55 protein-coding genes and 2 tRNA genes (2 of these 57 running past the window's edge) are annotated in these 55,470 nt (G+C 60.9%); 30 read left to right on the top strand and 27 right to left on the bottom strand.

The window, feature by feature from the left end; genetic code table 11:
- Together So717_RS10825 and So717_RS10820 are read right to left on the bottom strand one after the other, a co-directional pair.
- Window positions 1-131, bottom strand: the 5' portion of a protein-coding gene (locus So717_RS10825) for an amidohydrolase family protein (protein WP_159977036.1). 709 nt of this gene lie to the left of the window's left edge; the window shows 131 of its 840 coding nt (coding positions 1-131); it begins with the start codon at window positions 129-131; its stop codon lies off the left edge, out of view.
- 19 nt (window positions 132-150) lie between these two features.
- The gene (locus So717_RS10820; protein ID WP_202981906.1) at window positions 151-1,182 is read right to left on the bottom strand and encodes an aldo/keto reductase; all 1,032 of its coding nucleotides are present in this window, start codon (window positions 1,180-1,182) and stop codon (window positions 151-153) included.
- Window positions 1,183-1,280: 98 nt separating this feature from the next.
- On the opposite strand from So717_RS10820, the gene So717_RS10815 reads away from it, so the two are divergent.
- Genes So717_RS10815 through So717_RS10805 form a run of 3 tightly spaced genes read left to right on the top strand, consistent with a single transcriptional unit; the run spans window position 1,281 to window position 4,656 of the window.
- On the top strand, window positions 1,281-2,081 hold the full coding sequence (locus tag So717_RS10815) for a BtpA/SgcQ family protein (RefSeq protein WP_159977034.1): 801 nt from the start codon (window positions 1,281-1,283) through the stop codon (window positions 2,079-2,081).
- Complete coding sequence (locus So717_RS10810) at window positions 2,078-3,172, top strand: M42 family metallopeptidase (protein ID WP_159977032.1); 1,095 nt, start codon at window positions 2,078-2,080, stop codon at window positions 3,170-3,172. Before So717_RS10815 ends, So717_RS10810 begins: the two co-directional genes overlap by 4 nt.
- Window positions 3,172-4,656 carry an FGGY-family carbohydrate kinase gene (locus So717_RS10805; protein WP_159977030.1) on the top strand — a complete coding sequence of 495 codons (1,485 nt, stop codon included), beginning with the start codon at window positions 3,172-3,174 and terminating at the stop codon, window positions 4,654-4,656. The genes So717_RS10810 and So717_RS10805 overlap by 1 nt, the downstream gene beginning before the upstream one ends.
- On the opposite strand, the gene So717_RS10800 is transcribed toward So717_RS10805, so the two are convergent.
- Complete coding sequence (locus So717_RS10800; RefSeq protein WP_159977028.1) at window positions 4,653-5,006, bottom strand: DUF1428 domain-containing protein; 354 nt, start codon at window positions 5,004-5,006, stop codon at window positions 4,653-4,655. The genes So717_RS10805 and So717_RS10800 overlap by 4 nt on opposite strands.
- Before the next feature lie 887 nt (window positions 5,007-5,893).
- On the opposite strand from So717_RS10800, the gene So717_RS22645 reads away from it, so the two are divergent.
- Both So717_RS22645 and So717_RS10790 read left to right on the top strand, forming a co-directional pair.
- Entirely contained in the window at window positions 5,894-6,301 is a 408-nt protein-coding gene (locus So717_RS22645) for a VapE domain-containing protein (protein ID WP_368854955.1), read from the top strand.
- Between the two features lie 218 nt (window positions 6,302-6,519).
- Window positions 6,520-7,680 carry a DNA cytosine methyltransferase gene (locus tag So717_RS10790; RefSeq protein ID WP_159977026.1) on the top strand — a complete coding sequence of 387 codons (1,161 nt, stop codon included), beginning with the start codon at window positions 6,520-6,522 and terminating at the stop codon, window positions 7,678-7,680.
- Here So717_RS10790 and So717_RS10785 read toward each other — a convergent pair.
- From So717_RS10785 to So717_RS10765, 5 genes are all read right to left on the bottom strand, one after another.
- The gene (locus tag So717_RS10785; protein ID WP_159977024.1) at window positions 7,677-8,681 is read right to left on the bottom strand and encodes an Eco29kI family restriction endonuclease; all 1,005 of its coding nucleotides are present in this window, start codon (window positions 8,679-8,681) and stop codon (window positions 7,677-7,679) included. The genes So717_RS10790 and So717_RS10785 overlap by 4 nt on opposite strands.
- 85 nt (window positions 8,682-8,766) lie before the next feature.
- Window positions 8,767-9,807, bottom strand: a complete 1,041-nt coding sequence (locus tag So717_RS10780) for a DUF262 domain-containing protein (RefSeq protein WP_159977022.1) — start codon at window positions 9,805-9,807, stop codon at window positions 8,767-8,769.
- Window positions 9,807-10,550 carry an FRG domain-containing protein gene (locus tag So717_RS10775; RefSeq protein WP_159977020.1) on the bottom strand — a complete coding sequence of 248 codons (744 nt, stop codon included), beginning with the start codon at window positions 10,548-10,550 and terminating at the stop codon, window positions 9,807-9,809. Before So717_RS10775 ends, So717_RS10780 begins: the two co-directional genes overlap by 1 nt.
- A 191-nt stretch (window positions 10,551-10,741) precedes the next feature.
- Window positions 10,742-10,816: transfer RNA gene (locus tag So717_RS10770), tRNA-Asn, on the bottom strand.
- A 72-nt stretch (window positions 10,817-10,888) separates the two neighbouring features.
- Complete coding sequence (locus tag So717_RS10765) at window positions 10,889-11,800, bottom strand: MBL fold metallo-hydrolase (RefSeq protein ID WP_159977177.1); 912 nt, start codon at window positions 11,798-11,800, stop codon at window positions 10,889-10,891.
- Between the two features lie 48 nt (window positions 11,801-11,848).
- Here So717_RS10765 and So717_RS10760 point away from each other — a divergent pair, with 48 nt between their 5' ends.
- Entirely contained in the window at window positions 11,849-13,174 is a 1,326-nt protein-coding gene (locus So717_RS10760) for an ATP-binding protein (protein ID WP_159977018.1), read from the top strand.
- 9 nt (window positions 13,175-13,183) lie between these two features.
- On the opposite strand, the gene So717_RS10755 is transcribed toward So717_RS10760, so the two are convergent.
- Window positions 13,184-13,996 (bottom strand): VPLPA-CTERM sorting domain-containing protein, encoded by an 813-nt coding sequence (locus So717_RS10755; RefSeq protein ID WP_159977016.1) that lies wholly within the window; start codon window positions 13,994-13,996, stop codon window positions 13,184-13,186.
- A 454-nt stretch (window positions 13,997-14,450) separates the two neighbouring features.
- Between So717_RS10755 and So717_RS10750 the strand changes: the two genes are divergently transcribed.
- On the top strand, window positions 14,451-15,290 hold the full coding sequence (locus So717_RS10750) for a hypothetical protein (protein ID WP_159977014.1): 840 nt from the start codon (window positions 14,451-14,453) through the stop codon (window positions 15,288-15,290).
- Between the two features lie 332 nt (window positions 15,291-15,622).
- Here So717_RS10750 and So717_RS10745 read toward each other — a convergent pair.
- Window positions 15,623-15,699, bottom strand: a tRNA-Ile gene (locus So717_RS10745).
- 131 nt (window positions 15,700-15,830) lie between these two features.
- On the opposite strand from So717_RS10745, the gene purM reads away from it, so the two are divergent.
- The 3 genes from purM (at window position 15,831) to rnd (ending at window position 18,721) form a co-directional block, all read left to right on the top strand.
- Complete coding sequence (gene purM, locus So717_RS10740) at window positions 15,831-16,877, top strand: phosphoribosylformylglycinamidine cyclo-ligase (RefSeq protein ID WP_159977012.1); 1,047 nt, start codon at window positions 15,831-15,833, stop codon at window positions 16,875-16,877.
- A complete protein-coding gene (gene purN, locus So717_RS10735; protein WP_159977010.1) occupies window positions 16,874-17,467 on the top strand; it encodes a phosphoribosylglycinamide formyltransferase in 594 nt (197 codons plus the stop codon). The genes purM and purN overlap by 4 nt, the downstream gene beginning before the upstream one ends.
- A gap of 93 nt (window positions 17,468-17,560) precedes the next feature.
- A complete protein-coding gene (gene rnd, locus So717_RS10730) occupies window positions 17,561-18,721 on the top strand; it encodes a ribonuclease D (protein WP_159977008.1) in 1,161 nt (386 codons plus the stop codon).
- 60 nt (window positions 18,722-18,781) lie between these two features.
- Here the strand turns inward: rnd and So717_RS10725 are convergent, their stop codons facing one another.
- On the bottom strand, window positions 18,782-19,297 hold the full coding sequence (locus So717_RS10725) for a hypothetical protein (protein ID WP_159977006.1): 516 nt from the start codon (window positions 19,295-19,297) through the stop codon (window positions 18,782-18,784).
- A 126-nt stretch (window positions 19,298-19,423) separates the two neighbouring features.
- On the opposite strand from So717_RS10725, the gene So717_RS10720 reads away from it, so the two are divergent.
- Window positions 19,424-19,831 carry a SufE family protein gene (locus tag So717_RS10720; RefSeq protein WP_159977004.1) on the top strand — a complete coding sequence of 136 codons (408 nt, stop codon included), beginning with the start codon at window positions 19,424-19,426 and terminating at the stop codon, window positions 19,829-19,831.
- A 76-nt stretch (window positions 19,832-19,907) separates the two neighbouring features.
- Here So717_RS10720 and So717_RS10715 read toward each other — a convergent pair whose 3' ends face one another.
- The 6 genes from So717_RS10715 to So717_RS10690 form a co-directional block, all read right to left on the bottom strand.
- Window positions 19,908-20,540 carry a DUF1638 domain-containing protein gene (locus So717_RS10715; protein ID WP_159977002.1) on the bottom strand — a complete coding sequence of 211 codons (633 nt, stop codon included), beginning with the start codon at window positions 20,538-20,540 and terminating at the stop codon, window positions 19,908-19,910.
- Window positions 20,527-20,850 carry a YbjQ family protein gene (locus tag So717_RS10710; protein WP_159977000.1) on the bottom strand — a complete coding sequence of 108 codons (324 nt, stop codon included), beginning with the start codon at window positions 20,848-20,850 and terminating at the stop codon, window positions 20,527-20,529. The genes So717_RS10715 and So717_RS10710 overlap by 14 nt, the downstream gene beginning before the upstream one ends.
- Before the next feature lies 1 nt (window position 20,851).
- Window positions 20,852-21,067: a hypothetical protein gene (locus So717_RS10705; protein ID WP_159976998.1), complete on the bottom strand. Its 216-nt coding sequence runs from the start codon at window positions 21,065-21,067 to the stop codon at window positions 20,852-20,854.
- Between the two features lie 44 nt (window positions 21,068-21,111).
- Window positions 21,112-21,810 carry a corrinoid protein gene (locus So717_RS10700; protein WP_159976996.1) on the bottom strand — a complete coding sequence of 233 codons (699 nt, stop codon included), beginning with the start codon at window positions 21,808-21,810 and terminating at the stop codon, window positions 21,112-21,114.
- Window positions 21,811-22,023: 213 nt separating this feature from the next.
- Entirely contained in the window at window positions 22,024-25,161 is a 3,138-nt protein-coding gene (locus So717_RS10695; protein WP_159976994.1) for an efflux RND transporter permease subunit, read from the bottom strand.
- The gene (locus So717_RS10690) at window positions 25,161-26,327 is read right to left on the bottom strand and encodes an efflux RND transporter periplasmic adaptor subunit (RefSeq protein ID WP_159976992.1); all 1,167 of its coding nucleotides are present in this window, start codon (window positions 26,325-26,327) and stop codon (window positions 25,161-25,163) included. Before So717_RS10690 ends, So717_RS10695 begins: the two co-directional genes overlap by 1 nt.
- A 78-nt stretch (window positions 26,328-26,405) precedes the next feature.
- Between So717_RS10690 and So717_RS10685 the strand changes: the two genes are divergently transcribed.
- A complete protein-coding gene (locus So717_RS10685; RefSeq protein ID WP_159976990.1) occupies window positions 26,406-27,035 on the top strand; it encodes a TetR/AcrR family transcriptional regulator in 630 nt (209 codons plus the stop codon).
- A 146-nt stretch (window positions 27,036-27,181) separates the two neighbouring features.
- Here the strand turns inward: So717_RS10685 and bmt are convergent, their stop codons facing one another.
- Both bmt and So717_RS10675 read right to left on the bottom strand, forming a co-directional pair.
- Entirely contained in the window at window positions 27,182-28,204 is a 1,023-nt protein-coding gene (gene bmt / locus So717_RS10680) for a betaine--homocysteine S-methyltransferase (RefSeq protein WP_159976988.1), read from the bottom strand.
- 154 nt (window positions 28,205-28,358) lie between these two features.
- The gene (locus So717_RS10675; protein ID WP_159976986.1) at window positions 28,359-28,673 is read right to left on the bottom strand and encodes a DUF1476 domain-containing protein; all 315 of its coding nucleotides are present in this window, start codon (window positions 28,671-28,673) and stop codon (window positions 28,359-28,361) included.
- Window positions 28,674-28,827: 154 nt separating this feature from the next.
- Here So717_RS10675 and purC point away from each other — a divergent pair, with 154 nt between their 5' ends.
- The 6 genes from purC (at window position 28,828) to So717_RS10645 (ending at window position 36,838) form a co-directional block, all read left to right on the top strand.
- A complete protein-coding gene (gene purC, locus So717_RS10670; RefSeq protein ID WP_159976984.1) occupies window positions 28,828-29,586 on the top strand; it encodes a phosphoribosylaminoimidazolesuccinocarboxamide synthase in 759 nt (252 codons plus the stop codon).
- Between the two features lie 41 nt (window positions 29,587-29,627).
- Window positions 29,628-29,858 carry a phosphoribosylformylglycinamidine synthase subunit PurS gene (gene purS / locus So717_RS10665; RefSeq protein WP_159976982.1) on the top strand — a complete coding sequence of 77 codons (231 nt, stop codon included), beginning with the start codon at window positions 29,628-29,630 and terminating at the stop codon, window positions 29,856-29,858.
- Window positions 29,858-30,526, top strand: coding sequence for a phosphoribosylformylglycinamidine synthase subunit PurQ (gene purQ / locus So717_RS10660; RefSeq protein WP_159976980.1), 669 nt, complete (start codon window positions 29,858-29,860; stop codon window positions 30,524-30,526). The genes purS and purQ overlap by 1 nt, the downstream gene beginning before the upstream one ends.
- A gap of 38 nt (window positions 30,527-30,564) precedes the next feature.
- Complete coding sequence (locus tag So717_RS10655; RefSeq protein WP_159976978.1) at window positions 30,565-32,325, top strand: sensor histidine kinase; 1,761 nt, start codon at window positions 30,565-30,567, stop codon at window positions 32,323-32,325.
- Window positions 32,326-32,328: 3 nt separating this feature from the next.
- Window positions 32,329-33,663, top strand: a complete 1,335-nt coding sequence (locus So717_RS10650; protein ID WP_159976976.1) for a sigma-54-dependent transcriptional regulator — start codon at window positions 32,329-32,331, stop codon at window positions 33,661-33,663.
- A gap of 478 nt (window positions 33,664-34,141) precedes the next feature.
- Window positions 34,142-36,838 carry an Rne/Rng family ribonuclease gene (locus tag So717_RS10645; protein WP_159976974.1) on the top strand — a complete coding sequence of 899 codons (2,697 nt, stop codon included), beginning with the start codon at window positions 34,142-34,144 and terminating at the stop codon, window positions 36,836-36,838.
- 53 nt (window positions 36,839-36,891) lie between these two features.
- On the opposite strand, the gene So717_RS10640 is transcribed toward So717_RS10645, so the two are convergent.
- Window positions 36,892-37,122, bottom strand: coding sequence for a sulfurtransferase TusA family protein (locus So717_RS10640; protein ID WP_159976972.1), 231 nt, complete (start codon window positions 37,120-37,122; stop codon window positions 36,892-36,894).
- Window positions 37,123-37,214: 92 nt separating this feature from the next.
- Between So717_RS10640 and So717_RS10635 the strand changes: the two genes are divergently transcribed.
- The 4 genes from So717_RS10635 to So717_RS10620 all read left to right on the top strand — a co-directional run bounded on the left by So717_RS10635 (window position 37,215) and on the right by So717_RS10620 (window position 41,574).
- Window positions 37,215-37,967: a cytochrome c biogenesis CcdA family protein gene (locus So717_RS10635; RefSeq protein ID WP_159976970.1), complete on the top strand. Its 753-nt coding sequence runs from the start codon at window positions 37,215-37,217 to the stop codon at window positions 37,965-37,967.
- A 56-nt stretch (window positions 37,968-38,023) separates the two neighbouring features.
- Entirely contained in the window at window positions 38,024-39,256 is a 1,233-nt protein-coding gene (locus tag So717_RS10630) for a hypothetical protein (protein WP_159976968.1), read from the top strand.
- On the top strand, window positions 39,253-40,605 hold the full coding sequence (locus So717_RS10625; protein WP_159976957.1) for a cytochrome P450: 1,353 nt from the start codon (window positions 39,253-39,255) through the stop codon (window positions 40,603-40,605). Before So717_RS10630 ends, So717_RS10625 begins: the two co-directional genes overlap by 4 nt.
- Before the next feature lie 69 nt (window positions 40,606-40,674).
- Window positions 40,675-41,574, top strand: a complete 900-nt coding sequence (locus So717_RS10620) for a fructose bisphosphate aldolase (protein WP_159976955.1) — start codon at window positions 40,675-40,677, stop codon at window positions 41,572-41,574.
- 75 nt (window positions 41,575-41,649) lie between these two features.
- Here the strand turns inward: So717_RS10620 and So717_RS10615 are convergent, their stop codons facing one another.
- From So717_RS10615 to fumC, 3 genes are read right to left on the bottom strand one after another with little or no spacing between them, the layout of a single operon-like run.
- Entirely contained in the window at window positions 41,650-41,898 is a 249-nt protein-coding gene (locus tag So717_RS10615) for a ribbon-helix-helix domain-containing protein (protein ID WP_159976953.1), read from the bottom strand.
- Window positions 41,895-42,071, bottom strand: coding sequence for a DUF4169 family protein (locus tag So717_RS10610; RefSeq protein ID WP_159976951.1), 177 nt, complete (start codon window positions 42,069-42,071; stop codon window positions 41,895-41,897). Before So717_RS10610 ends, So717_RS10615 begins: the two co-directional genes overlap by 4 nt.
- A 3-nt stretch (window positions 42,072-42,074) precedes the next feature.
- A complete protein-coding gene (gene fumC / locus So717_RS10605; protein ID WP_159976949.1) occupies window positions 42,075-43,466 on the bottom strand; it encodes a class II fumarate hydratase in 1,392 nt (463 codons plus the stop codon).
- A gap of 213 nt (window positions 43,467-43,679) precedes the next feature.
- Between fumC and So717_RS10600 the strand changes: the two genes are divergently transcribed.
- The gene (locus So717_RS10600; RefSeq protein WP_238840812.1) at window positions 43,680-44,234 is read left to right on the top strand and encodes a hypothetical protein; all 555 of its coding nucleotides are present in this window, start codon (window positions 43,680-43,682) and stop codon (window positions 44,232-44,234) included.
- A gap of 5 nt (window positions 44,235-44,239) precedes the next feature.
- Here the strand turns inward: So717_RS10600 and So717_RS10595 are convergent, their stop codons facing one another.
- Both So717_RS10595 and chrA read right to left on the bottom strand, forming a co-directional pair.
- A complete protein-coding gene (locus tag So717_RS10595; RefSeq protein ID WP_159976947.1) occupies window positions 44,240-44,743 on the bottom strand; it encodes an SspB family protein in 504 nt (167 codons plus the stop codon).
- Window positions 44,744-44,834: 91 nt separating this feature from the next.
- On the bottom strand, window positions 44,835-46,085 hold the full coding sequence (chrA, locus tag So717_RS10590) for a chromate efflux transporter (RefSeq protein ID WP_159976945.1): 1,251 nt from the start codon (window positions 46,083-46,085) through the stop codon (window positions 44,835-44,837).
- Between the two features lie 852 nt (window positions 46,086-46,937).
- Here chrA and So717_RS10585 point away from each other — a divergent pair.
- The 7 genes from So717_RS10585 to So717_RS10555 all read left to right on the top strand — a co-directional run bounded on the left by So717_RS10585 (window position 46,938) and on the right by So717_RS10555 (window position 54,105).
- Window positions 46,938-49,349, top strand: coding sequence for a methyl-accepting chemotaxis protein (locus So717_RS10585; RefSeq protein WP_159976943.1), 2,412 nt, complete (start codon window positions 46,938-46,940; stop codon window positions 49,347-49,349).
- Between the two features lie 317 nt (window positions 49,350-49,666).
- Window positions 49,667-50,245, top strand: a complete 579-nt coding sequence (locus So717_RS10580) for a hypothetical protein (protein ID WP_159976941.1) — start codon at window positions 49,667-49,669, stop codon at window positions 50,243-50,245.
- A complete protein-coding gene (locus So717_RS10575; protein WP_159976939.1) occupies window positions 50,245-50,913 on the top strand; it encodes an ABC transporter ATP-binding protein in 669 nt (222 codons plus the stop codon). The genes So717_RS10580 and So717_RS10575 overlap by 1 nt, the downstream gene beginning before the upstream one ends.
- Window positions 50,910-52,079, top strand: a complete 1,170-nt coding sequence (locus So717_RS10570; protein ID WP_159976937.1) for an ABC transporter permease — start codon at window positions 50,910-50,912, stop codon at window positions 52,077-52,079. The genes So717_RS10575 and So717_RS10570 overlap by 4 nt, the downstream gene beginning before the upstream one ends.
- Before the next feature lie 15 nt (window positions 52,080-52,094).
- On the top strand, window positions 52,095-52,865 hold the full coding sequence (locus tag So717_RS10565) for a DUF4198 domain-containing protein (RefSeq protein WP_159976935.1): 771 nt from the start codon (window positions 52,095-52,097) through the stop codon (window positions 52,863-52,865).
- Window positions 52,862-53,197, top strand: a complete 336-nt coding sequence (locus So717_RS10560; protein ID WP_159976933.1) for a hypothetical protein — start codon at window positions 52,862-52,864, stop codon at window positions 53,195-53,197. Before So717_RS10565 ends, So717_RS10560 begins: the two co-directional genes overlap by 4 nt.
- Window positions 53,185-54,105 (top strand): metal ABC transporter substrate-binding protein, encoded by a 921-nt coding sequence (locus So717_RS10555; protein WP_159976931.1) that lies wholly within the window; start codon window positions 53,185-53,187, stop codon window positions 54,103-54,105. Before So717_RS10560 ends, So717_RS10555 begins: the two co-directional genes overlap by 13 nt.
- 17 nt (window positions 54,106-54,122) lie before the next feature.
- On the opposite strand, the gene So717_RS10550 is transcribed toward So717_RS10555, so the two are convergent.
- Both So717_RS10550 and So717_RS10545 read right to left on the bottom strand, forming a co-directional pair.
- Complete coding sequence (locus tag So717_RS10550) at window positions 54,123-55,178, bottom strand: FecCD family ABC transporter permease (RefSeq protein WP_159976929.1); 1,056 nt, start codon at window positions 55,176-55,178, stop codon at window positions 54,123-54,125.
- Between the two features lie 4 nt (window positions 55,179-55,182).
- Window positions 55,183-55,470: the 3' portion of an ABC transporter substrate-binding protein gene (locus So717_RS10545; RefSeq protein ID WP_159976927.1), read on the bottom strand. It continues 648 nt past the right edge of the window; 288 of the gene's 936 nt are visible here — the last part of the coding sequence; the start codon falls outside the window, past its right edge — the gene reads right to left on this strand; the stop codon is at window positions 55,183-55,185.

The following is a 55,470-nucleotide window of genomic DNA, read 5'->3' as shown; positions in this document are numbered from 1 at the left end:
ATCCCGTGGCGCGCCAGCGCCGGTTCAAGGTCGGCCGGGCCGTAGTCGCGGTTCAGAACTGCAATATCGGGCATCCAGTCATAGTCACCGCGGTCGATCTGCCAATAGTGCTGATGCGCGTCGATTTTCATGGCTCAGTGCTCCGCATGTTCAACCGGTGGGTGCATCCTCGCGCATGAGCCCCTTGGCCTTCAAGTCATCCCAGAGCGCTGCGGGGATTTCCGCCTGCGCGGCTGCGAGGTTGCCCTGCATCTCCGACACACCCTGACCTCCAGGGATCACCGCCACATGCGCAGGGTGCAGCAGCGGAAACTGAAAGGCCGCATCCACAAGACGCACGCCGTGATCGCGGCAGACCGCCTCGATTGCACTCACGCGGTCCAGCACGTCCTGCGGTGCCACATCATAGTTGTAGTAGGCGCCGGGCTTCGCGCCGGTGGCGAGAATGCCGGAGTTGTAAGGCCCGCCGGTCACGATGCCGATGCCACGCGCCTCACAGAGCGGCAGGAAGCCGTTCAGCGCCTCTTGCTCCAGCAGCGTATAGCGACCAGCGAGCAGGAAGAGGTCGAAATCCCCGCGCTCTGCCAGGGTCTGGCAGACTTCCCACTCGTTGATGCCGCCGCCGATGGCCTGCACTAGCCCCTGGTCGCGCAAGCTGACCATGGCGTCGTAGCCGCGCCCGCCAAAGAACTCCTCGATCCGCATGTCGGAGACCTCTTTGGAGCCATGGCTGAAGATACAGAGATCATGCACATAGAGAATGTCAATCCGGTCGACGCCAAGGCGTGAAAACGAATGTTCGACCGAGCGCATCACCCCGTCATAGGTATAGTCATATTGCTCACGGCGGCAGGGCACCTCGAACCACTTGCCCACGCCCGAGCGATGCTCAGGCGCACAGTGCTGCATGAGCCGCCCCACTTTGGATGACAGCACATAGTCTTCGCGTGGCTTGCCGCGCAGAAACGGGTTCAACCGGGTCTCGGACAGTCCCATGCCATAGAGCGGTGCGGTGTCGTAATAACGCACACCGCCCTCCCAGGCGGCATCCAGCGTGGCGCGCGCATCTTCATCGGAAATCGCCTTGTAGAGGTTGCCCAGAGGCGCTGTGCCGAACCCCAGCTCGGTGAAGGTCACACCGCCATTTCCGATCCGATCCCAATGCCTTGTCTTCAATGCCATGTCGCGGCTCTCCCTTATGTTGGCCCAAGCATAGACCAGTTTCCCTTTGCGTGAACAGGCTGCAAAACCTAAGCTGGGACAGGGAAGGGGAGAGGGTCATGACAGAGCGCTTTCGTGCGGTGTTCGGTGCGGGAAAACCCGTAATTGGCATGGTGCATCTGGGTGCGCTGCCCGGCAGCCCGCTCTATGATCCGGATCTGGATCTGGTGGCCGCCGCGCGCGCCGATCTGCGCGCCTTGCAGGCCGCTGGCTTTGATGCGGTGATGTTCGGCAACGAAAACGACCGGCCATATGAATTCCAGGTTGATGCCGCTTCAACCGCCATGATGGCCTATGTGATCGGGCAGCTGCGCGATGAGATCACCGTGCCTTTTGGTGTGAACATGCTCTGGGACCCTATGGCGAGCGTCGCCGTGGGGGCCGTGACGGGGGCCGCCTTTGTGCGCGAGATTTTTACCGGTACCTATGCCTCTGACATGGGGCATTGGGCGCCGGATGCGGGACAGGCCATGCGCTACCGTAACCGGTTGGGGCGGTCGGAGATGGCGATGCTGTTCAACGTCTCGGCGGAGTTCGCACATTCGCTGGACGCCCGGCCCCTGGCGGATCGCGCCCGGTCTGCGGTGTTTTCTTCGATCCCCGATGCGGTGCTGGTGTCGGGTCAGATCACGGGGGAGGCGGCTGCGATGAGTGATCTGGAAGCCGTGAAAGTGGCCTTGCCCGACACGCCGGTTCTGGCCAACACCGGGGTCAAGCACAATACGGTTGCGGATGTTTTGCGCGTGGCGGATGGCTGCATTGTCGGCTCTTCGCTGAAAGTCGATGGCGACACCTGGAAGCCCGTGGACCCCGACCGCGCCGCTGATTTCATGGACCGCGTGCAGGCGGCGCGTGCATGACAGATCAGATTGAGGAAGATCTGATGGCGCTGATGCGCATCCCGGGTCTTTCGGGCCATGAGGATCGCGTCCGGCGCGCCATTGCAGCCCGTCTTGAGGCAATGGGCTGCGCGGCTCAAAGCGATGTGCTCGGGAACCTTTGGGTGAGCTTCGAGGGGCAGGGGCCGTCGGTGATGCTCTTTACCCATATGGATCAGCTGGGTTTTGTTGTGCGCAAGATCGAAGCGGATGGCCTTTTGCGCCTTGAACGTCTTGGCGGGGTGCCAGAGCGCGCGCTGCCCGCACAGGAGGTGCTGATCTGTCTTGGCGAGGGCAGGGACCTGCCGGGCGTGATCGCCAACAAGAGCCATCACGCCACGACGTCTGCCGAGAAATACACTGTGGTGCCCTATGCCGAGGTCTTTGTCGACGCAGGCTTTGCGACGAAAGGCGCGGCGGAGGCTGCGGGCCTGCGCATTGGCACGCCTGTGGTCTATTCGCCCCGCGCGGTGCAGCTGGGCGACACCCGCATCATGGGCACCAGCGTCGATGATCGCGCGGGCTGTGCCGTGCTGCTTGATGTCGCCGCCAACCTCCTGCAGCGGAGGGATGGACCTCCGGTGCATTTGTGCTTCACGGTGCAGGAGGAGTTCAGCCTGCGCGGCGCGCAGCCGCTGGCGCAGCGGTTGCAGCCGGATATCGCGCTGCAGATTGACCTGATGCTGGCCAGCGACACACCCGATATGGCAACGCGCGGCGAGATGGCGCTGGGGCAGGGGCCGGGCGTGAGCCTTTACAGCTTTCACGGGCGTGGCACGCTGAACGGTGTGATCCCGCATCCCGCATTGGTGCGCTTGGCCGAAGACAGTGCAGCCGCCCGAGGCCTGCCGCTGCAACGCTCGGCGCAGACCGGCGTGTTGACCGATCTCAGCTATGTGCAGCTGGTGGGTGAGGGAGTGGCGAGCCTCGATCTGGGCTTTCCCATGCGCTATTCGCATTCGGCCCGCGAGGTCTGTGATCTGCGCGATCTCGCGCAGCTTTCGACTCTTCTGCAAGAGATGTTGGCGCGCCTCACCCCTGACTACTCACTGAACCGGGACGACTATACCTGATGGCATATACACTGGGCATCGACATCGGCACCTATGAAACCAAGGGCGTTTTGGTGGACCACGCGGGCGAGGTCGTGGCGCAGGCCGCCCGCAGCCACGAGATGCTGGTGCCTCGACCCGGCTGGGCTGAGCATCGCCCGCAGGAGGACTGGTGGGGGGATTTCGTCTTTGTCTGCCAGACCCTGCTGCGGGAGAGCGGGATTGATGCGCGCGAGATCAAGGCCGTGGGGTGCAGCGCCATTGGTCCTTGCATGCTGCCGGTTGCGGCTGATGGCGCGCCCTTGATGAATGGCGTGCTATACGGCGTGGATGGTCGGGCCGAGATGGAGGTGCGTGAGCTCACCGAGCGGATTGGTGAGGATGTGCTGATTGCCCGCTGCGGCAATGCGCTGACATCCCAGTCGGTGGGCCCCAAGATCCTCTGGCTCAAGCGCCATCATCCAGACCTTTATGCGCAGGTCGCGCATGTGATGACATCGACCAGCTTTTTAGTGCAGCGGTTGACCGGGGAGGTGGTCATTGACCACTACACCGCCTCAAGTTTTGCGCCACTCTACGATGTGCATATCCAGGGGTGGGTCGATGATCTGGCGGATGACATTCTGCCGTTGGACAAGCTGCCGCGCTTGATGTGGTCGAGTGAGATCGCTGGGCAGGTGACCGAGGCGGCGGCCGCGGCGACCGGGCTGGCGCCCGGGACGCCAGTGACCGCCGGGACCATCGATGCCGCCGCCGAAGCGCTCTCTGTCGGGGTGGATCACCCGGGCGATATGATGATGATGTATGGCTCGACCATCTTCATCATTCTGCGCACGGCAAAGCGAGTCACCGACCCGCGCATCTGGTATGCCCCTTGGCTTTTTGAGGGAGAGCATGCGTCGATGGCGGGGCTGGCCACCTCAGGCACGCTGACCCATTGGTTCCGGGATCAGATCGCACGTGATCTGGACACGGCGGAGGCCTTCCCTCTGCTGGCTCAGGAGGCTGCGGCCTCACCCCCCGGAGCCAATGGTCTGTTGCAGCTGCCTTATTTCTCGGGGGAACGTACGCCCTTGCATGACGTGCATGCCAAAGGCGCTTTGTTTGGTTTAAACCTGACCCACACACGCGGCGACATGTATCGCGCGCTGATCGAAGGCATCGCCTATGGTACCCGCCATGTGACCGACACTTTCGCAGAGTTCGGGTCCTCGCCCAAACGCGTGCTTGCTGTGGGCGGTGGGACGAAAAACCAGCTGTGGCTGCAAGCGACCTCGGACATCACGGGCATAGATCAGGTGGTTTGCCAAAAGACCATTGGCGCAAGTTATGGCGACGCCTTTTTGGCAGCCATTGCGATTGAGGCGGTGAAACGTGCGGATATCGCCCAGTGGAACCCAGCGGCGGCCACGGTCACTGCCGTGTCTCACCCGGCCTATAGCACGGGTTATGATCTGTTTCGCCGCCTCTACGAGCAGACAAAAGACATCGCGCGTCTTCTTTAGGTTTCAAGGAGTGTTTCGAAACCACCGAAAATCAGGCGCTTGCCGTCGAAGGGCATTGGGTTTGCATCGGGGGACATTTCGGGGTCTTCCATGATTTTGGCCCACCCGGCATCACGCACGTCCTTGGACGGCCAGACAACCCAGGAGAAGACCACGGTTTCGGTGTCCTTGCATTGAACGGCCTGCGGAAAGGACGTGACCTCGCCCATTGGAACATCATCCCCCCAGTTCTCAACAGTCTTCAATGCTCCGTAGCGTTTGAATACGGCACCGGCGATCCGGGAATGATCGAGGAATTCCTGCTTTTTGTCGTTTGGCACCGCCGCGACAAATCCGTCTATATATGACATGTGTTCACCTCCTTTTGCGGTAAGACTCTGACCTGCTCTTTGGAGAGCCTGCTATCTTAGATTGGTTCCGTTCAGGTTTTGACCTCCATTTGACCAGTTAGCATATTCGCATAGCGTCAGGCCAGCGAGGCTGGAACTTCAAATATGCCAGCTTGGTCATGGAGGCGTTCTGTGCTCCACGAAAGGAAAAAGCGGTCGAAGTCATCAAAGGTCTGACGAGACGGGTTTCTTTTCGTGTATTCAACCTGACCGAACACGCGTTCTGGTGGCAAACGGGGCAACAAATCGCCACGCCCATGTTTCGGCCGCAGCTTGAAGCACTGCTGGGGTCACCTGCGCAGCGACCGTTGGCCCTTCCCCGGGCGATATGGCAACGGGTGACAGAAAAGACCAGACTGCTAAGTTCGCGTTTCCCGACCTAGGCTAGGCTGCAGGGCTGGACGAAGACAGGGACCAGAAACAGACAACTCCAATCTGCGCGGTGTTTTCTGTGCTTACTCTGTACTCGGGCCCCGAGGGGCACGACGAAAATCAGCCTAAGTGCTTGATTTTTATGGCTCCGGCGGTAGGGATCGAACCTACGACCAATTGATTAACAGTCTGAGATTGCGAGCAAATCATGGTCCATTTTGGCTCATTCGGGGCGTACGGTGCCTTGAAAACATAGCAATATCATCCCGGTAACACCATCCAGGCCCACCTGGATTAATCGCAAACACTGTACTCGGGACTGTGCTTTTCATGACCATACTCAAATTCACCGAGGCCCGTATCAGGGACCTCCCACTCGGCTCGGGCATCCATCGGGACACCGAAGTGAAAGGGCTGATGTGCATCTGCCATACCTGAGCGATCCAACTGGTGCTCGGCGTTTCTGGCCGTTGGAAATGGCTCCTGGGTCCAGAGTTGATCTGGATTGGATTGCCGAGCATCGAGACCAACTCTGGGCCGAAGCTGATGCGTTGTTCAAGTCGGGCATCGGGCACGTATTACCGGAGCCTTTGTGGTCGATGGCGGCAGAACGCCAGGCAGACGAGACGGTCGATGATCCCTGGGTTGACGAATTGGCGGTGATGCTGAGCAACCGGCGAACGGAACGGCAAGCCTTTGAGAATAGAACGGGCGACTATGCCGAAGAAACGATTAATGGGGAGCGGGTTGCCTCACCGTTGCGTGAGCCTCCATCGGCTTCGTGTTGGTGTGGTGGAATGCCCGCGCCAGCTGATCCGGGTCGGACAGGTCAAAGCTGGCCATGGCCGAGTTCCCAGACGCCAAGACCACGGTCCGCTCTATAGCGTCGGTTGCGGCCGTCCTGCGGAAGAAGGGTGTAGACGTCCCGATGCTGCGCTAGGCGGCAGTCGGCTTTGTGGTCGGCCCATCGGAGACCACAAAACCATGTACGAGCAGCACCCCATGTTCTATATCTTGTGCGGTAGGGTCCTCGAACCCGCAAGCAGCTAATCAGGAAGCATTAATCTTCACGCTATACGATGAAGATGATCGGAAGAGCGGTATGAGATCAGTTGAACTATTCGTCGGGGCGGGTGGCCTAGGATTGGGAGTGAGCCAAGCTGGTTTCACGCCAGTTGCAGTTATGGACTGGGACCGATGGGCTTGCGATACCATTCGCCAAAACAAAGATCTGGGTTTGGACTTGGTTGCCGATTGGCCTCTCCACGAGGTTGATGTTCGAGAGTTTGATTTCAAGAGCATTGAAAATGACGTCGACTTGGTAACTGGTGGACCGCCTTGCCAGCCGTTCTCACTAGGAGGAAGACACCGAGCGCATCTCGATCCAAGAGATATGTTCCCGCAAGCAATCCGAGCAATCAGAACTCTGAAGCCTCGTGCATTCGTTTTCGAAAACGTGAAGGGGCTTACCCGAACAACCTTTGCAAATTACCTCGAGTATATTCGCCTGCAGCTAAGGCATCCGGAACTCGTCGAAAAGCACGGCGAGCCTTGGTTGGATCACTTGGCTCGGTTAGAGGAATATGAAACCAAGGGTCGATACCGTGGATTAGAGTATCGTGTAGCGCTACGTGTTCTCAACTCTGCAAATTACGGGGTTCCCCAAAAGCGTGAACGTGTCTTCATCGTTGGTTTTCGATCAGATACCTCAATCGATTGGCACTTCCCTGACACGACGCATTCCCAAGATGCATTGCTTTGGGACAAATGGCGTTCCGGAGAATACTGGGACCGGCACAAGGTTTCGAAGAAGGATCGCCCCGAGGAGGAGCGCCAAATTCGACGAGCATCACGTCTAGACGCGCGACCAAATTTCGCGGGCTGGAAGACCGTTCGAGATGCGATTTCGGATATGCCGGACCCAAAAATGTCGCCCAAGCGGTCAACAAAGTTCAAGGATCATAACTTTCAACCAGGTGCTAGAAGCTACCCAGGTCACACAGGTAGTCCTCTAGATGAGCCCGCAAAAACATTAAAAGCAGGCGTGCACGGCGTGCCCGGTGGAGAGAACATGCTAAGACGACCTGATGGGAGTGTTAGATACTTTACAATCCGGGAGTCAGCGCGTCTCCAGACCTTCCCAGACCAGATGGTTTTTCACGGATCATGGAGTGAAACCATGCGCCAGCTTGGAAACGCTGTGCCTGTTGAACTTGGTAGAGTTGTTGCAGAAAGTGTACGGGACAAGTTGGGCAATAGCTAAGTTCCTCCAAGAAGGAGGGATTTAAAGTCGACCTCATCAATAGGCGGGAAGGCATCTAGATGGTCGGAAATATCGGCCGCTATTTCAGCAGGCGTTTTCATCTCCTCACTCGCAAGCGCCCATTTACGTCCCGGGTGCAATGTGTCCCAAGGAGATTTTTTGTTCTTGCGAGTATTGGCATCATCACCATGCTTGCCAATACCAAAGCAGATTTTGGTTTCTTTGTTCCAAATTGGCTTAAAGTAATTGATGAGGAAGTTTTCGGCGGTTACCTGAAATCCGCTAGCGGTCACAAGGTACCGAACTTCAAAATCATCTAGGCTTATGCCACCTTCGCCCGACACCAACTCTATGCTCTTGCGGTGCTCATTGATCCGTCGACTCAATGACTCACCTTGCTCGGTAGGGTTTTCCGCATGCGCAATCTTGGGGTCGGCCTTGCCTGTATACAGAGGCGTCTCCTTTCCTGAAATCTTTTCGTATGCGGGGAAGTCGCCCTTGTAATAGAGCGCATAGACACCCGCACCGTAGAATTTTTCGACTTCCGCAAGGGGGTGACGGGGTTGGATTAGCAGGGCTGCAGCAGTAAACCGGCCCATGTAGTTTGGATTTGATGGGTCAAAAATGTGTTCTGGTTGCTTGACTGCATCCAATTCGGCTTCCAGTTCCCGCAAGAGCTCCATTTTGGCGGTCAGTTCTTGTCGCAGCCGCTTTTTCTTAACAGCACTTAGGGCTTCAATTGCGGACCTCGCGTTGTTCGGATCAGTCGCCAGGAGATCTTCTGCAACTGAGTTGGCTCCGACTAATGCTCCACCAATCGCTTTCCCATCGTTCTCAAGCCAAGTCTTGAATTCCTCGACCTTGTATGTGGGACCATTTGGTCCTTCCGACACAGGTTTGGGAAAGTCGGCCTTGCGTTTGGACCAGTTCCAGACGGCTTGGCGAGAAACATTTGCTATCGAGGCGAGCTCCGTAAGGGAGGCAAGTTGCGTATTTTCCATAGATGTTCCTTGTGTACATTGATCGTGTACACAAGTTGGGGGTGCGGCTGGCGATTGTCAAGTGTGTATCTTGGGTTTGTACACACTAGGTAACGTGCTCACGCAAAACCTCATATCTTCGTTGAATGGCAGCGCCATCGTTTGACGACTGCGCAAGCTCGTCAAACTCGATCAGTTTGAAGTCGACACCGTCTTCCTCGGCAGCGAATTTCGCTCGGTTGTCCCTTCGAATGTCTTCGAAGCCAGAAAGTTCCGCTCTGCCAAAATTGATTGATGCGTTTTCGGAGAGTAACTTCGAGAACAGCAGGTAATAGACGACCACCATGCCTGAACTTTTTAGCAGCACATCGCTGTCAGCAAAGACTTCTGCCATCTTTGTGAGCACAGCAATAACGTGACCGACCGTTGCTTGAGCTACCGACACTTTTCCAGCCTTGGAGTCTTTCACAAAGGCGTCCAGCGAGGCCTTTTTTGTGTCTACAAACTCCCCAACATGCTCAAGATACAAGAGCTTAGCGGCAAGATCGTGGTAGCGATAGCGGGTGCCGGAGACTTTGACCTTGTTGGTAAAAAACGGGAGCGCCGCTATGTCTCGGAAGATGGTCGGTAGTGGGCCGCCAAACGCATTTCTTTTCTCGGCGGCGTTCAGTGGGGTGGCTTCATTTAGGCGCGTGAACATGTCCTCAATGAAATCAAGTTCGTCGGCAATGATCACCTGAACCGGAAGGCTTCGGGTGTGGAGCTTCGACAGAACGCGAGGGTATTTATCCGAAAGTTCGCTGTATGTCATGTTTGCAGCGGCAACATCTGGGTTGTCTTGCGCAGAAAAGTCTGCTCCCAAAGCAAACTTTCCTTCCACAAAATCCCAAATAGCCTCAAGTCGCTGACGACCATCGATCACCGCGTATCTCTTGCCTTCAATGGCATTTGGGCCAATCAAGTAGTGGAAATAGAATTTTGGGATGTCGTACCGGTTGATCAACGAGTCGATGAATAACTGCTTCTTATAGAGAGACCATACCCCTCCTGGCCTTTGGTATTCTGGGTCTACTTGAATCTCTGGTTTCAATTCGACCAGGTCCAGAACAGAGGATTCTGACATTGTGTTGATGTCAAATTTCGCCATTAGATAAAGCTCCGTGCATGTTCTGCTGCGTTGGCCAATTCTGGAAACAAGGAAAGCTTGCTGAGATTAAGGGCCTTAAGTTGGTTTCGAAAATTTTGTTTATTCGCGGCTGGGATAACAACTTTCCAAAGAGGATCAGTGTTGTCCAGTTCGTCTAAACCCGAAAGGTCTCGATGAGAAACCGTAAACACACCTTGTTGCATTTGAATTCTTGGGTTGTTTCTTACTGCGGTGGCGGCAAGCGGTTGAAAGGTCTGACGCTGCGCGCCGATTTTGCTCGGAAGGTAGTCGTCAAAGTGCTCGTCATCTCCCAGGCCCAGTACTTGCGTGGCGTTTGGATCGCGTAGCGAGACTGCGTTCAATTCTTGAGGGTGAAGGGCCCAGATACACCCATCATCGTCTTCATGTTTTCCGCCTTCGTCATTCACTGCAAAATATAGCGAGACCAGTACGCTCTCCGACCAGTCCAAGAGACGGGTCGGCAGGCCATGATGCTGCATCAAGAAAAGCCATTCCCATTCGTCCGCTGGTCTGTTGGTGATAAGAGGAAGGGCGTTCTGTTTGAAGCGGCGTATGAGCGGCAGCTCATTGTCCATCCCACCGTTTCGAGCGAGAGTGCAATCGAGTTTCCAAGTCGCGTCGGCGTGACCTCGAAACCAAACTGGTTCGTTTTCTGGAACTTGCCCAGACAATACGTCCAGCAGTTCTCCAATGCCCGTGATTTGCACGTCGTCGTATTTCATTGAAATCTCGCCTAAAAATCCCGCCTTCTTATCACATGCATCTTACAGTTGCGTAGCGGTCTAGTCGAGCAGGGTGTTGAGGAGGATCGTCCATAATCCGAGAACACCGATCCGAGCGGTGTTTGCTGTACTTATTCTGTACTCGAAAAGAAAAAGGACTTAGCCGATGAGCGCTAAGTCCTTGAAATCTTTGGCTCCGGCGGTAGGGATCGAACCTACGACCAATTGATTAACAGTCAACTGCTCTACCGCTGAGCTACGCCGGAACGGTTTTGGCGATATAGCAGCGGCTCTTTCGGGCGTCCAGAGGGATTTTGCGAAAACTGGCCGCCGCAGGTCTACAGCAGATGAAAGCGCGTCGTCGGGCGCAGCGGGGCCTGTGGTGCGATCCTTTTTTTACCCACAAGATCAACCAAATGCGCAAAAACGTTGCGCGTTGCGGCGGCAATCAAACCAGATGGCGTGTCGTGGTAGATCAGCACAGCCAACTCATGCGCATCCAGGGGGCCGGATCTGAGCGCTTCGAGGATGGCCGCTTCCCGAAGTTGGCGATGTGAAATCAGCCAATCCAGTCGCCCGGCTGGATCTTCTATCATATCGCCGTGGCCAGGATAAAACCGCCTCCAGGCCTGCTTTTGCAATCGTCGGCAGGACATCATGAAATCGGTCAGGTCGCCGTCCGGTGGCGAGACCAGCGAGCTGGCCCATCCCATGACGTGATCGGCTGTGAAGCAGGCATCTCCCCAGGCCAGGCAGATGTGATTGCCGATATGGCCCGGTGTATGCAGCACTCTCAGTCGCCAGCCATTGCCTGAGAGCAGCGCGCCATCTTCCAGCGTTTCATCGGGGTTGAAATCATCGGCGACACCCTCTCCGCCGCCGCTGAGGCCATCCTCCGCAAGACGTTGCATCACGGCAGATCGCCCGGAGATTGCCGGTCCGAAGGCCAAGACAGGCGCACCGCATTCCGCCTGCAGGGGGCGGGCGAGCGCCGCGTGATCCAGATGCGCATGGGTCACGACGATATGGGTGATCCGCTGCCCCGGGGTGATGGCCGCGAGGATCGCGCCCAGATGGTCGGCGTCCAGAGGGCCTGGGTCGATCACGGCAATATCGGTGTCGCCCAGCAGGTAGGTGTTTGTGCCGGAGTAGGTCATCGCAGAGGGGTTCGGCGCGACAATGCGCCGGAGGCCAGGCTCCAGTTGCTCTGCATCCCCTATGACCGGGTCAAATGGCTCTGAGGAGGACACGACCATTCACCCTTTCGTAGACAGCCACGCGCCTTTAGGGTTCTAGCCATGTCTTTTGCCTGGCTCAAATACTATATGCCGCGCAGCCTCTATGCGCGGGCCGTTATGATCCTGCTTTTGCCGGTTGTGGTTCTGCAATTGGTGGTGACCGTTCTCTTTCTGACGCGGCATTTCGAGGATGTCACACAGCAGATGGCGACCACTGTTGCCCGCGAGCTGCGGCTGGTTCTGGATGTGGTGGAGTCTGCGCCGGACCTGGGCTCCATCAACTCATATGTGATCGAAGAGCTGTCACAACTGGCCATTGTGGTTGAGCCTGTGGCTGAGGGTGACGTCCCCCAGGCTCATCTGCGCGACTTCTGGGATTTCTCGGGGCGGGTGATTGTCGCTATGCTTCCCGCGCAGGTGCAAAGCATCGCGGCCATTGATTTGACCGAGAACCGGCGGGTGCATGTCTATGCCGATACGCGATTTGGCCCCGTCAAGATCGGGTTTGACCGGCGCCGGATCTCTGCATCAAACCCGCACCAGCTGTTTGTAAATATGATCTTCTTTGGTGGTCTGGTCACGGTGATCGCCATCTTGTACCTGCGCAATCAGCTGCGGCCCATCAAACGGCTGGCCCGCGCGGCGGAGGCCTTTGGCCGCGGCCGTCACGAACCCTACAGCCCAGCAGGGGCGTTGGAAGTGCGTGCGGCAGGGCATGCCTTTCTCGACATGCGCAACCGCATCGAACGGCAGATCGAACAACGCACCCTGATGCTGTCGGGGGTCAGCCATGATCTGCGGACGCCCCTCACGCGCATGCGGCTGAGCCTGTCGATGCTCGAAGAGGACGAACGCGCCGCGCTGGAGCAGGACGTGGACGACATGCAGGGCATGCTTGACGCCTTTTTGAACTTTGTGAAAGGGGCAGGCGAGGGGGAGCCTGAGCCGATCGAGCCGCATGCCTTTGTTGCATCCGTTGTGGAGGATGCGCGGCGTGCCGGGCGGGATGTCGCGTTGCTGCCGCCCGATGGGGAGGGGACGGGCACGGTGCAGTTGAATCCCTTGGCCATGCGGCGCGCGCTGGACAATCTCATTTCCAACGCGGTGCGATATGGGGCGATGGCAGAAGTGTCTGTTCTGATGACAGAGAAAGCCCTGCGCATCCGCGTCGAAGACGATGGCCCCGGCATCCCCGAAGATCGGCGGGCGGAGGCCACGCGCCCCTTCACGCGGCTTGATGCGGCGCGCAATCAGGATCGGGGTGGTGGTGTCGGTCTTGGGCTTGCAATCGCGACCGATATCGCGCGGGCGCATGGTGGGGTGTTGCGGCTCAGCTCATCCGAGCGGTTGGGGGGCTTGCGTGCGGATATCGTGATTGCGCGATAGGGGCGCGCCTCAGCGCCGCCGCCTGCGCAGTCCGAATAGTCCGCCAAACGCCGCGAAGAGCATCCAGAACGCCGCAGGAAGCGGTACGACACCAACAGTCTCGGCTTCGTCAGGTGTCTTGCCGCCGTCATCAGACGGGTGCAATCTGTTGCCATCGGGGGTGTTCTGATCGCCATCGGGATCGCCTTCCGGGTCATCAAAAAACGTGATTGTCGGGCTCTCTTCCTCATCCTCCTGCGCGTTTGGAACCGGGTTGGAGCTTCTACGGAAGGGGCCGGACTCAAACGGGAAGGATGGCGGTTGCGATAGCCCGCTCGCAACCGGATCCGACGGCAGGCTTGGCAGGGCGATCACAGGGGGAGACTGGGTGATGCGGGATCCAAGAATAGGGGCCCAGAACGCGGTGATTGACATTGGGCCGATGTCCGCTGCCGCTTCATCTTCGAAGCTTGTCACTTCCTTGCGGCACACATCAGCGTAACGCGCAAAGTAGCGGTCCCATTCCGATTGTTGGAGCGGGCGGCCAATCAACTCAGCCAGTTGGACCGGTGTCAGCGCCTCTTTGCAAGGCTCCGGCAAACAGCTGCGCGGCAGTCGCGGCCCTTTGCCGGTGGCAAAGACGGTCTGATCGATGTCCGCCTCTGTGATGCACGCTCCGCCAGGTGCGCCCTGCTGCAACAGGTTGGTCAGAGACAGCACCTGCGCGGGGCGTGTGGGCGGGCTGACGGTATCCGACAGGGTGCGGGCAAAGCCGGGGCTTTGAACGACACTTGCGCAACAGACAGCCGTTGCGGCGACCAGACGTACTCGTTGACTGAACACGGGTGTAACCCCTCAGATAACTGCGACACTCGTAACAAACCCACCAGACTGTTTTCTCTGGCAGAGGTCACTTTTAGCACAATTTTTAGTCAAGGAGTCGATTCCGAGACCACATGGTAAACGGGAATGTGACGCAACATCAGCAGTTTGATCGCAGCGTTGTGATCTGTCGCCAGTCAGCCCTGCATTGATGAAAAATGACGGTCACGCCGCACCAGGAGACATATTCATGCGTGCGATCCTGCCTGCGTCCGTCCGCTGACGCTGGCGCGCCTATCATTTGTTTCAGAATGCGGGTGCGGGCTGCATGGTCTCACCTGCCTTTGGACAGGATGGTCTGGAGCATGTCGCCAGGCATTCGGAGATTGAAAACCAGCCAACTGCATGCAAGACCCATCCATCATGGGGATCTTTTGAGGTCCGGAGCAGTTCAGGGTGGGGCCAGAGAACAGAAATGTCGTTTGATCTATTCTCAGGGCATGTGAACGTCCACATTGGTGCGCCGAATGTGGCGCCCGTGCTGCTGAAGAAAGCGGCGCGCACCAAAGCCCTGCGCGAGGATACAACGACCCATGCCATGCTCAACCGTGAGTTTCGCAAATATCTGAAACCGATCCTGCTTGGCGGTGAGGACCCGAACGATTTGCTGGCGCGCGCGCGGACGGTGCAGGATCCGTTTTTCCAGATGTTGAAGGAGCGTGATGTTCTCGCGATCAGCCAGCATGTGTTGATGGCGCACCCCGACTACGTGGTCCGGGATGGTCTGTTTCTCGCCGGCGCCGAAAGACGTGTCGCACAGCTGGCGGATCTCTTTCGCCACACAACCCTTGATCTGCATCTCACGATCCAGAACCCCAAGACCTATGTCCCTTTCCTGCCGCCGGTGAACCGCAAGGGAATTGATCTTGCCTTTCTGCCGGAAGAGATCCCAAGCTGGCTCGATCTGGTCACGCGCCTCCGGCAGGCCTGTGCGGACAACCGCATCGTGGTCTGGGATTTTTCGGATCTGGCGAAGATGGCGCTGCCTTTCGCCATCACGTTGATCAACGCCGATGAAGCGCTTGCCACCACGATCGCGCCTTACATCGATGCCTCTGTGCAATATGACCTGACCCTGTCGCGGGTGGTTCAGCAGGACTTTTTCGACAGGGATGCCGCCCGATTGGTGGATCGTCAGTATGCGCGCGATCTCAGCGGCATCGCGGCGCTGCCGAACACCATATTGGTCCAATCCGAGGATATCCCGGAGGAGCTCTTTCCCAAAGGCGCGCAGGCGGGCGGCGCATCTGTCTAGGGGCTATGGAACCGCCGGGCGTTGACGCTGTGGTTGTATCCGGTCGTGGACAGAAATCGCGGAGGTGGCCGCTTTGACCCTACACATCAGGCAGTCCGGGCACAGAAGCGCAGGGGCGACGTCGAAGGCAAAACCATTTGCCCAATGCGCGCGCTCCCCTATCGATCCTGACCATGTTGTCATAGAAAACTCCCGTCGCGCCAGTCACCTGCTGGTTATAGTTGGTGCTTTGAGCGAGCAAGATTGCGGGGTCGATGTCCTCGGCGTCCAGCCGCAGCCCGTCAACCGTGCAGGTAATCCGGGGCCGCACGCCGTTCACGAGTGGAGGGGAATGGTAGGCCCGGCAGGACTTGAACCCGCAACCAAAGCGTTATGAGCGCTCTGCTCTAACCAATTGAGCTACAGGCCCGCCATAAGGCGTTGGGTAAGCTGCACTGCGGGCCTCGTCAAGAGCCGGATCGCAGCGCCTGGGGTCATTGCACAGCTGCGGTGAATGTTCTAACTGCCGATGAGCCGCCGCACCGATCTGGAGAGCAAATCATGACGTCGCCAAAAAACGGGATCACCTATGCAGATGCGGGCGTCGATATCGACGCAGGCAACGCTCTGGTCGAGCGGATCAAACCGGCGGCAAAACGCACAAACCGGCCCGGTGTGATGGTTGGTCTGGGCGGGTTCGGGGCGCTCTTTGATCTCAAGGCCGCAGGCTATTCCGACCCGGTGCTGGTGGCGGCCACCGACGGTGTGGGCACCAAGCTGCGCATCGCGATTGACACCGGCCATGTGGATGGTGTGGGCATCGATCTGGTGGCCATGTGTGTGAATGATCTCGTCTGTCAGGGGGCTGAGCCCCTGTTCTTTCTCGACTACTTCGCCACAGGCGCGCTTGAGACAGAGCAGGCCGCACGGATCATCGAAGGCATCGCTGAGGGCTGTGCCCGGGCTGGATGCGCGCTGATCGGCGGTGAGACCGCTGAGATGCCGGGGATGTATCCGCCGGGGGACTTTGATCTCGCAGGTTTTTCGGTTGGCGCGCTGGAGCGCGGCCAAACCTTACCAGACGGCGTCGCTGAGGGCGATGTCCTGTTGGGGCTGGCCTCTGACGGGGTGCATTCGAACGGCTATAGCCTCGTGCGCAAGCTCGTCGAGCTGTCGGGGCTGGGGTGGGCAGACCCGTGCCCATGGTCGGATGTGACGCTTGGAGAAGATCTGCTGACGCCGACGCGTCTTTATGTGCAACCCGCCCTTGCGGCGATACGCGCGGGCGGTGTGCATGCGCTGGCGCATATCACCGGCGGCGGGTTGACGGAAAACCTGCCGCGGGTCCTGCCCGATGATCTGGGCGCAGAGATTGATCTGGACAGCTGGCAGCTGCCCGAGGTGTTCCGCTGGATGGCAGAGACGGGCGGCATGGCCGAAGCCGAGATCCTCAAGACCTTCAACTGCGGCATCGGCCTGATCCTCGTGGTGGCACCGGACAGGGCGGACGCACTGGCTGACGTGCTGGGCGAGGCGGGCGAGCGCGTGACGCGGCTCGGCACGGTGACCGCAACGCCGGGCATGTCCTATACAGGCACGCTGATGTGACCAAACGGGTCGCGATTTTCATCTCCGGCGGTGGCTCCAACATGGTCAAGTTGCTGGAGAGCATGGTCGGCGATCACCCGGCGCGCGCCTGCGTTGTGCTGTCCAATGATCCGCAGGCTAAGGGACTGGAGCATGCGGAGGCCCGTGGCGTGCCCACAGAAGTGGTGCGGCACCACCCCTTCGGCAAGGATCGCGCGGCCTTTGAGCACGCGATCAGCGGCGCGATTGCGCCCTATGCGCCGGATCTGATCTGCCTGGCCGGGTTCATGCGCAAGCTGACGGCAGAGTTTGTCGACCCCTGGCGGGGTAAGATGCTGAATATCCACCCGTCGCTCTTGCCCAAATACAAGGGGCTGCACACCCACGCCCGGGCGCTCGAGGCGGGGGATACGGTGCATGGCTGCACGGTGCATGAGGTCACCCCGGCGCTGGATGATGGGCCGATCCTGGGGCAGGCCCGCGTGCCGGTTCTGCCGGATGACACCGAAGAGACGCTGGCGGCACGTGTGCTCACGCAGGAACATCTGCTTTACCCGCAGGTGCTGGCGCGCTTTGCCAGTGGCGACCGCCGCCCGGTCCTTCTCTCGTAGACGCGCTGGAGTGCCGTTCTGGTCAATGCTGTGCGCGTCGTGTAAGGGTCAGGTTGCCGGGACCACCGGCATCGAAAACAAAGAAACGGCAGTATGAAGACACTCACCACGACCGCGGAGTTGGCCGCATTTTGCGAAGCGGCCGCCAACCATGACTATGTGACGGTCGATACGGAGTTTCTGCGGGAACGCACTTATTATTCCAAGTTGTGTCTGATCCAGCTTGCCATGCCCGGCAAGGATGACAGCACCGCCGTGCTGGTGGATCCGCTGGCCGAGGGCATCTCGCTTGAGCCGCTCTATGCGCTGTTCCGGGACACCTCGGTGGTCAAGGTGTTTCACGCGGCCCGGCAGGATCTGGAGATCTTCTTTGTCGACGCGCAGGTCTTTCCGGAGCCGCTGTTTGACACCCAGGTGGCGGCCATGGTCTGCGGCTTTGGCGAACAGGCGGGCTATGAGACGCTGGTGCGGCGCATTGCCAAGACCTCGCTGGACAAGACCTCGCGGTTTACCGACTGGTCGCGGCGGCCTCTGACGGATGCGCAGAAGACCTATGCGCTGGCGGATGTCACGCATTTGCGGGTCATCTATGAATTCCTTGCCAAGAAGCTGGAAGAAACCGAGCGCAGCCGCTGGGTGAAAGAAGAGCTGTCGGTGCTGACCAGCTCTGAGACCTACGTGGTTCACCCGCGCGAGGCTTGGCGGCGGGTCAAGACGCGCACGAATTCGCCCAAGTTTCTGGCGGTGGTGCGCGAGCTTGCGGCCTTCCGGGAAAGCTTTGCGCAGGAGCGGAACATTCCGCGCAACCGGGTGTTCAAGGATGACGCGCTGGTGGAGCTGGCGTCGAACAAGCCGAAAAACTCCGAAGAGCTGGGGCGGTCTCGGCTGTTGCTGCGTGAGGCGCGGCGCGGGGATATTGCTGATGGCATTCTGGCTGCGGTCAAGGCCGGGGTAACCTGCGATCCGGCGGAGATGCCCCAACCAGACCGGTCACGGGACAAGATGCAGGTGAACCCGGCGCTGGCCGATCTGTTGCGGGTGCTGCTCAAAGCCAAGACCGAGAGCGCGGGTGTGGCGGCCAAGCTGATTGCACCAGCGGCGGATCTGGATGCGATTGCGGCTGGGCTACGTGACGTCGCCGCGCTGCATGGCTGGCGCAAGGAAGTGTTTGGCGCAGATGCACTGCGGCTGTGTGAAGGGAAAATCGCGCTGGCGGCAGATGGGTCCGACGTGCGGATTGTGGCGCTGGACTAGGCCGTTTCACTTCTGGGCTGACACATCGACAGAGGACGCTTGTCCAATGCCGCTGTCAGATCAGCGGCGGGCTTCCAACGCATTGCGCTCGGCTTCCACTCGGATCGTGCGCGCCCCCGCCAGGGTCAGGCTGGTGACTTTGCGCGCGACGGTCACCTCGCGTGTGGCCGGTGCGCCCTGGCGGGTGCCTGCGCGGCGCAGCCCCTCCAGACGGTAGGTCAGAACACCGTCCACAGCCTCTTCGTCCTCATTTGCGGGTGTGAGGCGCACATCATAGGCGCCTTGTCTGGCCGCGAGACCTGTCACCCGGATGATGGCGCCGCCCGGTACGCGTTCGATCACCAGCGCACTGACTGTATCGATTGGCGTGCCCTCAAAAGTGCTTGGCCCTCGGTTCGAGCTGAAGATCCCGCTGCGGGTTGGGATCAGAGGGTTCACCTCAGAGTCCGTGGTTGTGACGGGTGCGGGTTCGCCGCGGCCAAACCAGTTGAACGGGTTCACGCGGCTGTCGCGCAAGCCGCCGCAGGCCGAAAGAACAAGGGTCGAGACCAGAAGGGCGGAAACTGTGATGCGCATGGTGCCTGCCATTGGTTTTGTTGCTTTTGGAGTTATCGCATCTGGCCGGGGTTGAAAAGCGCCAAGGGAGGCTGGACCTTTGGGGAGACCGGACTTAGGTGAGATCCGAGACATGAGGGGGCCAAGATGGCGCAGGCAGCTTTTGAAGATCTGGTTGAGGATTTCGAGTTTCTGGAAGACTGGGAAGACCGCTACAGGCTGGTGATCGAGGAAGGCAAGATGATGGCGCCGCTCAATGCGGCGTTAAAGGTGCCCGCCACGAAGGTGGACGGCTGTGCCAGTCAGGTCTGGCTGCATGTGGTGACCGATGGGGGCGTGCTGCAGTTCGACGGCGAGAGCGATGCGATGATCGTGAATGGTCTGATTGCGGTTTTGCGCAAGCTTTATGCGGGCTTGCCTGTGGCGGAGGTGCTTGAGGTGGATGCGCGGGCGGAGATGGCGCGGCTGGGGCTGAATGATCATCTGTCAGCGCAACGGTCCAACGGGCTGCGGGCGATGATCGAGCGCTTGCGCGCGGTGGCCGCCGCCGCGTGATCCGGCGGAGGCGCCTTCGGCGCCACGACATGATGAGCAAAGCCCGTGCCGGGCTTTGCGGTTGGACGGCAGCGGATCAGAGTTTGGCCAATGTTGTGGCGAGATCACCGTAGCCGGTGAAGCGGCGTTCAAAGGTAAGACCGAGGAAGGCCGCGCAGTCCTGAGCCTTGCGGGTCAGTCCCGGATCATCGGTCTGGGCCTGGTAGACCAGCTTTTCATAATTTCCGAAATACATATCCCGCAGTTCCGGATGGCGATCGAGGCCCATGGGTTTGACCACAAAGGCATCGAACTGGCGGACCAGAAAGTCGGTGAGGTAGAAGGTGGTGATCTCCGTCTCGCTTTGTGCGGCGAAGCGGTCATTGCCTTCAAAGAAGGAATAGCAGTGCGGGCCGGACACCATCTCAACGCCAAGCTCTGCGCAGGCCTTTTGCAGCAACCCTCCGGTGCCGCAATCCGCGTAGACCACAAAGATCTGATCGTAGCGGGCGCGGTGTTTGGTCACCGTCTCGCGCACGCTTAGGGTGATCTTTTCCGGGTAGAGGTGGTATTTTGCGGGCAGGCAGGTGAGATCCAGGTGGGTCCAGCCGTTCAGGGCCTTTAGATCAAGGATCTCGCGGGCAAGCGCGCCGCAGGCGATCAGCAGCACACGGCCCTGGCCGGTGGGTGCCAGACCCTCCTCGGTCAGGCTTTGATCATGAAGCGGCATCGAGACGCACAGCCGTTCCGTAGGCCAGAATTTCGGATGCACCGCCCATGATTTGCGAAGTCTCGAACCGCATGTCGACCACTGCGTCGGCGCCCAGTGTCTGCGCCTCGGCGATCATCCGGTCCAGCGCCTGTTCGCGGGCGCCTGCCATCAGCGATGAATAGCCTGTGACTTCGCCGCCCACGAGGTTTTTCAGGCCCGCAACGATATCCGTGCCGATGTGTTTTGCACGCACTGTAGAGCCGCGGACGAGGCCCAGCGTTTCTGCGATGGGTCGTCCTGCGATCTGGGAGGCGGTGACCACCAGCATCTTAGTGTTTCATCCTGTCGTAGTGGTCTTCGTCGGCGTTCCCGAGCCGTTCGGACAGAACCCGGTAGAAAACATAACCAACCAGTGCTGCCGGGATCAGGGCCAGCCAACCGGCTGGGACATGCAAGGCTGTCAGCACAAGCGCGGCCAGCCATAGGGTGACGCCGAAGGCAGCGATCACGCAGAGGCAGATGAGCACCAGTTTGTCGAGCGCCATGTGACCTGTCCTTTCGTTTGGCCCGGTCCTTGCCGCGCGCAGGATCAGGCGCTTTTCTGGTTGTGCTTGCGCCCGACCCACTCCTTGGCGGTTTCCACAGCAACGGCGGCATCGCGGCAGTAGGCATCCGCGCCGATGGCCTTGCCGAACTCCTCATTCAGTGGCGCGCCACCCACAAGAACGATATAGTCATCGCGCACGCCCTGTTCGACCATCGTGTCGATCACAACTTTCATGTAGGGCATCGTGGTGGTCAGCAGGGCCGACATACCGAGGATGTCCGGCGCCTCGGTCTCCAGCGCCTCCATGTATTTCTCGACCGCGTTGTTGATACCAAGATCGACCACCTCGAAGCCTGCGCCTTCCATCATCATGCCGACGAGGTTCTTGCCGATGTCGTGGATGTCACCCTTCACGGTGCCGATCACCATCTTGCCCACACGCGGCGCGCCGGTTTCGGCCAGCAGCGGCTTCAGGATGGCCATGCCGCCCTTCATCGCATTGGCCGCCAGCAGCACCTCGGGCACGAAGAGGATCCCGTCGCGGAAGTCATGGCCCACGATGGTCATACCGCCCACAAGCGCCTTGGTCAGGATGTCATAGGGCTGCCATCCACGCTCCAGCAGGATGTTGACCGCCTCTTCGATCTCTTCTTTGAGGCCGTCATAAAGATCATCGAACATTTGCTGGACAAGTTCTTCGTCGTCCAGCTCCGACAGGATGATTTCGTCTTCGTCCGACATGGGCAATCCTCTATCGCTGCCCCGGCGTGCGGGGTCTGGCCTCACTTTCGTTTTGACAGATCGAGTGAGTCGCACTGTCCAAATAGCGACACGACGATATCGGCGCGCGACCATCTGACGCGAATTTTAGCGTGCGAGACCTGCGCGGCACAAGCACCCTCAGAGCTGCCGCATCCGAAATCTTTTCATAAAGATATAGAGGTTAAGCGCCGGTTACTCCGCCGCTTGCACCAGATTCAGGACCGGTTGTGGTGTGGGCTGCTGCGCCTCTTTCGCCCCCCGCTTTGCGTAGAGCAGCGCGAACATCGGCGGCGTGAAGTAGAAAGACACCACTGTAGACAGCAGCACTCCGCCCGCCACGGACATGGCAAAGGGCGGCCAGAAGCCACCGCCCGCGAGGATCAGGGGCAGGAAGCCGCCAAAGGTGGTGATGGTGGTGCTGATGATGTGCCGGCTGGAACTCATCAGCACACTCACCATGGCCTCAGCATCACCGGCCCGCGCGCCCGGGTCGTCGCGCAGGCCGGTCATGATGATGATGGCGGCGTTGATCGACACGCCGATGGAGCCGATGACCCCAATGATCGCATTGATGCCAAAGGGGTATTGGAACACGGCCAGCGCCAGAATGCTGAGACCCGCCGAGAGCACGCTGACCACCAAGGCAATGGCGGAAAGGCGGAAGGAGTTGAAGGTCATCACGATGGCCGCGATCGACAGCGTCACGATCAGCCCCAGCGAGGCCAGCAGATTGCCCATCGTCTCGGCCCGCGCATCGCTGTCGCCGCCGATCTCCAGCCGGTATCCGGCGGGCAGGTCGAAGCCTTGAGCGTCAAGCGCTGCCTGTACCTCGACCAGGGCCTCTTCGGGCAGAACATCGCGCAGGATGAACGCCTGAATGGTGTTGACCCGTTCGGCGTTGCGGCGGGTGATGATGGGCTCACTGGGGGTCAGCGTCAGCTCCGCGATGGCGGAGAGGGGGACGCCTGGAAACTGGCCGTGCGCCGAGAGCTGCGCGGCATTGCCCGGCAGCAGCATCAAATCTGCGATGGCGGTCAGGTCGCTGCGGGTGGCCTGGCCGAAGCGGACGCGTACCGGCAGCTCTTCGGGGCCTTCGAGGAGAGAGCCGCCCGCGACACCCTCCAGACCGGCTTCGAGTTGCCGGGAAACACCTGCTAAGTCCAGACCGAGTTGGCGGGCCTTGGCTTCATCCACATCAATGCTCACCTCCGGTGCGCCATTGGTGACCGTCCCACGGGCAAGGGTCACGGAGCTGATATCCGACAGAATCCGCCGGATTTCGGCACCGGTTTCGCGAAGGGTCGCAAGATCGGGGCCGACGATGCGCAACTCAACCGGCGCGTCCACGGGCGGGCCTTGCACCAGCCCGCGCACCAGCACCTGCGCCTCGGGGGCCACTGCGTCGATGCTGCGTTCCAGCCGTGCGATCAGAGTTTCGGTGGCCTGCGGGGAGGTGGTGGTGACCAGCGCTTCGGCAAAGCGGGCGGCGTTGTCGCGGCCACCGGCCATGTTGTAGTAGAACGCAGGCGCCGATTTGCCCAGGACCCAGGAGACTTGCTGCGTCTCGGCTGCGTCGCGCAGCAGCTGGTCTAGCCGTGCGACCACCGCCTCGGTCTGGCCAAGCGCCGCACCTGGCCGCAGATCGACCTCGATGTGAAACTGATCGCGGTCCACGCCCGGGAAGAATTGCGCGGTCAGCAGCGGCATCGACAGAAAGCCAAGCACTGGCAGGACCAGCGCTAGCGCGACTGAGCGGATCGGGTTTTGCACTGACCAGCGCAGGGTCGTTGCAAAGGCGCGCGACAGCGCGGGCACGCGCAGGCCGGAGGAGAGCAAACCACCCTTGTCGCCTGCTGGCATGGCCCAGCCGGCAATGGCGGGGGTCAGCGTCACCGCCACCACAAAGGACCACATCAGCATGGTCACCACCGCAATGGCGATGGAGCCCACGAAATCCCCCGCCGGGCCGGGCAGCAGGATCATCGGGGTGAAAGACAGCGCGGTTGTGATGGTTGAGGCAAAGAGCGGCGCAAAGAGCCGTCGCACCGCCCCCCGCACGGCCAACAGCCGGGTCTGGCCATCGGCGATGCGCTTGCCAACCTCGTCGGTCATCACAATGCCCGCATCGACCAGCAGCCCCAGCGCTACAATCAGACCTGTGACTGACATCTGATGGATCGCGAGGCCAATGATGTTCATCGTGGCGAGCGTGGCCAGCGAAACAATGGGCAGGATCAGGGCCACAATCAGCGCCGCCCGCACGCCCATGGTGATCAGCAGAACGCCGACCACCAGCGCCACACCGATCGCCATGTTTCCGCCGACTTCGGCCAGACGGTCGGCGGTGTAGCGGCTTTGGTCAAAGATCAGCTCGGCGTTGATGCTGTCGGGCACGATGTTCTGAAAACTGCCCAGTTCCGCCACGACGCGGTCCATCCAGACATCGACCTGCAGATCATCTTCGAGCTTGGCTGCAACAAGAATGGCGGGCGCGCCATTGTGCAGCGCCTGCTCGGCCAGCGGCAGGCGCGGCTCACGGCTGATCTGGGCAATGTCGGCCACACGGGTGACCTGCCCATCCGGGCCTTCGCGCAGGATCATCTCGCGCACCCGCTTCAGCGCTGTGATGTCGCCCTCAAGGTCGATGATCAACTCATTGTCGGGGCTGCGCAGGCGCCCGGCCTGGGTTTTGCTGTCGGCCCGGGCGATGGCGGCAGAGACATCGTCCGCGCTCAGCCCAAGTGCGGCGGCGCGCACCGGGTCGAGGGTGACGAGCACCTCTTCTTCAGGCGCGCCGAAGGTTTCGACCTGTTTGGTGCCCGACGCGCTGCGCAGGCTGTCGGCCAGCGTTTCAGCATAGCGTCCCATGATCGTCAGCGGCACGTCGCTGTGATCCGCAGACAGCGCGATGATGGCCCCGTAGGTGCCCGCCCCATCCGAGGAGAACTCGGGCGTGGCGACGCCTTGAGGAAAATTCGCCCCCGCATCTGCAAGCGCATCGCGGATTTCCGACCAGACCTGTTCGATCCGCCCGTCGGGCAGGGTCTCCAGCAGGTCCACCTGGATGATCGAGATGCCGGTGGCCGAGGTGGAGTTGATCTCGTCCACTTCCGGGATCTCGCGCAGCTCATCCTCGATCTCGGCGGTGACGAGGGTTTCCACACGCGCAGGGTCCGCGCCGGGGTAGGGCGTGGTGATGGTAGCGAAGAGGTTGGTGATGGTCGGGTCTTCCTGCCGCCCGATGGCCAGCAACGCCGAGAGACCGGCGGCAATGATCACAAGCAGCGCAAGGGCGACCAGGCGCGGTTGGCGAAAGGTGAGCGTTTCCATCAGCCTGCCTCTGCGGTCAAACGAACGGGCTGCCCGGCGACCACGCGGTGCGGGCCGTCCGGGATGATGCGTGTCCCGTCAGCGAAAGTGCCGCGCACATAGGCGCGTGCGCCATCGGAGAAGAGCACTTCGACCGCTTCCGTTGCCACCGTCATCTGACCTTTGGTTTCGGTCAGGATCATCACCTGCCAGAGCCCCCGGGGCGCGTCTTGCAGCGCGGACAGCGGCACCCAGGCCCCGCGTTCGGCCACATATTGCTGCAGGATCAATGTCCCGGTTTCGCGCAGCGGCGGCAGCGCGCCCCCCTCGAAATCCAGCAGCACGGTGCGGGTGCGGGTGGCGCTGTCCAATTCTGGCAGGACCGAAGCCAGCGTGACCGGGTAGCGGTCCTCGGCAAAGACCGCTTCGAGGTTGGTTGCGTCTTCAAGGCCAGCGACAATGTTCGGGCTCAGACCGACGCGCATCTGCGCTCCTGCGGTTTCGACCAGCGACAAGATGGTCTGACCGGCGCCAACCGCGCCGCCGGTGTCGACCAGACGGGTGGCCACGGTGCCATCGAAGGGCGCATGCAGCTGCGATTTTTCCAATTGCAGATCGACCGAGACGAGACTTGCGTCAATCTCGGCGATCCGGGCTTCCAGCTCCGCCAGCTGCAGCGTGACGTTGTCCACCGCCTGGTTTGACGCAAAGCCGCGATTGCGCAGTTCGGTTTGCCGGGTGGTGGTGCGGCGCGCCAGTTCGGCCTGCGCCTCCAGCGCGCGGCGGGCCGCTGTCAGCCGGGCCTGCTCTGCCGCGATCAGCCGTGTGTCGAGACGCGCGATCAGATCGCCTGCCTGCACGGTGGCCCCCTCATCCACGGCAATCATGGCAACCGTCCCGCCCTGTTCGAACGCCATGGTCGTGCGCTGTGCCGCTTCGATCTGGCCGGGGAACCTGCGGGTCACGTGATAGCCGTCCTCAAGCGTGAGGGGCAGAGCCGTGACGGCCAGGGGGGCGGTGGCCGGTGGTGCCTCGACCTCAGCGGCGCGATCTGCCAGAACCGTCTGTCCGAGGATCATCAGCCCGATGGCCAAGGCGATGGCCAAAAGGGTGAAGACTATGGTTGTGCCCTGTCGTAGGATGCGACGCCAAAGCGGGCGGTGTGCAGCGGATGGTGTGTTGGCCATGAGGTGCCTCACTTGTGAAGTAAGTGATGCTTACATATGTTATAGGCTCTAACTTAATCAAGCGCGAAGGAGCGTTTTTTGTCAGAATCTCACGACACGCTGCCGGACCGGCGCACAACGTATCACCACGGAGACCTGCGCGAGCAGCTGCTGGCCGTTGTGCGGGAGCTGGTGGAAGTGCATGGCCCAGATGGATTTTCTGTCGCTGAGGCGGCACGGCGGGCCGGGGTGAGCACAGCGGCCCCTTACAAGCATTTCAAAGACCGGACGGAGTTGATGAATGCACTGGTCTCGGACGCGATGGACCGTTTGGCCGAGCAGATGGCCCAGGGCCGGGACCGGTTTGCGGTGGGCACATATGAGAGTGTTGCGGGAATCGGTCAGGCTTACATCGACTTTGCCAAGGCGGAGCCGGGCGTGTTCCGGCTGATGTTCAGCTTGACCGAAGGCCATGAGGAAGATGACATCCTGCACCAGAAAGGGAACCTGTGCCGCGACATCGTGGACCGGGCCTGCGGGGCCTGCCTGGGGGCTGAGGCCAATAGCCCGGTTTCCATGCTGTCGGCCTATATCCTCTGGACCAGCGTGCACGGGCATGCCTTTCTGAGCATCGACAAGAAGAACAAGGTCGAAGCTGAGGACCTGGACGATTGGGATTTTCTGATGGCGGTGAGCCGGGCGGTGCTGGACGCCTCTGGGCGTCGCTAGGCAGGCGCTGTCATCGCGAACCAGTGGGGATCAGGTTCGGGGGTGAAGCGCCCTTCCCCCCCGTCGAAGGGGGGCGGGCGCTGCCCCGCCTTTGGGCGGGGTCCGGCGCGCGGTTGGGCTGTGCGATAGATCGTTGACGTCTGCAATCAGACGGTCGCGCGGCGCCGCCTGCTGCTGCGCCTGGCGGGGGCTGCATCTTCGCCTGTCCCATCGCTCTGCGACGAGAAGGGACCAAGCCTGTCCACGATCTCTTCCAGTGCGGGGGGGTGATCCATGGTGCGGCTGTCCAATGCCTCGCGCATGTGCCGCAAATGTTCGGGCATGGTGCCGCAGCATCCCCCGATGATCGAGGCACCGCAGGCGCGCGCCATCACCGCGTAGTCGGCCATCAACTCCGGTGTCCCGTCGTAGTGGATGTGGCCATCGACATATTTCGGGATGCCTGCATTGCCCTTGGCGATCACTGGGCGTTCGGGGCCTTGGGCGGCAAAGCCCAAAATAGTGCGCAGGAGGTCGGAGGCGCCGGTGCCGCAGTTGGCGCCGAAGGCCAGCGGTGCGGTCTCGCCCAGATCCTCCACCAGTTTGACCATATCGGCGCTGGTCAGGCCCATCATGGTGCGGCCTGCGGTGTCAAAGCTCATGGTGCCGGCCCAGTCGAGCCCGGCCAGTTGGAAGCCTTCGGCTGCGGCGCGGTATTCTTCGGGCGCGCTGATGGTTTCCAGCCAGCCGATATCGGCGCCGCCGGATTTCAGCCCGTCGGCGGCCTCGTGAAACATTTCGACCGCGAGGCTGTGGCTGAGCGCGCCAACAGGCTCCATGATTTCGCCGGTGGGGCCGACGGAGCCTGCGACGATCACCGTGCGCCCGGCGGCATCGGCCACATCGCGTGCGATTTCAGCGGAGACGCGCGCCAACTCGTGCACGCGTTTTTCGGCGTTGTGCAGCTTGAGCCGCGCGGCATTGGCGCCGAACGAATTTGTTAGGAAGAGGTCGCTGCCTGCGTCGACCGCGCCCCGGTAGAGCGTCTTGATCTTCTCCGGCTCATCCGTGTTCCATAGCTCCGGCGCATCTCCGGACATCAACCCCATGTTGAACAGGTTCGTGCCCGTCGCCCCATCAGCAAGCAAGGTGCCCTTTTCAGCCAGCAGAGAAATCATCGGGTTGGTCATGGCACGCCTCGTCTATGGGAGGCCTTGCGCATGTCACGAACGTGGTCTCAAATCAAATTCATAAAACTCATCTTGGTTATGAATTTGACAACATCAGGACCATGATCCTGGCGTGAGGGGGGTCGCCACGCCAGGATCATGGTGTTGAATAGATTCAACTTTCTTGCATCAGCTGCGCTTTGGCCTCGGCCATCAATTCCACCATTTTTGTGCGAATTGTCGTTTCATCGGCGCGTGCGCCCAAATCGCCCGAGACCTTGCGGTAGACGTCTTCGTCGCCTGCCTCTTCGAAGTCGGACTTGACCACTTCCTTTGCGTAATCTGCCGCGTCTTCGCCGGATTTACCCAGAAGCTCCGCAGCCCAGAGGCCCAGCAGCTTGTTGCGCCGCGCTTCGGCCTTGAACTGCATTTCGGCGTCATGGGCGTATTTGTTCTCAAAGGCGTTTTCGCGGTCGTCGAAGGTGGTCATTGGGGTGTCTCCTGATGAACAAAGTCCTGTTTCCACAGATATGCGGGCTTGGCGCGTCAGGCGCAAGTGGCGCTGGCTTGCGGCAGGGCAGGGCTTCCACTATGAGAGGCGCGCAAGGGTCGCGTTTTTGGCGCCCCAAGGGGAAAGGACGCCCATGTCTCGGCGCAAGAAAATCTACGAAGGCAAAGCCAAAATTCTATATGAAGGCCCGGAGCCCGGCACAATTGTGCAGTATTTCAAGGATGATGCGACCGCCTTCAACGCCGAGAAGAAGGCTGTGATCGAGGGCAAGGGCGTGTTGAACAACCGTCTGAGCGAGTTCTTCATGACGGGCCTCGGCCAGATCGGGGTGCCGAACCATTTCATCAAGCGGTTGAACATGCGCGAGCAGCTGGTGCGCAGTGTCGAGATCGTGCCGCTGGAGATTATCGTGCGGAATTATGCGGCGGGCACCATGTCGAAACGGCTGGGCATCGAGGAAGGCACACAGCTGCCACGGCCGATTGTGGAGTATTGCTACAAGGATGACGCGCTTGGTGACCCTCTGGTGACCGAGGAGCACATCGCAGCCTTTGGCTGGGCCAGTCAGCAGGACATGGATGATATTCTGAGCCTGGCGCTGCGGGTGAATGATTTTCTGTCCGGCGTGATGATGGCGGTTGGCATTCGACTGGTGGACTTCAAGATTGAGGTGGGGCGCATCTACGATGGGGATTTTCAACGTTTGATCGTGGCCGATGAGATCAGCCCGGACAGCTGCCGGTTGTGGGATATTGAGACGGGCCAAAAGCTGGATAAGGATGTGTTCCGCCGGGATCTGGGAGATTTGAAGGATGCCTACACGGAAGTGGCGCGCCGGCTTGGCGTGATGCCGAAGACGGCGCCGATCACCAAGCCGACGCTCATCAACTGATCGGTGCATATGCATATTTTGAGAACAATGAAGGGTAAGGCATGAAAGCGCGCGTGCATGTGATGTTGAAAAACGGGGTTTTGGATCCGCAGGGTGAGGCGGTGCGCCATGCGCTGGGGGCTTTGGGCTTCGACGGGGTGAACGGCGTGCGCCAGGGCAAGGTGATCGAGCTGGATCTGGCGGAGGGCGCCACGGAGGCGGATGTGACCGCGATGTGTGAAAAGCTTTTGGCCAATACGGTGATCGAATCCTATTCGGTGGAGATGGGCTAATGCACGCGGCGGTTGTTGTTTTCCCCGGATCGAACTGCGACCGCGATCTGGCTGTGGCGCTAGAAGCGGCGGGGGCCAAGGTCTCAATGGTCTGGCACAAGGACAGCGCGCTGCCGGATGGCGTTGATCTTGTGGGCATCCCGGGAGGGTTCTCTTTTGGGGACTATCTGCGCTGTGGTGCGATTGCAGCCAATTCGCCGATCTGCCGGTCGGTGGCCGCGCATGCCGAGCGGGGTGGCTATGTCATGGGCATCTGCAACGGGTTTCAGGTTTTGACGGAGACCGGGCTGTTGCCGGGCGCGCTTTTGCGCAATGGGGGCTTGAAGTACATCTGCCAGACCGTTGGTTTGAAAGTGGAAACCTCGCAATCGGCCTATACCGAAGGGTACAATGCGGGTGATTTGATCGACATTCCGATTGCACATCACGATGGCAACTATTTTGCGGATGATGACACCATTGCGCGGTTGCAAGATGAGGACCGCATTGCCTTCACCTATACGGACAATCCGAATGGGGCGCGGGCGGATATCGCGGGTCTGCTGTCGGAGAACCGGCGGGTGCTGGGTATGATGCCGCATCCGGAGCGGGCCGCAGATCCGGTGCATGGCGGCACCGACGGGCAAGCGCTCTTCCGCGCATTGGCGGCTGCGCTGGTGAACGCCTGACTTGAGCAGGGGCTCCGCTTTCGCGTAACTTTCAAGGCATGAGCACCGCAGCAGATCCTGATCCGCAGACCCGCGCCGTCAATTGGCGCGTGCGCATGGCGTTGGGCGTTCTGCTGCTGCTGGCGGTTGCCGTGGTCTCCGTCACCAACAACTTGCTGACGGATCGCTTCACCGAGAGCACGCGCAACCGGGCGGAGTTGCGGCTGGCGCTTTACAGCGGCAACCTGCTCTCTGAGCTGCGGCAGAATGCGATTGTGCCGCAGTTGCTGGCCCGCGATGCGGAGCTGATCGGGGCGTTGAACTCGGCGGATTATACCGCTTCCACCCGTCGTTTGATTTCCTTTGTGGAAGAGATTGGCGCCGCGTCGCTGATGCTGCTGGACATCGACGGGCGCACGGTGGCGGCGACGGATCGAAACCGCCTTGGCTCCAACCACCGGGCGGAGCCCTACTTTGTGGATGCGATCCGTGCCAATGCGACCATCTTCACCGTGGCGGAGCGCGAGGCGGGGGGCTACGGGTTTTTCTATTCGCGGCGGGTGCAGTCTGGTTCGGACGTTCTTGGGGTGATCGCGGTTGAGGTCGATCTGCAAAAGTTCGGGCGCGCCTGGGCGGGGATTTCCGATGCGGTGATTGTGACCGACAGCACAGGGACCATCATCCTGACGACGGAGCCGCGCTGGCGCGGGCGTACCGAAGAGGACGCATTGGCGCGCCAGACGCCGCAGAACGCTATTCAGCGCGCCATCCAGGCGACGGCGGATTGGACAGCGCAGCCCACGGATTCTTACCTCGAAGGCGAGGCGGTCATGCGGCTGGAAACCCGCATCCCGTTCCGGGGCTGGCGCATGGCGAGCTTCACCACCTATGCCTCGGTGCGCGAGCGGGTGAACGGCGTTTTGGCGCTGGAGATCATGGGCTTCGCGATCCTTCTGGCGCTCAGTTTCTATGCGTTGAGCCGCAAAACGGCCTTGCGCGCGGCGTTATTTCAGCGGGAATCCGCCGAGCTGCGGACCCTGAATGCGGCGCTCCAGCGGGAAATCGCCGAGCGGAAACGCGTGCAGGAAACGCTCGCCGTGGCGGAGCAAACGCTGGAGCAATCGAGCAAGCTCGCGGCGCTTGGCGAGATGTCGGCGGCGGTCAGCCACGAGCTTAATCAACCGCTGGCGGCGATGAAAACCTACCTGGCTGGCGCGCGGCTTTTACTGCGTCGCAACCGGCAGGAGGAGGCGCTGTCGTCCTTCGGGCGCATCGATGATCTGATTGAGCGCATGGGCGGGATCACGCGGCAGCTGAAGTCTTACGCGCGCAAGGGGCAAGAGGCGTTTTCCCCTGTAGATATGGGCGATGCGCTTGCTTCGGCCCTGTCGATGATGGAGCCGCAGCTGCGTCAGCGCCATGTGCAGATCAGCCGGATTGTGCCCGACAAACCGGTGATGGTGATGGGCGACCGGCTGCGCATCGAGCAGGTGATGGTGAACCTTCTGCGCAATGCCATCGACGCCACCAAGTCTGAGACCAACCCCAAGGTGGAGATCCTGCTGACGGTGGGAGAGACCGCCACGTTGACCGTGCGGGACAACGGCCCCGGGATCGAAGATCTCGATCAGTTGTTTGAGCCGTTTTATACGACAAAACAGCCTGGCGACGGCGTTGGGCTGGGCCTTGCCATCTCTTCTGGTATCGTTAACGACCTAGGGGGGCGACTAACCGCACGGAACGGACAGGCGGGTGGCGCAGTTTTTGAAATGCAGCTGCCAATATTGGGCAGCGACCACAGTACACAAGCGGCGGAGTAAGCCATGACCCAAGCAATGAAAATCGCGATTGTTGATGACGAACAGGATATGCGGCAATCGATCAGCCAATGGCTGGCGCTGTCGGGCTATGACACCGAGACCTTTGGCAGCGCCGAAGATGCGCTCAAGGTGCTGGGGCCGGATTATCCGGGCATCGTGATTTCGGACATCAAGATGCCGGGCATGGACGGCATGCAGTTTCTCAAAAAGCTGATGGGCAACGACAGTGCCTTGCCGGTGATCATGATCACAGGTCACGGCGACGTGCCGATGGCGGTGGAAGCGATGCGCGTGGGTGCCTTTGATTTCCTCGAAAAGCCCTTCAACCCTGACCGCATGAATGAGCTGGCCAAGAAGGCCACCGGCGCACGGCGGCTGGTGATGGACAATCGCGCGCTGCGGCGGGAGCTGTCGGATGGCGGCCAGCTGATGAAAAAGCTGATCGGGCAGAGCCCGGTCATGGAACGGCTGCGCGAGGATATCTTGGATCTTGGTCAGGCGGACGGCCACGTGCTGATCGACGGCGAAACCGGCACCGGCAAGACGCTGGTGGCGCATGCGCTGCACGCAGTGGGCTCGCGCGCGGGCAAGAAATTCGTGCTGGTCAGCTGTGGCGCCTATGAGGAAGAGGCGCTGAGTAAGCGGCTCTTTGGCCCGATGAACCCCGAGGATGCGCAACTGCCCGCCATCGAAGAAGCGCGCGGCGGCACGCTGGTGCTGGAGGATATCGAAGCGCTGTCCGAGACCATGCAGGCGCGGCTTTTGAGCGTGATCAACGAGCAGGGCGCCCCGGCGGAGACGCGCATTGTGGCGATTTCCAATCTGCAGGAAGCGGGTCGGACCTGCGAAGACGCCCTGCGCTCGGATCTCTTCTACCGCCTGGCTGCGCTGCGGATCACCGTGCCGCCGCTGCGCCAGCGGGGTGAGGATATCCTGACGCTCTTCACCCGGCTCAGCGAGCAGTTCTCCGATGAATACGGGTGTGACGCGCCGCAGGTCTCCGCGCAGGAGGCGGCACAGCTGTTGCAGGCGCCCTGGCCGGGCAATGTGCGTCAGCTGATCAATGTGGCCGAACGCGCGGTGCTGCAGTCGCGCCGTGGCTCGGGCACCATCGCCTCGCTGCTGATGAACGATCACGAAGACATGCAGCCGGTGATGACCACGGAAGGCAAACCGCTAAAAGAATATGTGGAAGCTTTCGAGCGCATGCTGATCGACAACACCATGCGGCGCCATCGTGGCTCCATCGCCAGCGTCATGGAAGAGCTCTGCCTGCCGCGCCGCACGCTGAACGAGAAGATGGCCAAATACGGGCTACAGCGGTCGGACTACCTCTGAGCTGCGTCCGATGCGGCGGGTCACGCGAAAAACTGCGTAAAATCTGGGGCGTAGGGCCGCAATTCACTGCGGTCCTGACATTGGCCATTGTGTTTTCTTACACAGTCGATTTATTCTAACAGGTGATGGTGCGTCTTCAGGACGGATACAACCATCAGATGAGATTCGCTGTTCCCGGTGATGTGGAGCTTCTCCTATCATCAGGGCAGACCGATTGGGCCGGAAACGGTCGACGAACCGCTGACGTGAGGCAAGGGCTGAGGCCCGAGACACGCAGTATATAATGGATACGAGGCCGCGACCTGCGCGCCCGTGTCTGGAGAAGAACCGCGATGACGCGCGCCAATGCACTGAGCAGATCCGCCACGGCCTCAACAGGCCGGGCGCCGCGCATGTTCAATATCGCCCTGACAAGACACGTTCCCTATCTCGCCGATCCGCCTGGGTCGTCGCGGTCAGAGCCGTGCACATTGGAAATATGGCTAAGAAAATGCTTATCGATGCCACCCACGCGGAAGAGACCCGCGTTGTGGTGGTGGACGGAAACAAGGTTGAGGAGTTTGACTTTGAATCCGAAAACCGTCGGCAGCTTGCCGGCAACATCTACCTCGCAAAGGTAACCCGGGTCGAGCCGTCGCTTCAGGCGGCCTTTGTCGACTATGGCGGCAATCGTCACGGCTTCCTTGCCTTCTCGGAAATCCACCCCGACTACTATCAGATCCCGGTCGCGGACCGTCAGGCTCTGATGGAAGAAGAGCGCGCCTATGCCGAAGCGCAGAAGGCCAAGGAAGACGAGGACGAAAAGCCCAAGCGCCGCACGCGCAGCCGCAGCCGGTCGAAAGCCAAGGCTGAGACGGCGAGCACCGAGGATGCGGTGGCCACCAAAGAGGTGGACGCCGATCAGATCGACGGCATGCAGACCATCGACCTCGACGATGAAGAAGGCTCCTCGCCGATGGAGCGGGTGGCGGAAACGCCGGTCGAAGAGCCCGTGGATACACCGGAAGACGCCACGGCGGAGGCAGCAGAAGCTCCCGCTGACGCAGAGGCTGCGTCCGAAGGTGCGGTGGAGACCATCGAAGACAATGATGGCGATGAAGACGATGCGCCCCAGCGGAAATCCGACGCCTCGGCCAAGGATGACAGCATCGAATCCGTAGCGGATGACGATGATCACGAAGACATTCGCCCGGCGCGCAAACCACGCCCCCGGCGCTACAAAATTCAAGAAGTCATCAAGGTCCGTCAGATCCTGCTGGTGCAGGTCGTCAAGGAAGAACGTGGCAACAAAGGTGCGGCACTGACCACCTATCTGAGCCTCGCGGGCCGTTACTGCGTGCTGATGCCGAACACCGCCCGGGGCGGTGGCATTTCGCGCAAGATCACCAATGCCGCCGATCGCAAGAAGCTGAAGGAAATCGCCAATGAGATCGAGGTGCCGGATGGCGCCGGGCTGATCGTGCGCACGGCGGGCGCCAAGCGCACCAAGGCCGAGATCAAGCGCGACTATGAGTATCTGCAGCGGCTCTGGGAGCAGATCCGCGAACTGACGCTGAAGAGCATTGCGCCCGCGAAGATCTACGAAGAAGGCGATCTGATCAAACGCTCGATCCGCGACCTCTATAATCGCGAGATCGATGAGGTGTTTGTCGAGGGCGAGCGTGGGTATCGCATCGCCAAGGACTTCATGAAGATGATCATGCCGTCCCACGCCAAGAACGTGAAGCTTTACACCGAGAGCCTGCCGCTCTTTGCGCGCTATCAGGTGGAAAGCTATCTGGCGGGCATGTTCAACCCCACGGTACAGCTGCCCTCGGGCGGCTACATCGTGATCGGCGTGACCGAGGCGCTGGTGGCCATCGACGTGAACTCCGGTCGGGCCACCAAGGAAGGCTCCATCGAGCAGACCGCGACCAAGACCAACCTGGAGGCCGCCGACGAGGTGGCGCGCCAGCTGCGTCTGCGGGACCTTGCGGGGCTCATCGTGATCGACTTCATCGACATGGACGAGCGCAAGAACAATGCCGCCGTCGAAAAGCGGGTGAAGGAGAAGCTCAAGACCGACCGCGCGCGCATTCAGGTTGGCCGCATCTCGGGCTTCGGCCTGATGGAGATGTCGCGCCAGCGTCTGCGTCCGGGTATGATCGAAGCGACGACCCAGCCCTGCCAGGCCTGCCACGGCACCGGGCTCATTCGCTCGGACGACAATCTGGCTTTGTCGATCCTGCGGCAAATCGAAGAGGAAGGGACACGCAAGCGCTCGCGCGAGGTGCTGATCAAGGCGCCTGTGGGCATCGCCAACTTCCTGATGAACCAGAAGCGCGAGCATATCGCGCAGATTGAGGGGCGGTATGGACTGTCGGTGCGGATTGAAGGCGATCCGATGCTGGTCAGCCCCGATTTCAGCCTTGAGAAGTTCAAGACGGCGACGCGCGTGGTGCCTGCCGCAGTGGATCATGTGGTGTCGGTTGACACCTCGATCATGGACCAGGTGGATGCGGATGAAGACAGCGACGCGGCCGTCGAAGAGGCGCCCGCACCTGATCAGCCCAGATCCGAAGACGGGGAGGGGGACGGCAAGCCCAAGCGCCGCCGTCGCCGTCGCCGTCGCCGGGGCAAGTCCAACGGCGGGGAGAACGGCCAGTCCGGTGACACTGATGCGTCCCATGAGAGCGGCGAGCAGCCCGCCGAGGTGCAGGAGGCTGACGCCTCAGCACCAGCCACGGCAGACGCTGAGGCGGGAGGCGCTGCTCTGAAGAGCGCGGGAGAACCGCAGCCCGAAGCGGAGGCGGAGAAGCCCAAGCCCAAGCGGCGCGCCCGCAAACCGAAGGTCAAGGAAGAGGCGGAAGCTGTCGCAACCGAGGACGCTCAGACCAGCGAAGCGGCACCTGAGCCTGCGCCCGTTGAAGAGGTGGCTGAGAAGCCCAAACGCAAACGCGCCAGCCGGGCGAAGAAGCCAAAGGTCGAAGAGGCTGCGGAGGTCTCCGTGCCAGAGGACGCGCCGAAACCCGAAGTGGCGGTGTCGGAACCTTCGCCAGAGCCGGCGGCACCCGAACCGGTTGTCGAGGCGCCCGTTGCTGCTGAGCCTGAGCCTGCAACAGCAGCCGCTGAACCTGCACCGGAGCCGACACCGGCCAAGCCCAAGCGCAAAGGCTGGTGGTCGCTCGGCGGCTGATGGGTCAGAGAGAGTGATTGGAAAGGGCGCGCCGGTTGGTGCGCCTTTTTCGTTCAGGCTTTGCGGATCACATAGACCTGCACAGGCCCGTCTGTGTCGGCTGACAGCAGGTCATGGCCCGCTTCTGCACAAAAATGAGGCACGTCGACAATGGCGGCGGGGTCATCGGCCTGCATGGTCAGCGTATCACCTGAGGCCAGCGCCTGCAGCCGCTTACGGGCTTTCAGGACGGGCAGGGGGCAAAGCAGCCCGGTGGCATCAAGGTCGGTTGTCGTCTCGCTCATGCCCCTCAGATAGGCGGGATGTTTCATCCTGTCCACAAGGTTGTGACCGTGCGCCGCGTGACCTGTTAACGCATATCCGTTAGGGGTGGGGCATGTTTGGAATCGAAATCATCGACGCCAGTCTGTTGCCCGCCATGATGGTGGCGCTGTTTGCAGGCGTGATCAGCTTTCTCAGCCCCTGTGTGCTGCCGATTGTGCCTCCCTATCTCGCCTATATGAGCGGGGTCTCGGTGGGGGATATGAGCGGCGAAACTGCGGCCCGCAGGCGTGCGGTGATCTCGGCGCTGTTCTTCGTGCTTGGGCTGAGCACGGTCTTCCTGATTCTGGGGTTCACCGCCTCGGCTTTTGGCGCGTTTTTCCTTCAAAATCAGGTGCTTTTCGCACAAATCTCAGGTCTTGTGGTGATCGTCTTCGGCCTGCATTTTCTGGGCCTCTTCCGCATTCCATTCCTCGACCGCGAAGCGCGGCTGGATGCAGGGGATCAAGGCGGGTCGAGCTTTGGCGCCTACATCCTCGGGCTGGCTTTCGCCTTTGGCTGGACGCCCTGCATCGGTCCGCAGCTTGGCGCGATCCTCTCGCTTGCCGCTTCTGAGGCTTCTGTCAGTCGGGGTACCTTGCTGCTGGGCGTCTATGCCGCTGGCTTGGGCATTCCCTTCCTGCTGGCCGCGATGTTCATGACACGCGCCGTGGGTGTGATGAACCGGCTCAAGCGGCACATGAAAACCATCGAACGCGTGATGGGCGGGCTGCTCATCTTGGTTGGGCTTGCCATGGTCACGGGGGCTTTCACCACCTTCTCCTACTGGTTGCTGGAACAATTCCCGGCCTTGGCTTTGCTGGGCTGATCCCCTTAAGGTAGAGCGGAGCCCTGCGATGCTGCCGGGATGAGTAAGGTCTGGCTATGGGCAGCGCCTCCGCGCCACAGGTAAAGCGCCGCAAGGTTTTTTATATCCCCGGATATGATCCGTTCCCGCCGCGCCGATATCGGGAGCTCTACCGTAAGGAGGGGGCGGCGCAGGCCGCGATCTCGGGCTACCGGCTGAAGATGCTTGGCGGCACTGCTGGCGACGGCTTTGGCTGGCAGGTGCAAAGCGAGGTCGAAGGCCAAATCACGCACAGCGATATCGAGGTGCTGATCTGGTCTGACATTGTGCAACAGAGCTTTCACGCCTCGATCACCCGGACCTATCTGGCGATGCTGCGCACCGCATGGATCTATGTGTCGACTGGCGCGCTCTGGCGGCTGATGCGGCTGCGCAAGGGGCCGGTGATTGCGGCGCTTTATCCGGTTGTGATGCTGACAGGGCAGTTCATTTTTGCCGTGGCACTTGGCTGGGGCGCGGGCCGCGTCGCGCAGGTCTCGCTGGCGCCGCTTGGGCCTGCCGCGCAACTCTTGCTGGCAGCGGTTATCGCGGCGCTGGTCTTCGGCAGCTGCCTGCGGTTTTTCCAGAAAATCGATGGCAAGATCTTTGCGCATTACCTGATGCATGATTTTGCCCATAGTGCGGCGCGGCGCGGCGCGTATCCACCCGAGATCGCGGCTCGGCTGCAGCGGTTTGGCGCAGAGATTGTGCAGGCCCTGACCGAGGATGTGGATGAAGTTTTGGTGGTGGGCCATTCTTCGGGCGCGCATCTGGCGATCACTGTCCTGTCTGACATCATCCGGCAGGGGGCGGTGCCGGACAAAGGGCCCGCCTTGAGCTTTCTGTCGCTGGGGCAGGTGGTGCCGATGCTGTCCTTCCTGCCCGCGGCCACGGAGCTGCGCCGCGATCTGCGGTATCTGTCTGTGCGGGACGATATTGTCTGGGTCGATGTGACAGCACCGGGTGACGGCTGTTCCTTTGCGCTCTGCGATCCGGTCTCGGTGTCGGGGCAGGAGACGCCGGACAAACGCTGGCCGCTGGTCTTCTCCGCTGCCTTCACCCAGAGCCTCAGCCCCGCACGCTGGCAGGCGCTGCGCTGGCGGTTTTTTCGGCTGCATTTCCAGTATCTCTGTGCCTTCGATCGCCCGAAGGACTACGATTATTTCCTGATCACGGCCGGGCCGCAGACCCTCGGTGCGCGCTATGCAGGTCGCCCGGCCTCGGCCTCGCGTTTGACCCGCACCGTCAGCGGCTACACGTCGACCACATGACCCAACCGCCCAAACCCGAAAGTCGCGCGGACAAGGTGGGCCTGTGGCGCTACGTGCGGCTCTTTCGGCGCGACATCCTGTCGGCACAGCCGGACAAGCTCTACCGGGCCTGGATGGCGGAGTTTCGGACGCTGTTCTTCCGCAGCTACATGGTGAACGACACTGCAGTGATCCGCGCTGTGCTGAAGGATCGCCCCAAGGCTTTCCCCAAATCGGACCGCGTGGGGTCGGGGCTGCGCCCGCTTCTGGGCAATTCAGTGTTCCTGACCAATGGGGAGACCTGGGAGCGGCAACGGCGGATCATTGACCCCGCGTTTGAGGGCGGGCGGCTGCGCGAGACGTTCCCCTCAATCTGTCATGCGGCGCAGGGCGCAGCGGCGCGTCTGGGGGCCAAAGCGGGGCAGGAGATCGACATGGAGCCGGAAACCAGCCATGCGGCGGCCGATGTGATCTTTCGCACGCTGTTTTCGATCCCCATTGATCATGCGGTGGCGCAGCAGGTCTTCGAGGCGTTCCAGAGCTATCAGCGCAGCCAGCCGATCCTTAATCTGGCGGCCTTTATCCCGGTGCCGAGCTGGGTCCCGCGCGGCTATCGGCGCGCAACGCACCGCAGTGCGCGGGAGATCCGCAGGCTGATCCACCAGCTCACCGCCGAAAGGCAAGGGGAGATCGACAAGGGCACAGCGCCGCAAGATCTGGCCACCAAGATTATGACCACGCGTGACCCGCTGACCGGCGCGCGGTTTGATGTGGACGAGATGGTCGATCAGGTGGCGATCTTCTTTCTCGCGGGCCATGAGACAAGCGCATCGGCGCTGGCTTGGGCGCTCTATTTGCTGGCGCTTTTCCCCGACTGGCAGGAGGCCGTTGCCGAGGAAGCGCGGGGCGCTGATTTGGCCGATTTCTCGCAGATGTCAAAGCTGAAGATTACCCGCGATGTCTTTCGCGAGACGCTGCGGCTTTACCCGCCGGTGCCGATGATGGTGCGAGAGACGACCGCGCCGGAATTCTTTCGCGACCGGGATGTCGCGCCCGGAGCGCAGGTGGTGATCAGCCAGTGGCATCTGCACCGACAGACCCGCCTTTGGAACCACCCCGATGAGTTTGACCCGACCCGCTGGGAGACGGAGAATGGCCAGACCTGCGCGCGTGCCGCCTATCTGCCGTTCAGTGCCGGGCCGCGGGTCTGCCCCGGGGCCGGGTTTGCGATGATCGAAGGGGTGATGATGCTGGCCCATATCCTGCGCGATCTGAAGGTGGAACTGGGCAGCGGCCCGCCGCCTGTGCCGGTGGCGCATTTGACCGTGCGGTCGCGGGATGGCATCCGCCTTAACATTGTCAGGCGCTAACATATACCATCATCCGCGCGTCTGTTCTATGGAGAGGCCAAGGGGCGGAATCAGAAGGATATTTCGATCATGTCAGACCACAGCGTGATGCGCGAACAAATGAACTCCGGTGCAGGCTTCATTGCCGCGCTTGATCAGTCGGGCGGCTCGACCCCCAAGGCGCTTGCGCTCTATGGTGTTGAGCCTGAGGATTATTCCGGGGATGAGGAGATGTTCCGCGCCATGCATGACATGCGCGCCCGGATCATCCTGGCGGATGACTTCACCAAGGAGAAAGTCATCGGTGCCATCCTGTTTGAGCGGACCATGCATGATGCGATCAACGATACGCCCGTGGCCGAGCTGCTCTGGTCGGAGCGTGGCGTGGTGCCGTTTCTCAAGATCGACAAGGGGTTGGAAGAGCAGGCAGATGGCGTGCAGTTGCTCAAGCCCATGCCGGGGTTGGAAGAGACGCTGAGGGTGGCAAAGTCCAAGGGGATTTTCGGCACCAAGGAGCGCTCGGTCATTCATGAGGCAAATGCGGCGGGCATCGCGGCGATTGTGGCGCAGCAGTTCGAGGTGGCGCGCACAGTCATCGCAGCAGGTCTTGTGCCGATCCTGGAGCCGGAGGTGAACATCCATTCTGAGACCAAGGCAGAGGCCGAGGCGGTGTTGGAGGCGGAGATTGCCAAGCACCTCGATACGCTGGAGGAGGACGTGGACGTCATGCTGAAGCTGACGCTGCCGAGCCAGGCGGGGCTCTATGATGGTCTGGCGGCGCATCCGCGGGTGTTGCGGGTTGTGGCACTGTCGGGTGGGTATTCGACGGATGAGGCTTCGGCCAAGCTGGCGCAGAACAAGAGCATGATCGCCAGCTTCAGCCGGGCGCTGACCGAAGGGTTGAATGTGAAGATGTCGGATGAGGCGTTCAACGCAGCCCTTGGTGGCAACATCGACAAGATCTACCGCGCGTCGATCTCACAGGTCTAAGCGCGAGGGGCACGCGTCCTCGCCCCCGTCGAGGGGGCTCGGACGCGGCCCGGCGTATCCGCCGGGCGGGGCCGCTCACATAGGGCGCGGTTGGTCTTGATCAGTGATCTGGGCTTGCAGGTCCCGCAGCACGTAGACGCGGATCGCGGAGGCCAGCCCCATTCTCGCGCCGCGCTCTACATCAATCTCGGCAACCAAGGCGTTGATTGGCTGTGACTTTCGTGCGGCGATCACCCGCAGGGCCTGCCAGAATTCATCTTCCAGTGAAATCGATGTGCGGTGACCCTTCAGGGTCACCGAATGCTTGCTGGGGCGCCCGCTCATCTCTCGCGCTTGTGGCCGTCGAGGTCGCGCGTAGCCTTCTCGGCCTGCGTTTTCTCCGCGTTTTTTTCCGTTTTTGTTCGGCCAAAACGCACCGCATTCTCATCCGCCCGCGCTGTTTTCGCAGCCTTGGCCCTCGCCTTGCGGGCCTTGTTGAGATTGATCGGTGCGCTCATCGCTTACTTTGGGCCAACCATATTTTCGGGGCGGACGACCTCGTTAAATCGCTCTTTGGTCACAAAACCGAGGTTCACGGCCTCTTCAATCAGCGTCGTGCCGTTCTTATGCGCGGTCTTGGCGACCTTTGTCGCGTTGTCGTAGCCGATCTCGGGGGCCAGCGCTGTCACCAGCATAAGCGACTCGCGCATCAGCTTGTCGATACGCTCGGCGTCGGCTTTCAGGCCCACAACGAGATTGTCGGTGAAGGCAGAGGCTGCATCGCCCAAGAGTTGCATCGACTGCAATACGTTGTAGGCCATCATTGGCTTGTAGACGTTCAGCTCGAAGTGGCCTTGTGACCCCGCAAACCCCACGGCGGCGTCGTTGCCAAAGACATGGGCGCAGACCTGGGTCAGCGCTTCGCATTGGGTGGGGTTCACCTTACCCGGCATGATCGAGGAGCCCGGCTCGTTTTCGGGCAGTATGAGTTCGCCCAGGCCACAGCGGGGGCCGGAGCCGAGAAGGCGGATGTCATTGGCGATCTTGAAGAGGCTCGCGGCGACGGTCTTCAGCGCGCCGGAGATTTCGACCATGGCGTCATGGGCCGCCAAGGCTTCAAACTTGTTGGGCGCGGTCACGAAGGGCAGGTCGGTGATCTCAGCCATGTTCTTCGCGACCATCACATCCCAGCCCTTGGGCGTGTTGAGCCCGGTGCCGACGGCGGTGCCGCCCTGCGCCAGCTCATAGATGCGGCCAAGAGCGTCTTTCACCCGCTGAATGCCCATGGCGACCTGATGAGTATAGCCTGAAAATTCCTGGCTGAGGGTCAGCGGCGTGGCGTCCTGCGTATGCGTGCGACCGATCTTGATGATGCCCTCGAATTCCTCGACTTTGGCCTGCAGCGCCCCGTGCAGTTTTTCCAGCCCCGGCAGCAGCACATCGCGCGCCATCATCGCGGTGGCGATATGCATGGCCGTGGGGAAGGTGTCGTTTGAGGATTGCCCCATGTTGCAGTGATCGTTGGGGTGCACCGGGTCTTTGGAGCCGATCTCACCGCCCATGATCTCGATGGCGCGGTTGGCGATCACCTCATTGGCGTTCATGTTCGACTGGGTGCCTGAGCCGGTCTGCCAGACAACCAGAGGGAAGTTGTCGTCAAACTTGCCAGCAACCACTTCGGAGGCGGCCTGTACGATGGCCTTGCCCCGCTCCGCATCGAGCTTGCCCAGCTCCAGATTGGCCTGCGCGCAGGCCTGCTTGATCACGCCGAGGGCACGCACGACGGCGACGGGCTGTTTCTCCCAGCCAATGGGGAAGTTCATGATCGACCGTTGCGTCTGTGCGCCCCAATACTTGTCCGAAGGCACCTCCAGGGGGCCAAAGCTGTCGGTTTCCGTGCGGGTCTGCGCCATGATATCTTCCCTCGACTATGGTGGGTGCGGTGTACCCTTGCTGACAGCGCGGTGCAACTGGAGGATGGGTGCGTCAGGACAAGCGGGTGTGAAGGGCACAATGGGGATTGCGGGCAAAGGCCGTTGAACGGCGGCCTGCGGGTATTATCTCCTTTATTGGACAATTGCGCTTTGGCGCAGGCCCAGCAGCGCGCAGACAAAAGGACAGCCCTCATGATATCCCGACGTCAAACCACGTGGATCACCTGGATGTTGGGTGCCGTTATGCTGTGCGGCGCCATGGCGGTTGGCGCTGCACAGGCGGACATCGCGCGGTTTGCCGGTCAGTATGAAGGCAGCGCCGAAGTCATCTCGCCCGATGGGAGCGCGCAGAAGCGCGATATGAGCGTTGAGATTTCTGAGACCGAACAGGGGTTTTCGGTGTATTGGACCACCACGACCTACCGGCCTGATGGCTCCAGCAAGCAGAAAACCTACAAGGTGGAGTTCGTGCCGTCTGATCGCGGTGACGTCTACGCCTCGGCGATGAAGCGCAATGTTTTTGGCCACGACGTGCAACTCGACCCGATGAAGGGGGAACCTTACGTCTGGAGCCGCATTGATGACGAGACGCTCAGCGTCTATTCGCTCTTTGTTGCCGAAGACGGCGGATATGAAATCCAGCAGTTCAACCGCACATTGGCTGAGGGCGGGTTGGAGCTGGACTATAAAAGCGTCCGCAATGGAGAGGTCCAGCGGACCGTCTCGACCTTTCTAGAGCAGAAGTGATCGGGCTATTTGCGAAAGCTGTCGAGCGAGACGATTTCGGCGTCTTTTGCTGTCTGCGCCGTGGCCTTCGCCGGGTCTGTCTTGGCGGGCGCAGTCTTTTCAGCTGTTTGTGAGGCGGCGGGTTTCAGCTCCGGCACGCCTGCATCCTCCTCTTCCTCCTGGGTTTCAAACCGCAGCCCGAATTCAACCGATGGGTCCACGAAGGTCTTGATCGCGTCGTAGGGAATGTACAGCGGCTCCGGCGCGTCACCGAAATTCAGGGTCACGGAGAACCCGTCCTGGCCGACATCAAGATTGTCATACCAATGCTGCATGACAACGGTCATCTCGCCGGGGTAGCGATCCGACAGCCAATCGGCCAGTTCCGCGTCGGGGTGGCTGGTGTCGAACGTGATGAAGAAGTGATGTGCGCCCGGCAATCCGCTCTCGGCCACATCGTCCAGCACTTTGCGAATAAGCCCCCGCATGGCCTCGTGCATCAGGTTGCCATAATCAATGCTGCGGCTCATCGCGGTCCTCTGCCCAGATCGGGAATATGTCGGAAAGCATAGCCGATTCCCGCGCAGAGGAAAGAGGGCGCGTGGTGAAATCGCGCGGCAGTCAGACCGCAGCGAGCGCAAGCCCGGCAGCAGCCATGACGGCCAGTGTCTCGACGATGCCGCGTTTCAGGCCGAGCAGCAGGCCTGCGGCGAGCAGGGTCAGGCCAAGCGCGGATGTGTCGAGGGAGGCCAGGTCCGGCACCGGGACGGCGGGCCACGCTGCGGTTGTGATGTCTTTGAAGAGCACATGCAGCGCGAACCAGATCGCAAGGTTGAGAATAACGCCAACGACAGCCGCTGTGATCGCACGGAGGGCTGCCGCAAGGCGGGGCTTCGCTGCGATGAGATCGAGGTAGGGTCCCGCCAGGAAGATCCACAGAAAGCAGGGCACGAAGGTGACCCAGAGCGTCAAAGCGCCAGCCGCCAGCGCCAGCGTGATCCCGCCTTGCGCAAAGCCTGCGAGCAGGGCGACGAACTCTGTGACCAGTATCAGCGGCCCGGGTGTGGTCTCCGCCAGCCCAAGTGCGTCGATCATCTGATTGGTGCTGATCCAGCCATAGTCCTGCACGACCGTCTGCGTCATATAAGCCAACACGGCATAAGCGCCGCCGAAGGTGACAACCGCCAGCTTGGAGAAAAACAGGCCAATCTGCGTCAGGAACGTGTGATCCAAAAGCCAGACGGCGGAAACGGGCGCCAGCCAAAGCCCGCCCCATAATGCAAGGGTTCGGAGAGGTGAGGGCGCGGCGGGCGGGGGCGGGGCGGCGCATGCCGCCCCGCCCCCGCCCGCCGCCACGGCGCCACAGGCAGCCGCCAGGACCACAACAAGCGGAAAAGGCAGGCCTAGAACGAAGAGGGCCAAGAAGGCAGCGCCCGCAAGCACGTATGCGCTGTGGGTGGTGAGTGCTTTGCGCGCCATATTGATCAGAGCTTGCAAGACGATGATGATGACTGCCGCTTTGATTCCGGTGAATGCGGCCTGGACCAGGGGCACCGCGCCGTAAAGCGCATACCCCAGAGCCAAGGCCAGGATCACAACGGCGCCCGGCAACACAAAGAGACAACCGGCAATCAACCCGCCCGCAACCCCGCGCAGGCGCCAGCCCGCATAGGTCGCAAGCTGCATGGCTTCAGGACCGGGCAGGAGCATGCAGAGGGACAGCGCTTGCAGAAACCGCTCGTCACTGATCCAGCTGCGTTGCGCAACCAATTCGCGATGCATCAACGCGATTTGCGCGGCCGGACCACCAAAGGAGAGCAGCCCAATGCGGGCAAACACGCGGACAAGATCTGCGGGGCTGGGCTGGTTCATCTGTTGACCGACGCATAGCGGTGTGCGTCATGGGCGGCGGAAGATACCAGTGGCGCTCCGCCTTCGAAATGATGCCCTGCCGGTGTGTGTTGGTGACGGCTCTGCGCCTCGATGCCTGGGTGGCTGTCACAACCTCGCCAATTGCGGCGAAGCCGGGCATCGCCTGGGGCGGTCTGCATGCAACGACAGGCGCGGCTTTCTTTGCGTCTCCGTTTTCCCATAGGTACGGGCGTGGATTGTCCGAGGGGTGGGCTCTCTGCCATCACGCGCATCCATCGCTGCTTTCCTAAATCTGACAGACGTCATGCCGTTTGGGGGCGCCATCGCAGATCGTTCACCCGATGCGGTGCCACAGAACGGAAGGCGCGGTCAACGTCTCATGGCCCGAGACCATTCAGCCACAAAGCCTTAACTCAGGATCCGGTGAATCCCGTTTGGCTCAGTCAGTCACGGATCGAAAGGCTGTGCCAGACACAAGTCTGATCTTCTCTGGCTCGGTGGTGCCCGGACGGGCCCCGCCCACCCCTTCGTTCCCAAAGACCTCGGTCAGACCAGGGTTGACTGCAAGCACATACGACTTGGCAGTCGATTGTTCATGCGGAATGCATCAAAGGAATACGGCTTGTGCAAGACGCCGCACAACAGATGGCAGCAGTTGATCAGCAGTATCATGACCGGCACAGCCTGAGTGATTCGCCCGGCCATCTGGCCTCTTTGCCGCTGCGGAGAACTGACATAATCCGCGCTCCTTTGCAGGAAATTGGCTCTGTAAGCGTTGTCATTTGTGGCCATAAACCTGCCGGTAACACTTGCACTGTTTCTCTAGATGGTGATCCGAAAGAGGAGCGCACGATGTCTATTTTGATGAAGATAAGTCTCGGCATGGGTGCGATCGTCGCTCTCATGATTGCAGTGGGCGGGTTTGCGTCGGTCCAGACCAGCCAGCTGGCGCGCACGTTTCTGGAGTATCGCGGTACAGCGAAGAACAGCCTTGTGGCGGCGGACGTCACCAAGGACCTGTTTGAGGCACGCCTCGCATCGCTCAAGTATCGCGCCACAAAGGACAACACATACATTGATGAAGTGACTGAGAACATTTCCGAAATTGACGCCGTGAGAGACCAGCTTGATGCCTACATCGCAAGCTATCCGGATATGCCAAACGTGGCTGCGATCAGCACTCAGCTGCGATCCTACCAACAGCTTCTGCAAACAGCGTATACGCAGCAGAGTGAGCGCAATACGCTGGTCGCGGAAGTGGCTGATCTGGGGAAAAAGGCACGGCAGCAACTCACGGAAATCATGGAAACGGCGCTGGCCGAGAACGATGCTGAGGCAAGTTCGCGCGCTGGATTGGCGGCGTCCAACCTTTTGCTCGCGCGCCTGTATCTTGAGAGGTTTCTCGTTGACAATCGACCAGAGAATTATGAGCGGTCCACGGCAGAGATAAGGGCTGCGCAGGACGGCCTGCACCGTTTGCTGGACGTTCTTAAAAACCCGCGCCGCCGTGAGCTTGCAAGCTTGACCCTTCGGGATCTGGACAGGTTTGATAACTTGACGAACTCGGTTTCGGAAACGATCACGGCAAGAAATGCAGCATATGCCGAGATGGACGACATTGGACCTGAGGCGGTGCAGAAGATGGGAACGATCGTCGGCGGCATTGTCGCGCGGCAAGACATGCTTGGCCCGGCAGGGCAAGCCCGTGCCGAGCAATCCATCTTTGTTGTTGTGGCGATCCTTGTGGTCGGGACACTCTCGGCCGCTGCGTTGTCATTCTTTACTGCGCGTACGATTTCGAGGGGGGTCACCCGGGTGACGGATGACATGTCCGAGCTCGCTGATGGCAATCTTGATATCGAGATCCCACGCAGCGTCGACCGGCATGAAATAGGCCGGATGACCAATGCGATGGCCGTCTTTCTTGAAAATGCGCGCGAGGCGCGTGCGCTGGATGAACAGGTCAAGCAGAACGACGAGAAGGAGCGCGAACGCGCGCGGCTTGAGCAGCAAAAAGAAATCGAACGCCAACGGGAGAAGGAGGCGGCGCGGCAAAGAGAAATGGATGCCGAACGCGAACGCATGGAGGTTTTTGAGAACTTTCGTCAGCGTATGGATACGGTGCTGGGCGAGGCCGCAGACGGAAACTTCTCGGTGCGATTGGACAGCGAGAGCCAGCCTGATGATCTGCGCGCGCTGGGTGCTGTGATCAACCGCCTGCTGGGCTCTATGGAAACCAATGTTTCCGATCTGGTGGAGAGTCTGGCTCAACTGGCGAAAGGTGATCTCGGCGTCCGCATCGAAGGCGACCGCAAGGGCAGTTTTGAGCGGATGCAATCCGATTTCAACAACGCTTTGCAGCAGCTGTCGGGGACTATGGCTTTGATCATGAACAGCGGTCAGACCGTGTCCGGAAGCTCTGCCGAGCTGGAGCGGACGTCTCTGGATATGGCAAAGCGGGCCGAGGACAATGCAGCATCGGTGGAAGAGACATCTGCGGCGGTCGAACAGATCACCGCGAGCATCAAACAGGTCGTGACCAGCGCGCAAGCCGCCAATGAGGCGACACAGCGCGCGCGCGCTAACGCAGTCGAAGGCCGGCGCGTCGCCGATGAAACCGAGGCGTCAATCTCCGCTTTGACCGATGCGTCATCCAAGATCAGCGTCGTGGTTCAGGTCATTGAAGATATCTCATTTCAGATAAATTTGCTTGCGCTGAATGCCGGTGTCGAAGCGGCGCGCGCGGGTGAAGCGGGTCGCGGGTTTTCGGTTGTGGCGTCAGAGGTCAGATCCCTTGCACAACGCTCACAGGAGGCCGTGCAGGAAATCAGCGAGGTCATCGAAGATAACAACCGCACGGTCGAGGCTGGTGTGAAGCAGGTCGCCAAATCCAGGTCCGCTTTGTCGGAGATCGCCAGTGAGGTGGAGGAAGCGTCCGATCAGATTGCAGACATCACCTCCGCGGTCGAAGAGCAATCGACAGGCATTCAAGAGGTGAGCACAGCGGTCCAGACAATTGACTCTATGGCTCAGAGCAACGCCGCATCCCTGGAAGAGATGACCGCGGCGAGTGTGTCGCTTAGTCAAGAGGCACGTTCCCTTGCCTCGGAACTGGCCAAATTCAAAGGCATCGACGTCTTTGATGCGGGAACTGTCTCTAAGGACAGGGCAGAGGAGCGTATGGCCTCCCACCGGGCAAAGAGGGCCGTTACTGGCGGTGCTCCGGTGCCTGCCGAGATTGATGCGGGTTGGCAAATGGCCTGACGGGCCCGGAGAGCGCCACGTTTCTGTTGTGGGCCTGGGGTGGCTGCGTGTCGGGCCCTTTTCGTATCAGACCCCGGCACCTAGCGACCTAGCCTTCCGTGTGATTGGTCCTCGGAAGAGGCAGCCGAAAACCGGCCGGCACGTTGCAGCAGGGCGGTTGGCGTCGAACATTACATCTGGTCACTCTGATCCCGAGAAAGCCGTCGCCGCATTTCTCCGGCCAGGCGTGCGAGACGCATTCATGCGGTAGACTTGCAGTTCGGGTGCAAGTCGAACAGGGTGCGCTCAGGTCACTCGCCTGATTTGGGGGCATAACCATGGGGCGCATATCCGCAGCGGTTGCTGTCTGTCTCGCCGGTCTCGCCGCGGTCACTGCGCTTGTGCTTGGTCAGATGCGTCCCGACAGCTCGCCGACCGATGCGTTCACGGCTCCGGGCCTGGACCCGCTGACCGTTGAGGCGGCTACAGATCAGTTCTGGCGCCTCGCTCCGGCGTTGTTGCTGGTGGTCTATGACGCCTTCGGCAAGACACAGGAGGGTGCGATCTATGATACCCTGGCCAGCGTGACCCATGGGGACGCGCTGGAGTATCTGTATCTTGAGCGGGTTGGGGCCATGGCAGGCGGCGGTTTGGAAAAGGCGGACCAGACAATCCACGAAATCAAGCTGCTGAACACCAGCGTTACCCGCGCCGGGCCCTCTTTGAAGGTCGATGCGTCCTGGCAGGTCATCGGAACCGTTGGCCACGCTGAGCATCTGCACGTGAGGGGCAACAGCTATAGTGCCGAGTTGATTGTCTCCCCTGTCGAGGGCGCCTGGCGGATCACCGATTTCGACCTTCTTGACGTCAATCGCGATACCGCAGGCGAGACCTTTCCCGCTCCGAAAACAAACTGATGATCCAGATCGAGAACCTCACCTTTGAATATGGCGCGGGCGGGTTCCGTTTGCGGATCCCTGAATTTGCGCTTGGCTACCGTGACCGGGTTGCCATCGTCGGGCCCAGTGGCAGCGGCAAGACCACGCTTCTGAATCTGATCGCCGGTCTCCTCACCGCCGACACCGGGCGGATTGCGGTTGCGGGCACCGAAGTCTCCGCTCTGTCGGATGCGGCCCGCCGCCGGTTCCGCGCAGCACAGATCGGCTTTGTGTTTCAGGATTTCGCGCTGTTGGACTATCTGTCCGCGCGGCAGAACATCCTCTATCCTTACCGGATCACCCCGGCGCTGACCCTCGACGACGCTGCACGTGACAGGACCGAGACACTGGCCGCCGCCTGCGGGATCGCCGACAAGCTTGAGCGGCACCCATCAGCGCTCAGCCAGGGAGAACAGCAGCGGGTTGCAATCTGCCGCGCGTTGGTGACGCAACCCAAGCTCATCCTGTCGGACGAGGCCACCGGCAATCTCGACCCCGAGAGCAAAGCGCGCATCTTGGATCTGCTCTTTGCACAGGCGTCCGAAGTCGGCGCTGCCGTGCTGGCCGTGACCCACGACCACGAGCTTTTGCCGCGTTTCGAGCGCGTGCTCGACTTTGCTCAGTTTCGCGAAGGCACGGCGACATGAATGCGCTCTACCTGGCTTTTGCCTACCTGAGGTATCACTGGGCGCGCAGCCTGGTTCTGATCCTGGTGGCCGGGCTGATCATCTTCGTTCCGGTCGCCACCCGGATCCTGCTGTCGACAAGCGAACGCGCGCTTGTCGCCCGGGGGCAGGCCACACCGCTTTTGCTGGGAAGCCGGGGGTCGCGGCTCGATCTGACGATGGCGGCGCTGTATTTCTCGGACGAACGGCCTGACCCTGTGCCGATGCGAGAGGTGGAGGCTGTTTGGGACAGTGGGCTTGCCATCCCGATCCCTGTGCATACAGCGTTTTCGTCAGGCGGGTTTCGCATCGTGGGAACGACGCTGGACTACTTCGACTTTCGCGATCTGACTTTGCGCGACGGGCGTGGCCTGTCTGTTCTTGGAGATGCCGTGATCGGCGCTGACGTGGCCGAAGCGCTTGGCAAAACCGTGGGGGATACGCTGGTCTCGGCTCCCGAAAACCTGTTTGACCTTGACGGTGTGTATCCCTTGGAAATGCCTATCGTCGGGGTTCTGGCGCCCACCAATTCGCCCGATGACAGGGCTATATTTGTCGACATAAAGACGGCCTGGGTCATTCAAGGCATCGGCCACGGGCACGAAGACGTTGTGACCGCCAGTGACATTGCATCCGGCTCGGCTGCGCTCGCCAATGCGGCTGTGGTGCAGTATCAGCGCATCACGCCGGACAACATCGAGAGTTTCCATTTCCACGGCAGTCAGGACGATTATCCCGCCTCTGCCGTCATCGTGGTGCCAAATGACACGCGGTCCGCCACGATCCTGAAAGGGCGCTATCTCGACAGCGCGGCACCCGCCCAGCTGATCGAACCCGCGGCGGTCATTCAGGGCCTTGTTGACCGGATCTTTCGAATAAAATCGCTGCTGGATGTTGTCACGGCCATCATCGCGGTTGCGGCCTGCGCGGCCGTCGGGCTGGCGCTTTTCCTCAGCTACCGCCTGCGCGCGCGAGAGATCTCCACTGCGGTCAAACTCGGCGCACGCCGGGGCATGGTGCTGCGCCTCTTGGCGGCAGAAACCGTTACGCTATTGTTGATATCGGGAGGTATCGCCGCATCGGGCGCGCTGGTTGTGTCCCGAAATGCCGGGGCCTGGGTGGGCTGGTTGCTTGCTTTGGGCGCTTAATCATCAGGAGGTTCCATGACACGCTATTTCCTTGCCGCATCTTGTGCCGCTCTCATCGCGGCCGCGCCTGCACTCGCGCACTACGGGATGATCATTCCCGATGATCCCATGATCAGTCAGGAAGACGGGCGCAGCGTCGCTTTGACCATGTCGTTTTCGCACCCGTTCGAGCTGGATGGGATGGTGCTGGACCGGCCCGTCGCCTTTTCCGTCACCCATGAGGGCCGCACCACTGACCTGTTGGGGGGGTTGCAGGACGCGACGGTGATGCAGGACAAGGGCTATACACTGGACTATCCGCTGGAGCGGCCCGGCACCTATGTCTTCGCGATGGAACCACAGCCCTATTGGGAGCCTGCGGAAGATGCTTTCATCATTCACTACACCAAGACTTACGTGACCGCCTATGGCGATGATGAGGGCTGGGATACCGAGCTGGGCCTGAAGACCGAGATTGTGCCGCTGTCCAAGCCCTTTGGCCTTTGGGAGCACAATGTCTTTCAGGGGATCGTCAAGCTGGACGGTGCGCCGGTACCTTACGCAGAAGTGGAAGTGGAGTTCTTCAATGACGGGGCCGGCGCCACGGTGCCGGATGAGTTGATGATCACCCAGACGGTCAAGGCGGATGCAAATGGCGTCTTCACCTATGCGCCGCCATCGCACGGCTGGTGGGGCTTTGCTGCGCTCAACACCGCCGATTATACGCTGCCGCAAGAGGGCGCAGACAAGGCGGTTGAGCTGGGCGCGGTGATCTGGGTGCACTTCGAAGACTGGACGGGTCAATGATCCGGGCGCTTGCTGTCCTTGCTCTGGCCGTCGTCGCCCCGACGGGTGTGGCGGCGCATCAGCTGGTTGTCTTTGCGTCGGTTGATTGTGAGGCGGTGACCGTCGAGGTCAAATTCTCCAATGGCAGGATTGCGCAAAAGGGTGATGTACGTGTTTTGGATGGCGAGAATTCCCTACTGATGACGCTGCCTTTGGGCCGTGACGGCACCGCCCGCGTGCCGCTGGACCGCGTCGATCATTCCGGCGGGCTGGTGATCGAGGTAGGCACGGGCAGTCACGACAATTATTGGATTGTGACGCCTGAGGACATCGCACAGAAATGCGGAAGCTGACGGTGTCGCCTATCCTCAAGTCACTGGTGGCTGTGGCGATTTTCCTGTGCAGCATCGGGCCCGTCGCGGCACAGGAGAAGCCCCGTGTCGTTGCGGTGAACTATCCGCTCCAATACTTTGCTGACCGCCTTCTGGGCGACAGTGCCGACGTCATCTTCCCAGTTCCGGCGGATGTCGACCCGTCTTACTGGCGCCCGAGCATTGCGGATATCAGCATGATCCAGTCTGCGGATCTGATCTTGCTGAACGGGGCAGGGTTTGCGACCTGGGTTGACCGCGTGTCACTGCCGCGCACGCGGCTGGTGAATACGTCGATGGCTCTCAAAGACCGGTTCATCGTGACCGAAAGCATCACGCACAGCCATGGCGACGGCGGGGAGCATGCGCATGAGGGGCTTGCCTCATATCTATGGCTCGACCCGATGCTTGCACTGGCTCAGGCCGAGGCCATTGCAACTGCGGTTGTCGCCCGAAACCTGGCCCCGGAAGCGGAGGTCGCCGACAGGCTTGCTGCGCTGAAATCCGACCTGGAACGTCTGGACGCTAAGGCCCGCACCGCGTTGAGCGGCGCGCAGGACGTTGCGATTATCGCCACCCATCCCCGCTATCAGTATTTTGCCCGGCGGTATGCTTTGTCGATCACCACGCTGGAATGGGAGGCCGGTGCGATGCCCACCTTCGCGGAGCTGGCTGAGCTGGAAAGGCGTGCCGGTGAAACCGAGGCACGTATTCTGATTTGGGAAGCCGCGCCACCAGAAGAGGCCCTTGTCGCCGCCCAATCGCTTGGCCTTCACAGCGTGATATTTCCGCCTTTGGCGCAGGAAGAGCCCGATATCGCGTTTGACGCGGCACTGGATCGGGCCATCACGGCCATCTCGAATGCCGTGAGCCAGATCAGCGGCGGTTGATTGCGCCGACACCACCACTAGCCGGCCTTGCGTCGCCCAAGAAGCCAGATGAAGAAGAGGCCGCCCACCAAACCGGTGATGATGCCGATGGGTATGTCTTCGGGGGCCATGACGGTTCGGGCCGCGATATCAGCCCACAACAGGAAGACCGCGCCCATCACCGCTGAACCGGTCAAAACACGCAGGTAGTCGCCGCCCACCAGCAAACGCACGACATGCGGCACCATCAGCCCCACAAATCCAATGATGCCGGAAAAGGCGACCATGACGCCGGTGATCAGTGCCCCAGCCACAAAGACAGACAGGCGAAAGCGCGCGACGGGTATTCCAAGTGTCGATGCCGTCTCGTCCCCCACCGTCATCGCGTTCAACTCGCGAGTATGAAACAGCAGCCAGGTCGCGGAGCATAGAAGCACGATGAACGGGTACATCAGCTGGCTCCATTGCGCCAAGCCAAGACCGCCCAGCATCCAGAAAACCACCACATGGGCTGCGCGCGGGTCACCCAGAAAGATCAGCACATTGGCTCCCGCCATGATGATGAAAGAGACCGCAACGCCTGCCAGAACGAGCCGGTCCGAACTGGTGGCATCGGCAAAGCGCGAGACACCCAGCACAATGGCTGTCGCGCCAAGCGCGCCGAGGAAGGCAAGAAGCGGCACCGTCAGAAGGCCGGTAAACAGCCCCGTATGCAGCAGCGCCAGAATGGCGCCGAAGGCGCCGCCCGAGGAAATCCCCAGCAGATGCGGGTCGGCCAGCGGGTTGCGGGTGACCGCCTGCAGGCTGGCGCCCACCATCGCCAGCCCGGCGCCCACCATCATTGCAAGCAGCGCCCGGGGAAAGCGAATATCCCAGACAATTGCCGCGCGCCCCTTGCTCCAGGTCGGGTCAATCAGCCCGGGCCAGAGCTTGTCGAGAAAGATGCCCCAGACCGTGCCGAGCGGGACCTGCACCGCCCCAACTGAAATGGCCAATGACAATGAGACGAGAAGCAGAACCAGCCCGCCCAGCAGAACGGTCAGAGGGCCGCGAAAATTGCCTGTGCGCAGGCGGGCTGTCCTGCTTCTGTCCATGGTGTCAGTCCGCCCGGAACGCCCGGGCCAACGTCTTAATGGCCTCAATGTTGCGCGGGCCTGGGGTGGCCTCGACGTACTCCAGTGTCACAAAGCGGTCGTTTTTGACCGCATCGAGGTCCGCAAAGGCCGGGGTCGACATCATGAAGGCGCGTTTTTGCTCTGCCGTGACCTCGCCATAGTTGACGATCACGATGACTTCGGGATTGCGTTCGACCACTTCCTCCCAGGTCACGGTGGCCCAGCTTTTGTCAAAGTCATCCATGATATTGACCCCACCCGCAGCTTCGAT

Origin of the sequence: Roseobacter cerasinus (assembly GCF_009811755.1) — a bacterium.
Lineage (GTDB): Bacteria > Pseudomonadota > Alphaproteobacteria > Rhodobacterales > Rhodobacteraceae > Roseobacter > Roseobacter cerasinus.
Note: the sequence above shows the minus strand (reverse complement) of the source record. Positions and strands in the feature narration are given on the sequence as shown.

What these genes read in the sequence shown, in the direction of transcription:
- So717_RS10820 (WP_202981906.1), bottom strand. Translation starts at nt 1,182, where the DNA reads ATGGCATTGAAGACAAGGCATTGGGATCGGATCGGAAATGGCGGTGTG.
- So717_RS10815 (WP_159977034.1), top strand. Translation starts at nt 1,281, where the DNA reads ATGACAGAGCGCTTTCGTGCGGTGTTCGGTGCGGGAAAACCCGTAATT.
- So717_RS10810 (WP_159977032.1), top strand. Translation starts at nt 2,078, where the DNA reads ATGACAGATCAGATTGAGGAAGATCTGATGGCGCTGATGCGCATCCCG.
- So717_RS10805 (WP_159977030.1), top strand. Translation starts at nt 3,172, where the DNA reads ATGGCATATACACTGGGCATCGACATCGGCACCTATGAAACCAAGGGC.
- So717_RS10800 (WP_159977028.1), bottom strand. Translation starts at nt 5,006, where the DNA reads ATGTCATATATAGACGGATTTGTCGCGGCGGTGCCAAACGACAAAAAG.
- So717_RS22645 (WP_368854955.1), top strand. Translation starts at nt 5,894, where the DNA reads ATGGCTCCTGGGTCCAGAGTTGATCTGGATTGGATTGCCGAGCATCGA.
- So717_RS10790 (WP_159977026.1), top strand. Translation starts at nt 6,520, where the DNA reads ATGAGATCAGTTGAACTATTCGTCGGGGCGGGTGGCCTAGGATTGGGA.
- So717_RS10785 (WP_159977024.1), bottom strand. Translation starts at nt 8,681, where the DNA reads ATGGAAAATACGCAACTTGCCTCCCTTACGGAGCTCGCCTCGATAGCA.
- So717_RS10780 (WP_159977022.1), bottom strand. Translation starts at nt 9,807, where the DNA reads ATGGCGAAATTTGACATCAACACAATGTCAGAATCCTCTGTTCTGGAC.
- So717_RS10775 (WP_159977020.1), bottom strand. Translation starts at nt 10,550, where the DNA reads ATGAAATACGACGACGTGCAAATCACGGGCATTGGAGAACTGCTGGAC.
- So717_RS10760 (WP_159977018.1), top strand. Translation starts at nt 11,849, where the DNA reads ATGTCTTTTGCCTGGCTCAAATACTATATGCCGCGCAGCCTCTATGCG.
- So717_RS10750 (WP_159977014.1), top strand. Translation starts at nt 14,451, where the DNA reads ATGTCGTTTGATCTATTCTCAGGGCATGTGAACGTCCACATTGGTGCG.
- purM (WP_159977012.1), top strand. Translation starts at nt 15,831, where the DNA reads ATGACGTCGCCAAAAAACGGGATCACCTATGCAGATGCGGGCGTCGAT.
- rnd (WP_159977008.1), top strand. Translation starts at nt 17,561, where the DNA reads ATGAAGACACTCACCACGACCGCGGAGTTGGCCGCATTTTGCGAAGCG.
- So717_RS10725 (WP_159977006.1), bottom strand. Translation starts at nt 19,297, where the DNA reads ATGCGCATCACAGTTTCCGCCCTTCTGGTCTCGACCCTTGTTCTTTCG.
- So717_RS10720 (WP_159977004.1), top strand. Translation starts at nt 19,424, where the DNA reads ATGGCGCAGGCAGCTTTTGAAGATCTGGTTGAGGATTTCGAGTTTCTG.
- So717_RS10715 (WP_159977002.1), bottom strand. Translation starts at nt 20,540, where the DNA reads ATGCCGCTTCATGATCAAAGCCTGACCGAGGAGGGTCTGGCACCCACC.
- So717_RS10710 (WP_159977000.1), bottom strand. Translation starts at nt 20,850, where the DNA reads ATGCTGGTGGTCACCGCCTCCCAGATCGCAGGACGACCCATCGCAGAA.
- So717_RS10705 (WP_159976998.1), bottom strand. Translation starts at nt 21,067, where the DNA reads ATGGCGCTCGACAAACTGGTGCTCATCTGCCTCTGCGTGATCGCTGCC.
- So717_RS10700 (WP_159976996.1), bottom strand. Translation starts at nt 21,810, where the DNA reads ATGTCGGACGAAGACGAAATCATCCTGTCGGAGCTGGACGACGAAGAA.
- So717_RS10695 (WP_159976994.1), bottom strand. Translation starts at nt 25,161, where the DNA reads ATGGAAACGCTCACCTTTCGCCAACCGCGCCTGGTCGCCCTTGCGCTG.
- So717_RS10690 (WP_159976992.1), bottom strand. Translation starts at nt 26,327, where the DNA reads ATGGCCAACACACCATCCGCTGCACACCGCCCGCTTTGGCGTCGCATC.
- bmt (WP_159976988.1), bottom strand. Translation starts at nt 28,204, where the DNA reads ATGACCAACCCGATGATTTCTCTGCTGGCTGAAAAGGGCACCTTGCTT.
- So717_RS10675 (WP_159976986.1), bottom strand. Translation starts at nt 28,673, where the DNA reads ATGACCACCTTCGACGACCGCGAAAACGCCTTTGAGAACAAATACGCC.
- purC (WP_159976984.1), top strand. Translation starts at nt 28,828, where the DNA reads ATGTCTCGGCGCAAGAAAATCTACGAAGGCAAAGCCAAAATTCTATAT.
- purS (WP_159976982.1), top strand. Translation starts at nt 29,628, where the DNA reads ATGAAAGCGCGCGTGCATGTGATGTTGAAAAACGGGGTTTTGGATCCG.
- purQ (WP_159976980.1), top strand. Translation starts at nt 29,858, where the DNA reads ATGCACGCGGCGGTTGTTGTTTTCCCCGGATCGAACTGCGACCGCGAT.
- So717_RS10655 (WP_159976978.1), top strand. Translation starts at nt 30,565, where the DNA reads ATGAGCACCGCAGCAGATCCTGATCCGCAGACCCGCGCCGTCAATTGG.
- So717_RS10650 (WP_159976976.1), top strand. Translation starts at nt 32,329, where the DNA reads ATGACCCAAGCAATGAAAATCGCGATTGTTGATGACGAACAGGATATG.
- So717_RS10645 (WP_159976974.1), top strand. Translation starts at nt 34,142, where the DNA reads ATGGCTAAGAAAATGCTTATCGATGCCACCCACGCGGAAGAGACCCGC.
- So717_RS10640 (WP_159976972.1), bottom strand. Translation starts at nt 37,122, where the DNA reads ATGAGCGAGACGACAACCGACCTTGATGCCACCGGGCTGCTTTGCCCC.
- So717_RS10635 (WP_159976970.1), top strand. Translation starts at nt 37,215, where the DNA reads ATGTTTGGAATCGAAATCATCGACGCCAGTCTGTTGCCCGCCATGATG.
- So717_RS10630 (WP_159976968.1), top strand. Translation starts at nt 38,024, where the DNA reads ATGGGCAGCGCCTCCGCGCCACAGGTAAAGCGCCGCAAGGTTTTTTAT.
- So717_RS10625 (WP_159976957.1), top strand. Translation starts at nt 39,253, where the DNA reads ATGACCCAACCGCCCAAACCCGAAAGTCGCGCGGACAAGGTGGGCCTG.
- So717_RS10620 (WP_159976955.1), top strand. Translation starts at nt 40,675, where the DNA reads ATGTCAGACCACAGCGTGATGCGCGAACAAATGAACTCCGGTGCAGGC.
- So717_RS10615 (WP_159976953.1), bottom strand. Translation starts at nt 41,898, where the DNA reads ATGAGCGGGCGCCCCAGCAAGCATTCGGTGACCCTGAAGGGTCACCGC.
- So717_RS10610 (WP_159976951.1), bottom strand. Translation starts at nt 42,071, where the DNA reads ATGAGCGCACCGATCAATCTCAACAAGGCCCGCAAGGCGAGGGCCAAG.
- fumC (WP_159976949.1), bottom strand. Translation starts at nt 43,466, where the DNA reads ATGGCGCAGACCCGCACGGAAACCGACAGCTTTGGCCCCCTGGAGGTG.
- So717_RS10600 (WP_238840812.1), top strand. Translation starts at nt 43,680, where the DNA reads ATGATATCCCGACGTCAAACCACGTGGATCACCTGGATGTTGGGTGCC.
- So717_RS10595 (WP_159976947.1), bottom strand. Translation starts at nt 44,743, where the DNA reads ATGAGCCGCAGCATTGATTATGGCAACCTGATGCACGAGGCCATGCGG.
- chrA (WP_159976945.1), bottom strand. Translation starts at nt 46,085, where the DNA reads ATGAACCAGCCCAGCCCCGCAGATCTTGTCCGCGTGTTTGCCCGCATT.
- So717_RS10585 (WP_159976943.1), top strand. Translation starts at nt 46,938, where the DNA reads ATGTCTATTTTGATGAAGATAAGTCTCGGCATGGGTGCGATCGTCGCT.
- So717_RS10580 (WP_159976941.1), top strand. Translation starts at nt 49,667, where the DNA reads ATGGGGCGCATATCCGCAGCGGTTGCTGTCTGTCTCGCCGGTCTCGCC.
- So717_RS10575 (WP_159976939.1), top strand. Translation starts at nt 50,245, where the DNA reads ATGATCCAGATCGAGAACCTCACCTTTGAATATGGCGCGGGCGGGTTC.
- So717_RS10570 (WP_159976937.1), top strand. Translation starts at nt 50,910, where the DNA reads ATGAATGCGCTCTACCTGGCTTTTGCCTACCTGAGGTATCACTGGGCG.
- So717_RS10565 (WP_159976935.1), top strand. Translation starts at nt 52,095, where the DNA reads ATGACACGCTATTTCCTTGCCGCATCTTGTGCCGCTCTCATCGCGGCC.
- So717_RS10560 (WP_159976933.1), top strand. Translation starts at nt 52,862, where the DNA reads ATGATCCGGGCGCTTGCTGTCCTTGCTCTGGCCGTCGTCGCCCCGACG.
- So717_RS10555 (WP_159976931.1), top strand. Translation starts at nt 53,185, where the DNA reads ATGCGGAAGCTGACGGTGTCGCCTATCCTCAAGTCACTGGTGGCTGTG.
- So717_RS10550 (WP_159976929.1), bottom strand. Translation starts at nt 55,178, where the DNA reads ATGGACAGAAGCAGGACAGCCCGCCTGCGCACAGGCAATTTTCGCGGC.